Genomic DNA, 57671 nt, shown 5'->3' with positions numbered 1-57671 from the left:
TATGATTATCCGTATCCTGCAGAGATTGTGGAGAAGTATGTGTTACAACCTAACGAGAAGGTAATTAAAGTTGTTGTCCCTCTCTTTGAGGAGTGGATGCATAGCAAGCTCCCTTCAAACCTTAACTTAAGTAAAGTATCTAAAACTTACTTAGCTGTCTGGGCAGCCAACTACATATATGGGGATTACCTCATAAAATACAACGCGAGTCCCGTGCCCAGGTCCTTAGATGATGTTCTAGAAAAAAGAGAAGGTGATTGTGATGATAAATCTAGGATCCTCCTTAGCTTGCTCTGGTATTACGGCGTCCCAGCAAAGATACAGTACGGCTACGTTTACCTGAAGTTTGACTACCTAACAGATGTTTACGGCTCTCTCACCAGGTTTATTAACGCAGGACCTCACGCGTACGTAGTTATTTACGTGCCTACAGTTGGGTGGGTTTCAGTAGATTTTCTTGCGTGGGCACGCTTATATCACCCAACACTCATAACTGGGGAGTCAACGTACTCTAGCGTAACTAACGAAGACCTAGAGGAAGTTGAGAAATTCTACACCTCATTTAGGTATCTCGAGTTAATAGAAATGCATGAGTCTAGCAAGCTACCAGAAGACTTAGTTAGGGATTTAATAAATGATGATTTAATAGGGAGACTAGAGAGAATGCTTAGTGAGAAGCCTCAAGAAACAAATACTGAAACTACTACTCCCACCACATCAACCACAACATATCCGACCGCAACGCAGCCTGCCAGCACATACAATGAAGAAACAACTAAGACAATATCTCTTGAGTTCCCTGAGGTCTTCCTAGTAATTGCTTTGGTTCTCACCGCCACGATAGTACTGCTATTATTGGTTGTCCTGAAGACTAGACCTTGATCTAGAAGGTGATTAAGCAGTGAGTAAGTCAATTCTATGTGAGGTGTGTGAGGAAAGACCTGCCATCAGAAAATGTAGGATATGTGGCAGGCGCGTATGCGAGAAACATTTAAGTGAAGACGGTGTTTGCGCCGTCTGCACGGATTTAATGTGTAGAGTATGTAAAGCCAGACTCTCAGTAACTTCATGTATCTTGTGCGGCAGACCTATTTGCAGGACGTGCTCGGTAGAGCTAGAACCCGGGATTCGTATGTGCATACACTGCGCTAGTAATATCTCAGCTAAAGAGCAAGAACCTGAGTCAGGCTCGTTTGGTGAGCGTGTTGAGCAGAGACATCCTTAAAGACATAGTGTGTGGCGACTACTACTTCGTCTGTGTAGGCACTGAGTTAAGAAGTGATGATGCTGCCGGCTTAAGACTGTGTGAGTTCTTAGTAGCTCGTGGTTTCCCTAGAGACAGAGTTATTATGTGTGAATTTGGCCTAGAGAACTGCATGTCAGTCATCCAAGAGCGTTCTGTGAAAAACGCTCTAATCATTGACGCGGCAATAGTTTTGGGAGAAAGAGAAGGAACTCCTAAGTACTTCATAGCAAGCCTAGACTCGATTGACGACACAGTGGCTCTAGTAACAACGCACTCACTACCTATCAGACTCGTCATAGAGTTGCTAAGAAGAGAGGAGTTGTTTAAGGACGTACGAGTTTTAGGCGTGGTAGCGAGAAACCTTGACTTAGGTGAGGGAATCAGCCCAGAAGTGCAGGATACTATAAGCTTCTTAACTGACTTAATCATCAAGACCTTAAGCACGTGTAGTATTTAGGTGAAGCTAGCTACAACTATCGAAAGAATTAGGGCTATGAGTGCGGGAATAAACGCGTATTTGATTATCGTGGATATTCCTTGTTCTATCCTGAACCTACCGAAAGAAGATTTAAGAACAGTTATGGTGGTGAGGACTATCAAGTACTTCAGGATGATAGTTAAGACGCCTAAGACTAAGTTGTTACTGAAGGGGTGCGGACCTCCTAAGAACAAGAACGTAACTACTAGCGAAAGGACGTAGAGGTCTGCGTCGTGAAGGAAGTTAAAGAGCGCTAAGAGAGGACCGCTAAACTCTGTTTCCACTCCAGCTATTAACTCTTGCTCAGCTTCCGGTATATTGAATGGCGAGAACATTAGCTTAGACTGGATAGAGATTAAAGATGCTATAGTTGCTAGGAGCATAGGTATCGCCGTAAGCGGGTTGGTCCACAAACCCCATACAGTCTCGGCTGTCGTGCTGATAGAGAAGACAGGCTCTTTCTTCATGACAAGACTCACTAAATAAACAGGAACTATAGTCGCGGTAAAGAACGCGGGCTCTGCTACGACCAAAATAGATGAGAATCTCGATACTCCCTTAATCGTGAAGGGGTTTGTTAACGAAGTGAACATGAGTAGTTCTGAAACAGCTACCCAGACACCAAGGAAGTATATGAAGAGTATCACGTCGTAGTTGAATGCTATTCTTACTGGTGATATAGGTAGTAAGAATAGTGAGGCCGTCAAAGCCCCAAGTCCTATACAGCCAAAGACTCTTGCAAGCCTAACACTACCATACTTGTAGTTAGGTTCTGTCTTTACTAGGAGTAGCTTGAGGAAGTCTGCGAAAGGCTGCAGTATTCCGAGAGGGCCTACGTACGAGGGCCCCATTCTCCTCTGAGTTCTAGCGAATAACTTTCTCACCCACCACTCACTAAGCATTGAAGCGATCCAGAGTGTTAAGAGACCCGGAAACACTAGCGCGCTGAAGACCGTTAATAAAATAAGTACTAGTTCATTCACCTTAAATCACCTCGTGAAGTATATGAGGGCAACTAATACTAGCAAGCCTATGTACGTAACCATATACACACCCCAATCATTTAATACCCCATTATGCATCTGGTCTCTTAAGAACGTGTATAATCTGCGGCCAGCACCCCTCACTATACCCCAGAAGAGGTTACGCACTGAGACATCAACAGACCTTATGGCAGTCACAGATTCCCCACCTATGTAAGGCTCTGAGTATTCTGAGCTTGTCTGTATTGTCTTCCTAGACAGCGAGACGTAAATTAAGTACATTACGAGTGAAGAGAGCACTAACACGCTACTCAAGAATAGAGTAGCTGTCCAGGGATCTAGATTAAGTGAAGTCATCTCTGCTCACCTACCCCAAAAAACTAAGTATCCTTGTAGCCAGTAGTTAAGTATTCCTTCTTTCGAAGTCGTTGCCTCTACGAACCTGCGTAGCCAGTCGCTAATCGTAGGCGATAATAATCCCGTCATCAAACACGCTACACTCAGTACTAGAAGTATTATTGAGGGAAACATACTCGTCTTCACGAACTCTCTCCTAGGTATCGTGAAGAACGCTGCGTAGAGTAGCCTAACATACCCTAAGAGCGAAACTGCGGAGACTATGTTGATGATTACTGAGATGTAGGGAGCTCCTGCTTCAAGATAAGAGGCATAGAGCAGATACTTACTAAAGAATCCTCCGAATGGCGGAATACCCAGTAACTGAAGGACACCCACTACCAACACAACACCTAACACAGGGTTTTTCCTAGCAACCCCACCCAGCTCATCAAGCTTTCTAGTTCCTCCAGCCATGTAGATTATCACGCCTGACGCGAGGAAGAGCAGAGACTTACCTATGCTATGATTTATTAAGTGGTAGAAAGCTCCTGTGAGCCCGTCCACGAAGGCTTGCGAGCCCGGCCTAGATAAGAGAGAAGAACCTATGGAGAGACCCACTAAAATTAAGCCGATATGGCTTATCGTCGAGTACGCAAGCAACCTCTTAATATCATCTTGTACTGCCATCATGAAAGCTCCTATTAGTCCTGAGGCAATTCCTAGAACGAGTGTTATCAAGAGCATTAAGTCTCTCAGGTCACTCAACACGGAGAACGGGTTGAATATAGTGTAGAAGAATCTGAAGATGGCATACACACCAACATTTACTACAAGACCTGACAACGCTGCTGAGACGGGGGTCGGGGCTTCGGGGTGTGCGTCGGGAAGCCAGAAGTGATTAGGGAATACAGCTGATTTGAATGTGAAGGCCCATAACGACAGGGCTAGAGCTACCGCGGTAGCGGCGTATACTTGACCGTAGTAAGGACCTGAAATTAAGTTGTGAGCCCAGAATAGAGTTGCTTTATTCGTTAAGTCAGCCATATTGAGTGTCCCGAAGGAGGCGTAAATAAAAACTAACCCTATAAAGTAGAGGGTCGTAGCCACAGCCCCGAACAACCCGTATTTTATAGCAGCTTCAATAGCCTCCGGCTTATTCCTGTAGAAACCTACTAGAGCGTAAGCGCTGATAGACATTACCTCAAGCATGACGAATAAGTTGAAGGCATCACCCGTATAAATACAGCCAAGCATCCCTACCTCAAGACCTAAGAGTAGAGTGTAGTAGTACGGTGCGTCCTTTAAATCCCTAATATACCACGTACTATACAACGTTATGAGGAACATGACTGAAGCCGTTAGTAAAGCTATGAGAGAGTTTACTTCGTCTACCTCATACGATATACCTATCGGAGGCCACCAACCACCGAATGGGTAGGCCTTAACTCCTTCCCTAACAACTACGTTAAAGTTGTATATAGCTACTATCAACGCGTATAGTGAGGCGGCAGACGCGTACACGTGGAAAAACTTAATATTCTTTACGAACATTCCTAGCAAAGGCAACACAAATGCGAGACCTATGAGTGAAGGAACTAACACACCTATACTTAAGTAGTACACTATATATCACCTCAATCAAAAATTCTTTTAGCGAAACTCTCAAAAACTTTTGAGACTATCTTCCTCACCTCAGCAGGTTCTGTCGTGACAGCGTTTATCCAGTGGACGTAGAAAGCCCTTTCTTCAGGAGACACGTCAACTACCACAGTGCCGGGAGTGTTAGTTATTGAGTTAGCTATAGTCAGCATAGCGTAATCGCTTGTGACCTCGTATGGGACCTTAACTATCCCTGGATTTATAGGCATTTTAGGGTGTAGTATTCTCCTCATCACGTCTAGGTGTGCTCTAACCTCGTCTACGAAGAAGTACCTCACAGAGTAGATGAGGAGCCAGCCAAGCCTCTCTATCTGAATTAATTTGCTGGGGTTGCTTATGACTAGGTTAGCAGTTATTAGTGAGGTTGCTAAAGCTACTATAGCTCCAGTGATTAAGTCGTATGTTGATACGGACCCGGAAAACACCACGTAAACTATAAAGACCAAGAAGAAAACACCTAGAACCTTGCCTACAAACCTCACTCTAGTCACCCCCTCAACTTAGCTACTTTCCTAACGTCTGTCGTCCCGTAGAGTCTGTAGACTTGTAGTGTGAGAAATACTAAGAAAAGCGTGACAGCAAGACCTATAACTATAGCCGTTAAAACTAGCGCCTGAGGCAGCGGGTCTACAGCTTGATTAATGAACCGTCCTAGGTCTTCGCTCGAGGGCTCAACCCCAATTAAGACTGGAGGTATCGGCGGCTGCTCTGGTGATGGCCACCCCCTATAACCTACAGCTATCGCTAAGACGTTAGCAGTGTCTGAGAATATTGTCAACGCAATTATCTTCTTTATTAGACTGGGTCTTACAAAGACACCATATAGTGATATGCCTACATTGAAGAATAGGCTAAATAAGAAGACATTAAACAAGAAAGTATTTGCTTCAACCATGCGTCTCACCACTAACAAAACTCTTAACTATCTCTTCAGGCACAGAAAGCAATATGAAGACTAAAGTGAACCCGCCTGCTACAGCCAAATACTCAAAAACGTTGAAGAAGAATAATGAACCACTTATTAACGCGCCTGAGATTTGAGCAGGCAGTCCTACTGGCGCGTTGAATTTAGGCTGGTTCTGGAAGACATAAGCGTTGAGCCCCGTGAATAGTCCTATGAAGACGGCCGCTAGGGCTGTAAAGTATATCCCTAAAAGACCTACAGTCCTTAGCACAAGCATGGGCTTCTCTGAAACGCCTTTGCTGAGTAAGAAGTATACTGAGAAAATCACAAGGATTAGGAGGGGGGCCACTGCCGCAGCAGAACCTCCTTGGAAGCCCCCACCGGGTGTTAGGTGACCATGAAGTGCTATAGAAGCACTTACCGCGATTATTAACGGTACCAGTATTTTAGTTGCGGTCTTGCATATCAAGCTTAACCCGCCGTCACTATTATCGTTTTTACTGTCTAAGACAACCTTAAGTGATATGCCTCTCATTAGAGCTAGCGCGCCTACTATAGCTAGAAAGAAAACAGCTGTTTCAAATAACGTGTCAAGACCTCTATAATCCCAGACTATAGCGGTGACTGCTTCAGGACTCATAGCCGTGAACACGGGGTACTGCGGGTTTAATGTAGTGTAGAGATACCAGGAAGCTAACAACCTGACTCCAGGTAGTGGGAGCGGATAGTAACCTAGAGCACCACTATTGAATGCTAGAGAGATTGTGAGAACTAGTATTATTAAGCTACCCAGTACTAAGATTTTCTTAATTCTCATCTGCCGTCACCCCCTACTTCTCCTGACTCGCTCTCAGTTTTTTCAGTCTTCTTTATTAGGAAAAGAACTACTGCAGGATACAAGCCTACAGCTACTGGTATGTAAACTAACGCTATATCAGGAGCCATTAGTAAGTAGAATAGTATAGCATACACGGTGCTCTGTAACGCGGAGAAAACTACCGCTTTAATTAAGTCGCTTTCCAAGACGGCTAAGTATGTTGCGATAAGTGATATGACTCCTGCTATAGCCATAAACAAGTAAGTTAGCGTGTTTAAATTTATCATTTCTTCTCACCTTCTCCCAACTTCTCTTTCAGAGCGTCGTGAATTAGTGGATGAGGAATTGCTGCTTTAGACCTGTAGGAGGCTCTGGCTAACGCGTGAGAGCCTACAGGACCTAAGAGTAGTATCAGTAGAGCAGTCACTACAGCTCCTCCCGCAACGAACCACCTGTACGTTCCTAACTCGACGTAACCGGCCGCAAATAAAGCAGCTCCTATTAGTGGGACGAAAGCACCCCATATAGTCCCTACAGTAGCGGCATGTAACCTCACGAAGAAGTTAGGGAATCTTAGTAGACCTATAGACCCTATAAGGTCTGCTATAGCTCCTACTACTATCATCAAAGTTCCCATGAACATTAATATTTCGTTAATGACTTCCTCTATCATAGTCATTCACCCATCTCTCTAGACTCGAGATATTTAGCTACGTAAATATCTAGAGCAAATACCCATAAAGCCAAGACAATAGCTACGGCTATCAAAATAGGGGAGCGGAAGAGTATGCTTAAGATAGTTATGAAAGCAGCTAAGTCGTAACTCATGGCGTCTATAGCTAACACGCTATCAGGTATTGTGGGTCCCTTAACGGCTCTCACAGAATATAGTGTAAACGCTGTCAAGTAGACAGGTAACGCCCAAAAGACCACTAGTAAATACAGCTCAGAATTCACTGAACATCACCAGCCTTAACCTTAGTAGTGGTTGATAAAGAAAGTTCACTAGAATCTATAGGCGCTGAAGACGCAAGTCTGTACTCGTTAGTGATTAAATACGCACTTGTAGGGCAGACAGTAACACATCTATAACAGAAAACACACCTGAAGTAATTGACTACCGGGTATATCTTCCTAGCGTTAGTCTTAGGTACTACGTATTCATCCGGGACTTTAACCATAGTTATGGCGTTCGCAGGACATTCCACAGCACATAGAGAGCATCCAATACACTTCTTCAGATCTGCGTATTGCCTCCCTCTAAAGTCTGGCTCTATAGAAGTTCGTTCTTTAGGATACTGTATAGTCGCTGGCTTAGCGAAGATCCCCTTAATAACTTCTTTAATTAGAGCTGGCTTCACTTCTTAACACCTCCTAAAGCTTTCAGAGGTACTCGATACTTAAGGCCCCTCCTCAAATCTGTTATTACTGCTCTCTCCATACAAGATACGCACGGATCAAAACTCCCCAAAATAATCGGCACGTCAGCTATCATCTGATCAACGTAAGCAAAAGCGGAGTTAACTATGTTGTTTAGTGAGGGAGTTCTTATCTTGACTCTATAAGGCTTATCACTACCAGAACTGCTGACATAATATGTTAACTCGCCTCTAGGAGCTTCAACAACCGCGTAAGACTCGTCAACTGGGAATCTCCTGGGTAATCTCTTCTCATCAGGTACTGGATTGCCTTGAGGTAAGTGCGTCAAGATATACTTCACCATGTTTATAGACTCGTAGAGCTCCCCGAACCTCACCATAGCTCTCGCGTAGCTGTCGCCATAGTCTTCTGTAATGACATTAAACGGTATATCGCCGTATGCGTCGTACTTGTCTTGAACTCTCACATCTGTTTTAACGCCAGAACCCCTAGCTACAGGTCCTACTAAGGAGTGAGCTAAAGCATCTGCGTGTTTTATCCTACCAGCATCTCTTAACCTCCTGTTTATTGTCACGTCTTCTTGAAAAACCCTATGATAATACCTTATTCTCTCCTCGACTCTCTTAACCATGTCTAATATTCTGGAGGCCTTCACCTCGTCTAAGTCTCTCCTAACTCCGCCAACCATCATGTAATCAGCCATTACTCTCTGTCCAGTCAGTATTTCCTTAGATTTCATGATGTATTCTCTATCTCTCATCAAATACATGAATAAAGTCTCGTATCCGGCTAGCTCTGCCGTCACAGCTAGTATGAGCATATGACTATGTATTCTCTCTAGCTCCATCGCAAGAACTCTTAAGTACTTAGCTCTAGGTGGCGGGTCTACGCCGAGTATGTACTCAAGTGCTCTAACGTAGCAATTAGCGTGAACTGTGTTGCATATACCGCAGACACGCCCAACAATAAATATGTCTCTATAAAAAGAGTTCTTCTCGGCTAGCTTCTCCACACCCCTATGATTATAACCAGTCATGACGTCAACTTTAATTATTCTCTCTCCGTCTGCGTAGAGCTTCAATAACAGGGGCTCATGTAGTGCTGGGTGTTGAGGACCTACAGGTATCTCAACAGTTACTGGTATCTCGATGAGGTGTGTGGCTTCCATCTTAAACACCTGAGTCTTTCCTTAATGGATAGACGCCTTTAGATGATAAGTCTTCCGGGACGAAGAAAGACCTTCTTAAGTAGCTGTTCCCCTCAAATAGTATTCCTAAGAGGTCGTGAGTCTCTAGCTCGCCTGCGAGAGCGCCTGGAATTAGGTCAATCACTGACGGTATGACTGGATTCTCTCTAGGCAGGTAAGCACGGAGCACTAAGTACGTGTCATGCTTAAACACGTTAATGAAGTAATCAATTCGTATGAGGTTCTTCTCAGGGAAGTCCGTGCCTTCTATAGTGGCAAGATATAAAGCTTCTCTACCTAGGGCCTCAACCAGCTTAGTAAATACTTCTCTAAGCTTGCTCGCCTCTATCTCAACAACTGTCCTATTAGGTTTCATAGTATAAGACTTAACCATATATTCCTTGAGTAGATCAACTGGGCTTAGGCCCGTCGCCATCACCTCCCTCTAACTTCTTGAGTAACTTAATGATGCCTTCAAGTATGGCTTCTGGTCTAGGCGGACATCCAGGCACGTAGACGTCAACCTTAACTACCTTATCAGCCCCGCCCACGACCGGGTAAGAACCGTGAAAAACACCACCGCTAAGAGCGCAAGCACCTACGGCTACAACAAACTTGGGTTCAGGCATTTGCTCATAGAGTCTCTTAAGCCTTTCAGCAGCTTTTTTTGTCACAACCCCTGTGACAATCAGCACGTCGCCGTGTCTCACGGAAGGAGCAAGCCTAACCCCGAATCTCTCAGGGTCGTAGTGTGGCGTTATAGACGCGAGAACCTCAATATCGCAACCGTTGCATGCACCGGTGTTGAAGTGCACTAGCCAAGGTGAGTACTTGATTATCTTGACTCTCTCCATCTATTCAACACCTTCCTTAATCCCAGACTCATAAGCATGGATTGGCTTAAAAATATTTGGGGACTCATTATGATTATTTTTGAGTTGATAATACAGAAGCTACTTGACCTAGAGGTACCCCACCATCATTGAGAGGGACTCTATCAGGCGTTAGTATAGGTATCTCAAGCTCTTTAAGAGAATCTCTAATTCCACTCACTAAGAAATCATTCACTGCAGCACCACCACCTAAGACGATGAAGTCAGGCTTGAAATACCCGCTGTCTATCACCTTAACTACTATCCTTCCTAAAGCAGCTCCTAACCCGTACTGACTAGTAACTCCTATATCGGCTTTCACGCGCGTCCTCAAGTCAGTATTAGTTAGAGTCTCAACAGCCTTACTTAGAAATGCCTTCAAATCAATCACGTAGGCTCCATCAGAATACGAGACTTTAAAGTCTTCGATTAAGTCGTTAACTACCTCGCCACCGCGTGAGAAAGCTTCTAACGTTATGGCAGGCTCACCCTCGTACGTTCTCGCGTAGCATACCCCCAGTAATGCGGAGATAGCGTCTAGAAACCTTCCAGTAGACGAGGACTTCACATATTTGCCGTGCTTAACTAGAGTGTACAAGATATCTATCTCCTCAAGATCTTTCAGTCCTTTTTCAAAACCTAGCTTTAGAGCTACATCTTTAACCTCTTCGGGACTCATGAAAGTGAGGAGGCTGGAGACCAGATACCTAGCTGGCCTGTATGTAGATTCGTCGCCCGCGAAGGGCATGTATGAGAGAAAACCTACTCTATTGTAGCTTAGGTCCTCACTTATAGTCAAGACTTCACCACCCCAGATAGCTCCGTCATCGCCATAACCCACGCCATCCACCACTATAGCTATGGTAGGTCTCCCAAGTATTTTCTGGTCAGCCATAGTAGCTAGAGCATGAGCGTAATGATGCTGCACCTCAAGCAACTCAAGCCCCTGGTCTAGCGCGTAGAACCTCCCTAAGCGACTCGAGTTATAGTGCGGGTGCTTATCTATAACAACGATAGATTTGCTTACGTCTATCCTGTAATTACTTATGATGAACTTTAGGTATTTCGAGAGATCCTCGAGAGTATCAAGGTCGTCAGCATCACCTATATACTGGGTTAATACCACCTTATCCTCAAAACCTACAGCGCCAGCAGACTGTAGCTCAGCCCCGAAAGCGATCACATTCTTAGGTAGTTTGCGCCCTATCTTAATCCAGGTGGGAGCATACCCCCTACCTCTCCTGAGCAGTACTGGCTTCCCGTTAGTGAATCTCACTACTGAGTCATCTGCTCTGTTAACTATTTCTCTATCGTGTGTTAACACGTAATCAACTATTTTATTGAGTTTGCCGTAGACGCATTCCTCACTAACACACATAGGTTGTCCTTTAGGGTTGCCGCTAGTCATTATGAGGAATTTGTCGCGTGTGTCAAGTAGTAGTAGGTAGTGTAGCGCTGTATAAGCTATGAATACGCCCTCAACGTCCATGTTCGGCGAGACGTGCTTAGAAACTCGTGAGTCTTGCTTTTTAGGGAGCAAAACTATGGGTCTCTCAGGCGACTTAAGTAATTCTTCAGCTTTCTCATCAACTATCACTATCTCTCTCAAGACTTGCGTGTCTAGACCCATGATAGCGAAAGGTTTAGTAGGTCTCTCCTTCCTTGTCCTTAGCTTAAGAACTACGTCGTCATCCGTAGCTAGAGAGGCTACGTGGTACCCCCCAATCCCTTTCACAGCAACTATAAAACCTTCTTCAATAAGCTTAGACGCCTCTTTAATAGGGTCTCTAGTCTCGATTAAGACCCCCGTATTGTCTGTTAGCCAGAGTCTAGGACCGTCTGCAGGGCAACTTATGCCTTGTGCGTGGTACCTCCTCAAATCCTCGACATTGCTGTATTCTCTAGAACACTCGTCGCACAACCTATACTTGCTCATAGAAGTGTTTTCTCTATCGTACGGTACTCTATACATCATCGTGAACCTAGGTCCACACCAAGCACACGAATTAAACGCGTATCTATACCTCCTACTACTAGGGTCTAGAACTTCTCTCAAGCAGTCATCACATATGGCGAAGTCCGGGGGTATCATAGACCTCTTTATAGCTTTGACATCACTACTCAGTATAGTGAAGTCTCTGAAGCCACCTGTGTCGTTCAAGACCTCAATATCTATGCCCTCAACACGCGCTGTAGGGGGCTTATCACTCATTAGTTTCTTAACGAAGCTCGCGAGAGTCTCGTAATCCCCCTCAACAACAACCTCAACTTCTGAACCACCGACGTTCCTTAAATAACCTTTCACGCCTAGCCTCAGTCCTAATCTATGAAGGAAGGGTCTGAAGCCAACTCCTTGAACAATACCCTCAATCACTAACCTCAGTACAGGCATCTCTCCCCACTGAACATGACTTTACTCAGCTAATTAACTGAGTTATTCTTATAATGTTTTAATTCTTTAGGAGACCCTATAACAAGTTTATTAAGGCTATAACCCCCTCCATAGCTAACACTACTATGACAGAAGCTATCAACACCCCAACTACTATAGCTAGTGACGCTCTCAACTTATCCAAGCCAAACACATGAGTAATTAGTGAGGCAGTCCAAGCTCCCGTTACTGGTAAAGGCACCGCAACAAATGCTGTTAGACCTAAATAACCCCACTTACCTAAGTATTTAAGACCCTCTCTCCTAGCCTTACACACTAAACGAGAGTATAAGCGAGCAACTATCTTCACTAATCTATTACTAGAATTCAGTAATGAGTTTTCTAGAAACCGAAGAATCTCTAGAGCTACAAAAGGAATTAAAGAGTTACATAAAACAGCCAAGATGATCAGCAACCACCTAACACTACTGTCTTGAGAGATGGCGTACGCTAAGGGTATAGCCCCCCTAACTTCTGATACAGGAGCCAGTGCGCTCAAGATGACCAAGAAGATGTTAGTAATAGATAAAGTCATCGCCTCACCACATCTCTCAAGACATGAATACCTCAAGCAGACCTAAAAATATTGTATTGCTTACGTGGGGAGAGAATCGCGTTCTCTCATAACTCTACTGAGCTTATAAAGCGTTATATACGATATATTAGCGGGTTCAGTGAGTAGGGTCTGGTCTCCGCGTTCAGGTGATGAGGGTCAGCACGAACATATACACTCAGTAACGCCTGCTAGAGTCTATCTAAATAATGTCTTGAGTAATAGGTTCCGGATGATTAAGATTAAGCCTCTCCATAGTTTGAAGACTCCTGAACCGCCTCAATTCTTCATGGTTTGGGTGCCAGGCGTTGACGAAATACCGTTGAGTGTAGCTGACTACGACGGGGAGACCATAACATTCATTTATGAAGTTAAGGGTGCTGGCACTAACGCCCTGTCCAGACTTGGTCCGGGGTCTTACCTAGGTCTTAAAGGTCCTCTAGGCAAGCCTCTAAACATAGTTGAAGGATTCTCAACTCTCCTCGTCGTGGGCGGCTCGGGTGTCGCGCCAACGCCGTACATAACTAAATACTTAGCTTCTAGGGGTTGTAGGTTCGAGGTTGTCTGGGGGGTTAAGAAGAGGAGTGAGCTCTTCAACCTAGGCTCCATAATGAGCGGTGTTGAGTATATACACATAGCTACTGAAGACTGTAGTGTCGGTTATTGCGGGCTGGCATCAGAGCTGGCCAGAGAACTAGTTAATAAGTATAAGTATGACTTAATCATAGGCGTCGGACCTAAGGGGATGCTTAAGTCTTTATGTGAGGTTACTTCCGGGCTCAATACCTACGTAGTCTTAGAAACTATCGTTAAGTGTGGTTTAGGACTCTGCGGGTCTTGCGTCCTCCCCAACACTGATAAACTACTGTGTGTTGACGGACCAGCATTTAAGTGCGAGGAGGTGATGCAGTATCTCAAGTCATAATGTAGACTTAAGCACTACCTTAGCTGGAGTGAGGCTTAAGCACGTCCTAATGAACGCTAGCGGTATTCTAGGAGCTACTCCAGAACACATAGTTAGGTTAGCCAGCTACGGCTTAGCAGCCGTAGTAACTAAGACATTTACTGAGAAACCGAGAGGAGGCTATGGGCCGCCAATAATACTTAAGCTGAAGAACTGCGGATACATAAATGCAGTGGGCTTAGCTAACCCAGGTATCGAGTTACTACCTCAGGTAGTGAAGAAAGGCAAGGAGTTAAATCTAGTGACTATAGTCAGTGTCGGCGGCTCAAGTCTAGAGGAATTCATTAAAGTCTCTACAGTAGCTCTTGATTCAGGCGCGGACATGCTTGAGTTGAACCTCGGATGCCCTCACACGAAGGGTTACGGACTCGATATCGGGAGTGACCCGACAAATGTTTACGAAGTCGTTAAAGCTGTAAGCTCCTTAAGTAGTGTTCCAGTAATAGCTAAGCTAGGTCTGAGCGACAACTACGTTAAGTCGTCCGGTAAGGCGCTTGAGGGAGGTGCTAGGGCATTAACTCTAATCAACACCATCAAGGCGATGGTAATAGACGTATACTCAGCAAAACCTGTACTCAGTAACGTCTTCGGAGGAATGTCAGGTCCCCCGATACATCCAGTAGCTGTCAAGGTAGTCTACGACGTCTATAAAGAATACGAGCCAGACATCGTAGGGGTTGGCGGAATAGTAGACTGGGTCTCAGCCGCAGAGTTCATACTAGCTGGAGCTAAAGCACTTCAAATAGGCTCAGCACTCTCAACAAAACCTAAAGAAATAATAGATTCAGTTTTGAAGGGGTTAAGAGAATGGGTTAGTGAGTTAGGTTACACAAGAATTGCAGACCTTGTAGGTCTAGCCCACAAAAAATAACTCTACCTAAGTAACGTGAGAACTCTTCCCCTAACCCACGCTATGTTTTAGTTTTTATATTCCCTAACCTTCTTATTGTTCGGGGCCGTAGTTTAGCTTGGTAGAATGCGGGGTTCGGGTCCCCGTGGTCCGGGGTTCAAATCCCCGCGGCCCCACTGAGTAGCTGGGGAAGCAACTAGCTTAGGCCTAGCACAAGTAGAGATTCCATACTTAACTACCATAAACTCTTCTCATTAAGTATCCATGCTTAGTCCCGATAACTACTCTCTCTTCAGCGTCTCACGTGCAAACATAGTTACTAGCGTTGCGCTGGCTACTGCTATTATTACATTATATTCTTATTGAGCAACGCGGGTCTAACAGAGTTGATATAGTCTGGATTACTGCTGTTGTCGAGAAGAGTATCACGTTAAACAAAGCTACCGAGGTTGCGGAGTATTTTGCGTCATAGCCTTCTTTAGCCATAGGAAGTGCTACTATGTGGAGTCCTGAAGCAACACCTAACAAAACTAGCGAAGCGCGTAAAGCCTCGCTACTAGACGCTTAAGTAGCGTAGAGCATTAATACCCACGAAACTGTAGAAGTCAGCGTAGCTAAAATTATTACCGGCTTCCTGCGAACTAATACGTTATCACTTAAGAAACCCGCCACAGGTGACGTGAGTGTGAACGCTAATGCGAGAATCATCAAGTACTGACTACTTACCTCTAAACTCAACCCAAACGACTCTCTCAGTAGCTTCTGACCCCAAGCACATTGATAAGCTAGCGTAACTCCATAAGTTGCTATAGATGCTGCGCTGAGTCCCCCACATATGTGGGTCTCTTATTAAGTGCCTGAAGTGACTTAAAGTTTCTATTAGTTTGCCGTCACGCGCGTTCAAACCAATATCTTTAGTGACTGAATAAAAGAAGCGCTCTAATAACTAGTGTCACGATCATCATAACTTCTAAGAAAGTTTTTAGTCCGATAGAGTTTAAGGTAAGTCTTAAGGGTAAGTAGCAATCATTGCGCTTAAGTTTCCTACTAATAACGCGTATGACGTCAACTTACCCTGCATCTTACTACTATATCTGAGCGAAGTTGCTCTCTGGTAAGTTAGGAAAGCCGTAGCGTAAGAGAAGCCAACGACAGCTTTCCCAAAGATTAAGAATTGAGGACTCATGAAATACATCACGAAGGTTCCAACAAACATCAACATGAAACCCAAACCCTAGGACTTCATCTTTTAGCTTAAACTTAATGATTAAAGTAGTCTTACGTTACGTGCTTTTAGTTATCTTTCGAGATATTTTCTCAGCGTTTTCTCATAAATTACTATACCAATAAATAGTACTACAAGTGTTGTTAGGGTAGCTCCAATAATATAATGAGCAACTTCCGCAGGTTCAGCCTCAAAAACAATCACGTATCTTATGACGTCTACAGCCCATGTCGCCGGACTGTAATATGCTAATACGCGCATCCATTCTGGAAACCACTCTCTTGGAAACCATATACCTGTCAGAAAAGCTAGTATTAAACCTAGAGACACGCTTAGACTTGAAGCTCCTCTAACGCTCCTTACCCCCAATGATAGTATAGAGCCCATCCCAAGAGATAATGAGGCCAGAACTAAAAACATTGCTGGCACTACCCAATGTTCTACGCGGAGCGGGTTCCAGTAAATTTTTGCTCTACAGACAAACACGCCGAAAACGATTATAACAACTGATATGACCGAGAGGGATAAAATGCCAGACAAGATCTTTCCAAGTATTAATTCAGATGGCGTGGTTGGTGACGCTAGTATCTTGCGTAGACAACCTTTCTGTTTTTCTTCTAGTAGTGCTGTCGAGCCTATATTTAATCCGCTGTAAAGCATAGTCATTCCTATGGCTCCGATAGTATACCAGCCAATCCAAGCCTCTCTGGAAATTAATGCTTCAGGTAAAACCTCAATGAATGTCGCGTTTATTGGTTTCGCTAGCCCCCTCAAAAATCTCTCAACGATATCTAAGGGAACATATTCCTCTGGAATAAATTTCATCATCCAAGTAATCTTCTCCTCAGAAGCAACCTTGCTAAATTCTTCTATGAACTTCTCTAGCATGTAGCGGTTAATTTGGGCAGACTGCACACTCTTCGCGCCAACATAAACCTCTAAAGCGGCCTGTCCTAAAGTCAGGTTCTCACCAAAATTCTCCGGTATTATAATGCCTGCATCGATTCTTCCCTTCTTAATATCCTCAATTAGAGAGGCTCTGTCTTCATAGATTTTCACATTAAAGAGTTTTACACCCTTATATTGGGCCTCCTCCAAAGCTCTGACAAGAACCGAGCCATTCACTGGAAAACTTGAGGATACATCGTAATTAATTAGTCCGAGACTCATACTCTTAGGCTGGTCTAATCCAGGAGGAATAAGAATGTAGGCTGTTAAAACTAGCCATATTAGCGGCCAAGCAATCATCCAGAAGACAGCATTCTTATCTCTAAAAGTCTCCTTTAAATCCTTCACTATAAGCGCTTTAATTACGCTAGTCTTCAATTCTCCTCAATCCTCCTACCAGTTAACCTTAGGAAAACGTCTTCAAGCGTCGGCTTAACAATCCTTACAGAAACTATTCTAACTCCGATCTTGAAGAGGTCAAGAGATATTTGAGGTAGAAGAGTATCTGGATCCTCATGATATACTCTTATAGAAGAGTCAGTCACTACAATATCTCCTGGTTCAAGATATCTGTCTAGTACTTTTCTAGCCTTATGCTGGTCACTTGAGTTAAGGAGTTCAATGCTTATCACAGGCTTAGGAGCATAGCGCTTCTTTAAATCTTCAGTTCTTCCCTCAACTATTATCTTACCGGAATCCATAATAGCCACCTTATCAGACAGGACCTCAGCCTCATCCATGTAATGCGTTGAGAATATTATCGCTCTATCTGAACCCTTAATTTCATTTAGTAATTGCCAGACCTCTCTCCTCACCCGCGGATCCATACCTGTTGTAGGCTCATCCAATATGAGGATGCTCGGTTCATTTATTAATGCGGCGGCGAGATTCAGCCTCTTCTTCATCCCGCCGGAATAAGTTTTTACCGGCTTATTCGCATATCCTTCTAATCCTACCCTCTTTATTAGTCTTTTAGCTCTCTCAAGCGCTTTCTTCCCTGTTATTCCATATAACCCAGAATAAAACATTAGATTCTCTAAACCAGTTAGATTATCATATAGAGCTGGGTCCTGAGGACAGTAATTAATTTTAGATCTAATCTCTGGATTTTTCACTTCACCGCCTAGTATCTCAACAGTTCCCTCGTCAGGCTCGATCACACCAATAATCATTGAAAGTAGAGTTGACTTCCCGGCACCATTCGGTCCGAGAAGTCCGTAAGCCTCGCCAAACTTAACGTCAAAACTAACTCTATTTACTGCAATATTGTTACTAAATCTCTTCGTAAGTTCGCTTACTTTAACAGCTACCCTCATTAAACATCCTAAATCTAGCGTTGAATATTGTCTTAAATATACTTTTAGAGCTTAGAACGTTAAGAGGGTTGTGGTGTTTGAAGGGCAGATTTGATTTAGTGAACAGCACTCTCAAGTATAATTATGGAGTTGCGCCTGCCTACTTAAGATATATAAGTCTTAATAATAATTAAGTTATTGGTGATTGGATGAGGTCTTACTGTGAGGTCTATGTTAGAGATGTGTTGCCTTCACTCAGGCTCTACTTAGCTGAGAAGCTAGTACGAGATTATGGCTTGACTCAGCTAGAGGTGTCGCGCATGCTAGGTATTTCTCAACCACTCGTTAATTACGTGGTGAATAAAAGAAGAAAGCCGAAGATGTTAGAGAAGCTGGCTAACATACCGAGAATTAAAGACATAATAGATCAGAAAGCTAGAGAGCTGGCTATAAAAGGAGCTAATTCTGGAGGTCTAGCCTGCGATTTCTGTATCGTATTGAGAAAAGAGGGTTTAGCAGATCAAATTATTAAGTCCTTAAATTACGAGATATGTAAGTGTGCTGAAAGAGAACTCACCGCTAGGTCATGAGGTCCTCTAAAAGCCGAACCTCTGGCAGGGCTCACATTAATTTATTCGGTGTTGTGCTGTAGTTTAGTATAGGAGATGCTGAAACCTTGAGGGTAGATGAGGTAGTTACTAAGGTTCAGAAGTTTGAGGAGGAGTTGAGGAGGCCTTTCGTAGGTAGAGATGAGGAGTCTAGAGTAGTTGTTCTCGCTCTACTTACGGGAGAACACGCAATCCTCATTGGAGAGCCTGGCTGCGTCACGGGAGACACTATAATATCTTCTGATGATGGGAGACTTTCCTACATAGAAGACGTAGCTAAGAACTTAGCTCCCGGAATCTACACGACAAGTCTTTCGGTCTTCCCTTCCGGCAGAGCTACTGAGCTCCACGTGTATGACGTGTGGGAGACTTACGAAATAATTACTGAGAGAGGCTTCAGAATAAGAGGGACTATTAACCACCCAGTAATGACTAGGCGAGGCTGGGTTGAGCTAAGAGACCTTAAGAAAGGCGATGAAGTGAGGATTCTAAATAAGCTGTCTTCTCCTCCTAGCTACGTGCCTATACCCGGCGTGGAACATCTTATCATGAAGTATGGTCTTAGAGTGAGTAGAGTGTTAGATGAAAAGACTGCCGAATTATTAGGGATTTTCTATACTCGCGGTCGCTTCTTGAGTAGCGAGTCAATAGGCTTAGAAAGAGGGAGTAACGGAGTCGATTTACTCCATAAATTAACAGACTTGCTTGAGGGGGTCTTAGGCCCGGAGACTTGCTCAGTTGATTCAGCGAGTAAGTTAATGATTGAGTGCACATCTACACGCTTAATCAGGTTCTTTGAGTTACTTGTTGATTCCGTGAACGGGCGTGTGCCTAGACTCATACTTTTATCGCCTAATAGCGTGTCTGAAGCTTTCTTGAGAGGAGTTTTTGAGAGTGCTGATTTAGTGGTGGGTGGGGAGGTTCCTCGCCTAGTCTTGAGAAGCAGGAGTAGATTATTCTTAGAAGGAATTCAGTTGTTGCTGTTACGTAGTGGTATTTCATCAACTATTCTCGACTGTAAAGATAACTTAAGCACTTGTGATTCTTACGAACTTATAGTAGAGGGTTGGAGAGATTTAAGAATGTTCTTAACTAAGGTAGGCTTTATGTCAGAAAGTAAGAAGCGCAGGCTTATCTCATTAATTAAGCCTGTTGAGTTAAGTGAGGGTCTCCAGAGTAGTCTCGATTGGGACGTCGTCAAGTTTGTGAGACGTGTTGAGGAGTTGGTGAGGGTCTATGATTTCCACGTGCCCGGAACTCACGCGTTCTTCACTAATGGTTTGTTATCTCATAATACAGCTAAATCAGCTTTGGTTAGGAGGGCTGCTGAACTACTTAACGCCAAGTTCTTCAAATACTTGCTGACTAGGTACACAGAGCCTTCAGAGCTTTTCGGACCCCTAGACATTAGGGCACTTGAAGAAGGTAGGTACGTTAGGTTGACTTCAGGTAAGTTGCCTGACGCTCAGATAGCTTTCTTAGACGAGATATTCAAGGCTAACTCAGCCATCTTGAACGCTCTCAATACACTTCTTCAAGAAAGGATACTCTACGACGGATTCACGGAACTGAGAGTAGATTTATGGACTCTTTTTGGCGCCAGCAACGAGGTGCCTGAAGACCCTGAGATTCAGTCTGTTTATGACAGGTTCCTACTAAGACATTTCGTGAGACCCGTTCAAGAAGACTTATGGAGAAATCTGCTGAGGGCTTCTTGGGAGCTAGAGAGACAGGCTTCGTTAAGTCTTAAGAGCGGGGACGGCGGCAGACTACTCAGTATAGGAGAAATCAAGAAGATTAACGAGAGATTGTTTGATGTAGACTTAAGCGGCGTTGAGAGTAAGTTGCTGAGGCTTCTAGCCGCTCTAGAGAGTAGGGGCATTCACTTAACTGATAGACGTAAAGGCAAGTCTCTAAAGATTGTAGCAGCTAACGCTATACTGAACGGCAGGACTTATGCAGTAGAAGAAGATTTACTCTCGATCAAGTACGTGGCCGTGAGAGACTGGGAAGATATAGAGAAGGTCAGTGCAGTCTTGGCTGAAGAACTGAAGACTCCCTTCAAGTACGTGAGAGAATTGAGTGAGATAAGAGCTAACTTAAGGGAACTACTTCAATATGTGAAGTCCCTAGAGAACATAGAGAGTTCCTTCGTTGCAGCTAAGTTCGAGAATATTGAGAGAGAGCTGGAAATAACTAAAGCTAAGGTAATCAACATTATTAGAGAATCACAGGATTCTCAAGTTCTTAGACTGGGGGAAGACGTGCTACACCTAATAGATAGCATCGTGGAGATCGTCAGCAGGAAGGTCGGTCGAGTTGAGTAGAGGTTTTCTGCTAGGAGTTGATTATGAAGACCCAGTAATTAGGTACAGGGGAGAGAAAATAATCAAGCTCTCATCCAAGCTAGGACTGAAAAAAGAATTTATTACTACTGAACTAGCTACAGACTTCTTCTATACTCTCTACTTGCCTCACGCCTTAGTAAGCGAGAGTCCTGAGGCAAGCAACTTACACTACAGTCTAGTCAAGGCTTTGAACGAGTCTAGAGAGTTGCTGGAAATTAAGAAACATACAATACTAGACTCTTTCATATCTACACTCACGACAATCGCTATACTCCAGTACTTTATCGAATTACTTGAAGATAAGAAAGAACTAATTGATGTGAAGGAGTTAAGAGGATCTCAAAACGAGATTCTGAAGTCTGTGCTGAGAGAATCTTTAAAGAGCGTGACGCGAGAAGTCGAGACTATGAAGAAGCTTGAGCGCCTCTACACGACAGGGATTCAGCCAGGTGTTGGGAGCGAGTTTGATTTAGAAGAGGATGCTGAGAAGGTTTTAAGGCTTGCTAGAATGACTGACGTCAGCAAAATTCTAGAGGTTCTTTCACTAGTGCCCGACGTCGTCAAGAAAACTAGGAAAAAATATGAGAAATTCAATAGAGGCGAATTTAACGGTTATGACTTAGGTAGTGACTTGGAGAGACTAGTCCCCGCGCAGCTGGCACTTCCTCGTAAGTACCTCTTATTAAGTTATGCCGAGTCTAAGCTCTTGCTCTACGACAAGAAGATCAGTAAGTCCTTGGGTCCTCTCTACCTACTTACGGATAAGTCTGGCAGTATGGAGGGAGAGAAGATAGAGTGGGCTAAAGCAACAGCTATAGCTTTACTCATAAAGTCTAGGAGAGAGGTACGTGAGTTTTACTTAAGGTTTTTTGATGGAGCTCCACACGATTTAATAAGAATTTCTAGGAAAGCAAGCTTTTCTGAGTTCTTGAATCTCATAAGAAATTTAGCCAGGGTTAAGAGTGGCGGAGGAACAGACATAACTAAGGCTATAACTACTGCCTGCGACGACATAATCTGTAGTGGCTTAATAAAGAGAGACTCCGATATAGTAGTCATAACAGACGGTGAAGACACCCTATCTGTGACAACCCTAAGAAGAAAACTAAAGCAAGCAAACGCTAGACTATTTTCAGTCATGATACAAGGAGACAACAAAGACTTAAAGATGCTGAGCGAGAGGTACCTGACAGTAAGCACATTAGACAAAGACACTATACTGAAGATAGTTGAAGGCTAAACTACTTATTCCGGTTAACCTGACCTCCTCCCCGCCCTAAAAGGACAAGGCTTTCGGGTTGTAAGCAACACCTCGTGTGTCTGTTTTGGGTTTCGTGGAGGCTTGATTGAGTCTGCCTACAGTATGGGTAAGTAGTGAAGACTTGAGTAGGTGGGGCGTCTAAAGCCAGGATGTGGGGGTTTCCCCACAGTAATGAACCCGATGAAATCTATGAGGGCGAGCCGTGGGTTGCCCCGAACGAGTGGAGGATGATGACAAGACCTATGATGAAAGGGTTCGCAACTGTTTTAGTGTGTTAGGTTCATAAAGGTTTTGTAGGATTTTTTCATGATGATGAGAGATACTTCAAGCTACCCTAAAGATAGAACTAGATGTGAGTCCCTTGCCGTTGGGCTTGAAGGGTGTCCATGACCTCCGCGTGGAGTGGCTAGTAGCCACGGTGAACCGCGGGGTAGAGGCACAACCCGTCCTAGAAAAACCTAGGACGGGAAACGGAGGTCTAAGGCCTGTGATACTGAGGGTTGACAACTAGCCACATCAACTAACATGAGGTCTGAACTCAAATTCTATGGGGGTAAGACGTAAAATCTTATTTTCCCGTCTAGGTAGTCTCTAATAATCAGCTTTGCTGATTCAGTAATTACTGGTTCTTTATCACTCTTATAGACCCACCCTCTTTTGAAGGCCAGCTCCCGTAATATGATGTCAGGGTCAGAACTGTCAATTCCGTAAGCCTCTCTAAATGCTTTGGGGTTGTGAGATGCTATTCTCTTTATCAAACCTACTGCTGTAGCGACTGGATTTTTTATAGTATCTATTGGATTCATTCTTATAGTCACTTCTATCTCGTCTCCTTCAACAGGTATTATCCCTGGAGTATCAAGTAGGTAGACTCCGCCGCCCACGTTAAATAGCTGGGCTTTCTTAGTGTAACCAGGTGTTCCGGGATAGGGGGACGTTCTGGCTGCGTGTCTGCCTGCCCAAGTGTTGATGAGCGTTGACTTGCCTACTTTAGGCATGCCGAAAACTCCCACTATTAACGGCTTTTTGTCACTAAGTCTCCTAATAATCTTTCTCAACTTGAGTGTACCTAGCCTCTTCTGAGCCGAGATAGGCACTGCCCTCATACCCTCAACTTCTTCGAAATACTTAATCCAAGCACGTACCACGTCACGCGGCACGAGGTCCGATTTATTCAACACTACCACATACTTGATCCCTAACCCACTACAGAGTCTCTCGAATCTCTTGCTTCTAGTACTTAAGGGGTCTCTAACATCAACTACCTCTAGAGCAACATCAACTGTTTCTAAGAGCTCCTTAACGAGTCTCCAATTAGCTAGTAGCATCTCGCCGAACCTTACCAAAAATAGTAACGAGAGTAATAAGTTAATTACGTAGACCTTAACTAACTACTTAAGAATTCGTGTTTAAAAACCAACATACTTATCTCGGGTAACTCCACAGACGGGGCACTTCTCCGGCGCTTCAAGACCTACATGTGTGTGCCCGCACACTGGACATATCCACACCTTACCCTCTAAAGGCATGTCTTCGCCCTTATCTACGTGCTCTTTAGCTTTCTTGTATAATTCAGCGTGTATCCTCTCGGCTTCTAACGCCCACCTGAAAGTTCGCTTTGCTGCCTCGTCGCCATAGAATTCCGCTATCGCTACGTACGTGGGGTACATCTCACTTACTTCGAACTCCTCACCCATTATCGCTAGATTGAGGTTTTGTGATGTGCTACCAAGTCCTATCGGTGCACCACCACAGGCTTTCTGATCAGACATTACGGAAGCCATCCTCTTTAAGTGATTACGTGCGTGTACTTGCTCAGCAAATGCTATAGCTCTGAATAGCCTAGCTACGTTCTTAAATCCTTCTCTCTCAGCTACTTCTTCGAAAGCTCTATACCTTGATTGAGCCATGGATTCTCCGGCGTACGCGGATAGTAAAGCTTCCTTAACTAGCGGACGTAACTCAGTCAACAAATTCACCTCAACTTATAAAATGTTAAAGAGTTAAATAAGCATTACTCTAAACGATAGTTAGGTTTTTAACTCACTATACTTGCTCATCTTTCTGATAGTTCAATAAAGTAACTGATATGTTTTGCTTGATAAACTCTTTATACTCACGTATATGTTTAGTCTCTTTAGGATTTAGACCGCGCTTCATCGCTACTGCAACTGAAGCGATGCCTACTACCTGCGACCACTTTATTATTTCCTCCACGTAAGCATTACTCAATTCGTAAGTTATTACTTCCAGGCCAGCACTCAATAGAGTCTCTCTAAGGAATTCTAGGATTATATTATTGCTTTCTTTAAAGAGAACCACGCTGAAAGACCCAAACCACGCTTCCCAACCGACTATATCGTTGTGAAACCCCTCGGGGTAAGTCTCGACCTTAGCAGGTACTTTAGCGTTTTCATTAAACTCGTCCTTAGCTCTCAAAGCTAGGGGATAGTACTTAACCGAACTCGCAAATACTGGAATCTTATCTAGTAACTTCTCAGCTAACTCATAACCTAGTCTTGATGTGTCCTCACGCCTAAGAAATTCTGTTAGTTGCTTTCCTCGCGGCACGCCTAAATCTATTCCGAGACTCTTGAGTAACTTGGCAGTTGCTAGCAGGAGTGCCGGGAACGAAGACCTCGGTGTCCTGCCAGAAGGCACTACGATGTATGGGAGCTTCTTTTCTTTAGCGAGCTTAATCATCTCGCCGCCTGAAGCTACTACAGCTGCTTGAGCCCCCCTACGAATAACTTCGTTGAGGCACGTGAGAGTCTCGACAGTATCACCCGAGTAACTCACAGCTACTGCTAGCCAATTCTTACCAACCCACTTAGGAACCTGATAGTCCTTGACTAGCGTTACAGGTATTTCAAGAATCTCAGAAGAGAGTGAATATATTACGTCTCCAACTATTCCGGAACCTCCCATCCCTACTATGAGGAGGCCCTTAATGCCTTCACTCAAAGACACGGTATTGAGAGGCTCTACCCTTTCAACTTCTTCAATTAATTGAGTCCAGTCAAGGTATTCTTTCAGGAAGTGATTAGACCCCATACACCTTCATCTCTACAGGTCTCTGAGTATGAAAAGAGCCTGATACTTTAAAAGTATTTCTTAGTCTTAAGACGTTCTTTGGTGAAGTATACTTGGGTTCGAACTTCAAGGAGTTTGAGAAGTCCTGGAAGGGGAAGGATAAGAGTGTGGGCGACCATATTAAGGAGCTGTTCGTTAAGGAGAAGCCGTTGAGGTACAGGCTTGCTATGGCTCACTACAAGCTAAACTCCATGACTAGGAGGCTTGAGGTCTACTTAGACAGGCTTAAAGCTAGAGATAAGGAGCTCTTTGAGAAAGTTGTTGACGCCTTAATATCTAAAGACCAGACTAGAGCAGTGATGTATGCCAACGAAGTAGCTGAACTAAGGAAAGTCGCTAAGAGCCTCTTCCTAGTTCAGGTTGCTCTAGAACAGATAGGCTTGAGGATCGAGTCAATAAGGGAGATCGGTGAGATAGCTGCTTACTTAGGTCCCGTAGTAGGAGTAGTTAAAGACGTGAGAGAAGCGATAAAGAACACGTTGCCTGAGATAGGTATAGAGCTAGGTGAGATACAAGACATCCTGCAGGAAACCGTAATGGAGGCTGGCGAGATGATAGGTGTTGGCGGCGTGAGCATGTACGCGACACCAGACGCAAGGAAGATACTTGAAGAAGCCAAGGTAGTTGCGGAGCAGAGAATGAAGGAAGCCTTCCCAGCACTGCCCTCAATACCTACCGCTATCTCGGAACAGGCAAAAAGCACGACAGAATCCAGTTAAGCTTTTTGTTATAACATACTAAGAAACATTTTTAATCATGATTTGATTAAGTCGTGAAGTATGTAGTTCTTTAAACGAGCTGTTTTCTTTTTGGTGTTTATTTGGGTTATTTGGAAGCTTATAAATCCTTGTAAATCATGGTCTTGATGTAGGGATGAACTCGATGAGCTTGGCGAGGAGGGACTCTAGGTGCATCCTGCTTCGCCGCAGAGAGGCGAGTGAACCACGGGCAACCGCTGGAGACGCGCTCTCGCAGGTGAAGCGGGAGAAGAACAAGCTGTTGAGAAGTAATTCACTCAGCAACTAATTTACCGTTAACTATTCTCAATGTCTTATCTACTGAATATTCAGTGATTTGCGGGTCATTCGTGGCTATGAGGATGGACTTCCCGCTCTCCTTAAGCTCTCTAAGAATCTTCATCACCTCATCCTTGTTTTCAGGTGTTAAGTACGCGGTCGGCTCATCTAGTAGTAGTATTTCAGGCTCGTATACTAGGATTGAAGCTAGAGCTACCTTAACTTTTTCCCCACCACTCAATCTATAGGGTAGTTTACCCAGTAAGTGTTCTATACCTAGCTTGCGAGCAATTTTAGTAACGTGTGTCCTTACATCATACTCACTGATCTTGAGTTGTCTTAGCGCGAAAGCCACTTCATCATAGACGGTAGCGTTAAAGAATTGGTCGTCTGGGTCTTGGAAAGTCACGCCTATCTTCCTCCTAGCTAGCGGTAGTTGCTCGTATATTGGCTTGCCTTCTAGTAAGACTTCCCCGGTTTCAGGTCTTAAGAGTCCGGCCGCTACTAAGATTAAGGTAGTCTTGCCTGAGCCGTTAGGTCCTCTAACCACTACGAGTTCTGAATTGTTTAGGTCTAACTCTACACCTCTTAAAATGTAGTCTTCTTCTCTAGAATACCTGAACCACACGTTTTTTAGCTGTAGCTTAACTACTAAGGCGCCTCACCCCATAAGCATATTAAGAGCTCAACAAACGCTACTAGAGAAACTAGCATGTCTAGTTTTGAGAGTTTGAAGGGTTTGTGGGAACTTAATCCGTCAGAGGCTTTGCCGAATGTTCTAGCTTCTATAGCTAGGAGAGTTCTCTTACTCCTTTCACTACTTCGGATTATGAGGTCCCCTATCACGGTAGCGTATGTTGGTAAGTTCCTTACACCACTATTCTTAACTAGCCTTGCTTCCCTACTTAAGAGTATTTTTGAGGTGTCACGAAGTAAAACAGAGATTGTCTTAATGTGCATCATTAAGGCTAATGCTGCGTCAGACAACTTAAGCCTCCTCATAAACTCACTCAGTCTCTCCCAACCTAAGACTGTAGTCGTGATTAGTAAGAAGCTAGTCGTGCTAGTAGCTCTAAGCACGTAGAAGAAGTAGAGGACCCCGAAGTCTTCGGTTAAGAATGGTGTTAGGGCTACTAAAGAAAACAGAAACACGTAAACGAGAGCTGAAGAAAGTTTTCTTAAGTAGTTCCTTGAGTCACGCGTGATAGCGAGTATAGCGAGTGAAGTAACTAACGTGAGGATTATTACGTACAAGCTTGTAGAGAAAGAAGTCAATACGATAACAATGAAGGACATCACCATAAAAACAGGAGAGACTTCTATCTGGCCCCGCAAGTCTATTACTTCAAGAGTCTCGGAAACAGTATCAAGAAACTTCCTAATCACTACGGAACTCAATTCTTCACCGCCTTATTAAAGCCTTCACTATGAAGCCTACAGAAACTATTACTAGCACTCCTAAGGCACCGCAGATTATGTACCCTAACCACTCAGGTAGCCCGGGCACGGCATAGTCTTTGAAAGGAGTCCAAGTGAATTCGAGTTCACTCAATCCCAACTCTTCAGCCACTATATCTAGAGGCTCGTGATATCCTAGCTCTTCAGCTAAGATTACACCAAAGACAGGGCTTAACAGCAAGAGTATGAATAAAGTAAGGAGTGTTTTGCGAGAGGACATCAAGACCACCCTATAATATTAGGAGATTTGCGAGCGAGGTAACCTACTACGCTACCAGTTATTAAACCCTCTATAAGGCCTAAGACTACATGCCATGGACCCATCACGTATATCGGTATTGTAGAGTTCCACGAAATTCCCAACTCAATACCGCATGCAAGCCCAGCTAGTGTTAAGCTAAGCCACCCTGCAAGAAAACCACTTAACCATACTTTCTTACTAACTCTGTAAGCGAGCTTAAACACAGCGTAACCAGCTAGAACCCCGATAACACCCATGTTGAGTATGTTAGCTCCTATAGCTGTCAACCCACCATCATGAAAGACAAGACACTGAACTAAGAGTACTAAACTCATAGATAAAATACCTAGCCATGGACCTACTAGTATCCCGGCTAAAGCGCCCCCCACTAAGTGCAGGCTAGTACCTCCCGGTATAGGCCAGGCAATCATCTGTGCGACGAAAATCCCCGCACTTAAAGCAGTAAACAAAGATATCTTCTTATTTAGAGAATCTTTCGCTGACGAGATTTTGCGTATAATTACTAGTAAGAGCCCTGACGTCAGAAGTAACGTGACTCCAGCAACAGCTGGTGAGAGGTATCCGTCTGGTATGTGCATTTTAGTGCACCATAATATGATTTTAGTGCACCTATATAAGTCTTGCGAACATTCCAGAAGACTACGTACTAGAGTCGACTAGTAATTTATAGGTTCATAGCTCAAATCTTATATAGGGAGTGAGGAAATTGCTTGTCCATACTGCTGACCTACATATAGGCGCGTTTAGTGACTCTCCTCTCTCAGGAGCTTCTCTCAGGGCTTTTAGGGAGATCGTTGAGTATGTGAAGGAAAACAGTATTAAGTACTTAATAATCTCGGGTGACTTATTTGAGAGACCTAGACTCGAGAATTACTTTTTCTTAAGGCAGGTTATCATAGGATTGAAAGAATTGAGAGACAGTGGTGTTTTCGTGGTTAGTGTTCCAGGAAGTCACGACGTTTCTGTTAAGGGCAGTGATCTCGTTCATATCCTGAGAGATGCTGGCTTAATACACTTGACTAGACATGAGGAAGATGCTGAAGGCCTCCTGCTGAAGCCTCTAGAACTGGGAGAGTACGTTTTCTACGGCGTGCCGGGGCTTAAGAAAGGCTTTGAAGCTAAGTTGCTGAGTGAGGGTAGAGTTCGTTTCGATAACATAAGTGAGGTTAAGAAGCCTGTCATCGTGCTGGCTCACACTAGTGTCAAGTTTTACGGTTACGACCCAAGCGACTTTGAAAGCAGGTACGGGAAGATCTTTATTTCAGGTGATGAGTGGTTGAGGAGACTCCCAGATAAAGTGGTTTACGTTGCTTTAGGACATATACACTATCCCCTACCGCTGTCTCATGAGTTTAGGTTGAGAGCAGCGTACGCGGGTGCGCCCGTAGGCAGAGATAGAAACGACTTACGTGAAACCCACGAACTTAAGAGTAGGGGCTTGAAAAGGAGGTTTTTAGTTGTTGAACCGAGTGAGGAAATACCTAAAGTAAAGAGTTTGTGGAGTGATTTCGGTGTTGAGGTAGTATACGAGAGAATATCTTTCACTGACGTGAGTGAAGTTCTGAATCATATTAAGAAGTTGTCTAGGGATATGCAGGGCGATTTCAAAGCTTTATTAGTTGACTTAACTAATGTCGAGTCAGGTAAGCTCGGAAGGCTCTTATATGAAGCAGATATTTTGAGAAATGATTTGAAAAGCATGAACGTGTCTCTCATGCTCAACACAGAACTCAAGACTAGGGGAGGACCCGTAGAGATAGATGTAAGACCTGGTGAAGACTACATAGAAGCTATAGAGAGGTCTGTAGCAGAAGACTTAGCCAGGAAATCAGGTTTTACAGTAACTTCAGAAAAAATACTAGAGATCATTAATATCCTAGGTAGGAAAAAACCTGAAGGTATTAGTGAAGACGAATTTTATGAAGAGTTATTTAAGGAGTTAATGAAGGTGATGGAGGAGGTGTTCAGTGAGTCAAGAGAGGCTAGCTGACATACTTAGTGAGATAATCAATGACCTTAAACACGACTACTTAAGTTCTAGAAGTGATGAGTTAGTGAAGTTGAGAGATCAAGTACTTAAGTCATACTATGAAGTAGAGAACATGAGTAACTCAGGCGAGTACTTCACCGTAGGCTTCGTTGATGCTGGCTTCTACCCCTACAAAACAGACATTTCCTTTATAATCCCCATAAAGATTAGCGCTTTACTAAGAAACTCTGACGGGAGATTACTGACAGTTAATGAGGTCTTGAATAAGTCTTCGGTAGATAATATGGTCTTATATTCTAGTAGAAAACCTTCTGGTGATAAATACGAGTTCAGGATTAAGGTGAGGTCCGCGAACAGCGACTCGCTACTATTTGAGAGGCGTGGCGACGACCTCATCGCCTCACAAGAGATAAACAGGTTTGTCAGAGAGTTTGTGAGACCTTCACTTAAGAAAGAACCCGCTTTCTTTACTAAATTCACTAAATATATTGAAGGATTAATAGAGTTAGCTTACGCGGTTAAACTCCTACATAGTGTTAAGGAAGCGGGACTCAAGCCTAGGTATGTAGTTCTAGACGGCACTCTAATAAAGTGGTTTGCTGTTGAGAGAGCTAGTAGTGGTCGTGTAGACGGCTTAAACATTGTTTCTGCTCTTACAGGTCTTGAGGTAGAGACGATCAAGAATCTCTTATGGAGTATTGTAGGTCTCTCTAAAACAACTAAGTTCACTAACATAGCCCGTAGCTACAGACTTTTTCAGAGCTCAGTGAGTGTGTCTAGCGGGCTCTATACAACCCCCAGCATTAGTAGGGGTGAGGTCGTGTGTAGGGTCCTCACAGAACAACTATTAATACCTGAAAGAAGGAAACTAGTTAAAGAAATTGTCAGGATAGTGAATAGAGTTGTTTATGACAAGAACGGCGTGTATGTTGCTAGGTTCCCTCTAACACCAGATTCTAAGAATATATTTGTTTTAGACTTGCACGTGCCGGAACCTATTCTCTCAGTAAGTGATGCTGTGAGGTTTGACGTCCATGTAGCTACCTACGTTAAGAAGGTCTTAAACGAGGTAGTCAACGAGCTTTTTAGGCTTAGGTCTAAGCTCGTTGGAGAGCCTCCTTACGGGTACATGGAGGTTGACAGAATAGTTAGGTTTAGCAAAGAAGAAAGTAAAGTGTTTGAGGACACCTTAATAGGACTAGTACGTAGTTCTCTAGAAAATGAGTTAGCAGACGTCTTAGTTCAGGTTTTTTCCCCTACAACTCGCATGAGGTACGGGTACAGGTGATTAGGGTGGTTGAGCGCATAGGTCTCACTTACGCTTGGCGTGATGGGACGACATACGTGATTATATCTGACAAGAACTACAGACCGGGTATAGGAGATATACTATACGTTAAGGTCGAGTCTGGCTACGTACTACTTCAGGTGAGCGGGTTCGAGGGAGAGATACCTGTAGCCGCAACTTCCTTCCTCGCTAGGGAGGGGTCTTCTCAATACTCTTACGGCGTCGAGAAGACATTATTAGCTAAGGCAACACCTATTTTCGAGATAAGAGAGGTGAGGTCTGGCACTGAGGTCAAGAAAGTCGTTACGAGACCTAGTCAGCCTCCCCCTCTCGACACTCCCGTCTTCCTCCTTAGGGGAGGTGATGAGGAGTCAGAACTCATTATGAGTTTGTTAAGTAGCAGAATACCTAAGAGCGAGGATGATGCAGTCCCTATCGCGTGGCTCAGAGCCGGGATAGCCTCAGTTAAGGAGCTCATGCCGGAGAAGTATTTTAGGAGTGCGTGCTTGAGGTTAAATCTTCATGACATGATATCTAAGCACGTCCTCATATCTGGTCAAACAGGCTCTGGCAAGACTACGAGCGTTATGGGCATAATAACTCAGTGGGGTAGGTCCGGCAACAGCCCTATCTCCTGGATTATAGCTGATAGACACGGAGAGTACTCTAGTTCGGGCGGGTTCGTAGATGTTTTAAGTAGGGCACTAGAATTAAACAAGAGATTAAGGAGCTCGTACTCGGGCGTCTACGTTTACACGCTTAAGACCAACGTTGAGAGAGTTACTAGCTTGCGGGAAGGACCCCTAACAACGCGCTTTGAGGGAGGTTTCGACGCCGCGAGCGTGAACGTTTATGACGTCATTAACGCTGCAGGGTTATTCGAGAGAGACGTTAGTGAGTTGCTGGAGGTCACCTCAATACTCGCTACCTTAATCAGGAACGCGTCCGAAGCTCAGGCATCTCAGCGTGTTGAGTCTATTAGTCTTAAGAAAACCCCTCAGACTGAGGAATACAGGATTGATAAGTCGTGCGTCAGAGTCTTTATTGACGAGAACGACGAACCTACAGGGAATCTCTTAGCTCTAATACCACTCGTGACTAGCAATGTGGTTAGGTATGAGGGTGTGGGGGAACGCGAGAAGAAAGGAATTTACAAGATATTCGTTAATGCTGGAATCTACGTTAATAGGTTGAGAGATTTTAGGAGAATGATTTTGTCAGTTTTTGGGTGGCGTGAGAGACTAGAGAGCTTACCGACTGACGGTAAGAAAGTTGGTGTTAGTGTTATTGACGACAAGAACTCGGTATTTAAGGTCTCGCCAATACTTAAAGACCCGCAATCAGTGATTACGTTGCTTAAAGCCTTAACTAGTTCTGCTGAGGAGACGCCTGGAGATAAGGTTCCCCGCTATCCCTGGTCAAGTGCTAGAGGCGGCAGATTCTCTGACTTGACTCCTAGCTCGTTAGATCTTGGTGGTTTAGTAAGTAAGCTTGATGAGGGAGCTGTAGTAGTTCTCGACGTTTCTAAGTTGCCTTTATCTCTCGGTGACATGGTCGTTATTAGTGTTTTGAGGAGGCTTTTTGAGGAGAGAATGCTTGCGGGGGTTGAGGAAGCTAGGAAGAAGCCAGTTGTGGCTGTCGTTTCTGAGGAGGCGCCCCTATACCTCAGTCCCGAGAGAGTGTCAAGCCCCTACAATATATTCGCTAGATTAGCTAGAGAGGGGAGGAAATTCGGTATAGGCTTAATAGCTTTATCCCAGATAGCAACCATGATTGAGAAGCAGATACTAGCAAACTTCAATACATTAATAGCTTTAAGGACTAAACACAGAACCGACATAGACTACTTGAGCAACATAGGTGTTCCAGCAGAAGCACTGCCAAGCCTTAGTGATAGGGAGGGGTACCTCTACACGCCCGACTTAAGCGTTAGTGAGCCCATACCCGTCTACGTCCCAGCCTACTTTGACTACCGTAGTGAGATAGAAGAAGAATTTAGCAAGATGATTAGGTTAGAGAAAGACTTGATAAACAGTAATATGATGAAGGCCCTCCTTGGTGAGGTGCGCGGGAATGAGGGTCCTGGGAGTTAGGTTAAAGAATATTAGGAGTTACGTAGATGAGGTAATTGTCTTCCCGCCGTCCGGGACTACAGTCATTTACGGAGATAACGGAACTGGAAAGACTTCTATACTACTCGGTATTAACTACGCCTTATTTGGCTTGCCTAGAGGACAGAAAAGTAGTGATCCTTTCGCAGGTTTTGTTAGTCCTTACAGAGATGACTTACTGAGGGTTGGCGCATCTTCAGCGATGGTTAGAATACTGGTGAGGCATAAAGGAAAACTAATACTGATTGAGAGGAGGCTTAACGGTGATAGGGGAGGTAAGATAACGATATTTAGTAGTGCTGGTGGCACGCTCAAGATAGAATCGAGTAACAGTTACTCTTCAGAAGACCTCACTATAAGGATACTCGAGATATTCGGCTTAAGAGAAGATCCTAGGAAAAGCAGGAGCACATATGTATTCAGCAACGTAATGTACGTTCCTCAGTTTAATATACATCAGATACTAGTCCTTGACGATAAACAGAGGAGAGAATTAGTTGATAGGGTTTTAGGACTAGATAAGTACATGGCAGCATTAAACAATATTGAGAAGATAGCTAAAGGCAAGGGCTCGGTGATCGGTAGCGAACTCGACACTATCAATAAGATAATAGAGGAACGCAGAAGAGACCTTAAGAAGATAAGCGTAGATGAGGTGAAGGCTAAACTAAGTGAGTTGAGGGATTGGCGTGAAGAGTTGAGTAAGAGACTAAACGAGTTACGTGCTCGTCGTGAGTCTCTAGAGGCGGAGAAAGAAAGGCTTACTAATGTAATGAGTGAGTTAAGTCTTAAGATAGGTGAGTTAAGGAACAAGATTAAGGTCATTAACGAAAAAGAAAGAGATTTAGTGAGTAAGAAGGGGAGGCTTTATAAGATTCTTTCGGAGGCAGGCTTGAACAGTGTAGAGGGTGTTGATGAGCTTATTAAGGAGCTTCAAGCACGTGTACAGAGTTTAGAGAGTGAAGAGTCTCGCGTGAGTAAAGACATTGAGCAACTAGATAGGAAATTAGAGAACATTGAGAGTGATTTAAAGAACGTTCTAGCGTGCATATCTAGGCTGGAAGCTGAGATAGAGAACGTCAAGAACAGAGTTAGGGAGATTTGGGGTGAGGTCTTGGAGATGGGAGGTATTGTGGCTCAGGGTATGTGCCCTTTATGTAAGCAATCAATAACGCGTGAATACGGTGAGGAGTTAATGAGGGGAAAGCGTGCAGAAATGCGTGAGATTGCTATGAGGGTAGTGCCTCTAGTTAGGGAACTCTGGTCTAAGAAGCTTCTTCTACTCGAGCGCTCTAAAGAGAAAGAAGAGGTAAGGAAGAAGAAAGACGAGTTAAGTAACTGGCGAGAGAAAATTTCGAGAGAGCTTAGAGAGGTGGAAGCTAGTATTCCTAAACTGAAGCAAGTTGCTGAACTTCATGAAGAGGTCTCTAGGTTAGAGCAGGAGACTCTAGAAAAAAGTAAGGTGTTAGAGGAACTCAGCAGTGCTGATAGTGAGTTCAAGAAGTATAAAGAGATTGCAGACAATTTGAATACCGAATTAAATAATATCAGAGAAGCGGAGAAGAGCTATAGTAAGGAATTAGGAGAAGTTACTGAGAAGATAAATAACCTAGAGAGGGAGCTAGAGAAGTATGTCGAGTTAAGTAATGAGTTGAGAGAGCTTGAGTCGAGAGCATCTGTCCTTACTAAGGTTAGAGGTTACTTAATTGACAATATTTATAAAGGTGTTGAGGCTATAGAGAATGTTGTTCGTAGTTTAGCGCACGAGAGATTCAGGGAGTATTTCCAGGAGTACTTCGTTAAGCTTCTTGAAGACCAGGAGTTAGTCGAGGCTTCAGTAAGTGATTTTAGGCCCGCGTTGAGAGTTAGAGCTGGTGTTGCCGGAGAACGCGAGATTTCTCAGCCTAGCGGTGCTCAGTTAATTGCTTTAGGTCTTGCTTACAGGCTAGCTCTGAATAGAGTGGTGAGAGACTTAAATAAAGAATTGAGAGACTCTGTCTTGATAATGGACGAGCCGACACTCGGATTCAGTCCTGAGAGAGTTGAGAAGCTGAGGGAGTTGATAGAGTCTATAGGTAGTGACTTAGGTGAAGCGCAAGTAATATTAGTGACTCATGACGAGAAACTGCTTGAAGCAGGTGATTGCAGAATAAGACTCTCTATAGATCGATTAAGGAATGAGACATTAGTTGATTATGAGGAGTGTTTCATGAAAGGAGAGAGTATAGATTTCCAGAACTACAAAAGTTTTGTTTCCAGTATGCTTTCAAAGTAATTCGCAATTGACGAGTTACCTTAAAGCTTATATTACTAATGGCATAATATAGCGATTAGAGAAGAATACGTGATCGCTTGTTAGTTGGTGATATCGCGTGTCACTAACAGGTCTTTACGTAGGAAGGGCTGTCAGTCTGAGGATTCTGTTTAGTGAGTTGAGGAGGTTAGGGTACGTAGTTATCGGGTATAAGGTGGTTGACGGGGTGTTGAGACTCGGTGAACTAAATTCTTTTGAGGAGCTCGCTCATGATGTTGAAGATATCCAGAGTCCTGGTAAGTACTCGCTAGTTAGTGGTGATTTTTATAGACACGGACCAGACTCGCCTAAGAGATTTCTTTACCCACCTACTCTAACTCTCTTTAAGGTTTCTAGTGAGTGGGTTGTGAGTGTCCCGGCGTATGAGGAGCGTAACATCGCGTTTTTCGGTTTAAAACCTTGTGATTTAGCGTCTATTAAAGTGCTTGACAAGATTCTCCTAGGTGTTGACGAGTATTACACAAGTCTTAGAAAGAACTTGGTTCTCGTTGTCGAGAATTGCGTTAGTCCTGGCGGCACGTGCTTCTGCAGTACCATGAATACAGGCCCTAGAGCTAGGGACTCTTTTGACTTAGCGTATACTAGACTGAATGATAAGTTGGTGGTGGAGGCTGGCAGCGAGCTTGGCTTGAAACTCCTTAACTTACTTGAGGTAGAGCCTATTGACGACGTCACGTACGAGAGATTTGAGGTAATGATGCGTAACGCTAGCGAGAAGGCTAGGGCTGGGTTTGAGTTAAACGGGTTGCCTGAAGAGCTCGAGTTGCGTATAGAGTCTAAGACTTACGAGGAAATCGTCGAGAAGTGTCTTGGTTGCGCAAACTGCAACATGGTTTGTCCGACATGTTTTTGTTTTGATGTGTTTGATGTCCCGTTAATTGATGGGTCTGCCGAGAGAGTCAGAGTGTGGGACGGTTGCTTGAACTTCACTTACGGTCAGGTAGCTGGAGGACACTTCAGACCTGATTTGTGGGCTAGATACAGACATTTTGTTCTCCATAAACTTGCTTACTGGATAAAGCAGTTCGGTATGTACGGGTGTGTAGGGTGTGGGAGGTGTATTACTTGGTGTCCTACCGGCATAGACTTGAGGGAGACCGTAAAGAAGGTTCTGAGAGGTGGTAAGGGTGGGTAAATACACGGCGGCTTTAGTCCCTCTTAAAGCTTCGATAGCTCGTGTTAGAGTCGAGACCTCGAATGTTAGGACATACTACGTGAAGTTACCTGACGGTCTTGAGCTACCCAAGCCAGGACAGTTTAACATGCTCTACGTGCACGGGGTTGGTGAGGTACCGATATCTGTTAGCGACTTAGACGAAGAGTCAAGAGTTGTCGCACATACTGTCAGGTTTGTTGGTTCTGTTACTAAGACTTTCGAGTTGCTCAGAGAGGGCGATTTAATTGGTTTCAGAGGCCCCTACGGTATTGGGTGGCCCATGGATGCTGCGTACGGCAAGAATATAGTTTTGGTTGCTGGCGGGATTGGCTTGCCTCCCTTAAGGCCTGTGATAAGAGAGGTAGCTAGGAATAGGAGCGCGGTCGGGAAGCTAATCATTCTTTACGGTGCTAGAACTCCTGAAGACCTCATGTTCAGCTACGAGTACGGTGACTATGAGTCAATCCCTAACACGGAGTTCTATGTGACTGTTGATAAGCCTAGTGAGGGTTGGAGAGGTAACGTTGGTGTCGTGACAAACCTGATAAAGCATGTTGACGTGGACCCTAGCGAGTCGTACGCTTTCATCTGCGGTCCTGAGATAATGATGAAGTTCGCTGTTCGAGAACTACTTAAGAGGGGATTCAAAACTAACAAGATTTACTTATCTCTTGAGAGGAGAATGAAGTGTGGTGTTGGTTTGTGTGGCCACTGCCAGATGGGTCCTTACTTCGTTTGTAAGCATGGTCCCGTATTTCCTCTCTGGTTCATAAGTAGGTATTTCTGGGTTGATCAAATATGAGGAAACTTAAGGTAGCAGTATATAAGTTCTCTAGCTGTGACGGGTGTCAACTGCAGTTACTTAATATGGAGGAAGAATTGCTGCAATTAAGTTCTTTCGTAGAGTTTGCTCTGTTCTATGAGGCTAGAAGGTCTGTTAGTTCAGGTCCTTATGATGTGGCTTTTGTGGAAGGCTCTATCTCGACACCGCATGAGGTTGAGGTTATTAAGAAGGTTAGGGAAGAGTCTAAGGTCTTGGTAGCTATAGGTGCTTGCGCTACTTCCGGCGGGATACAAGCTCTCCGTAATTGGGCTAACGCTGAAGAGTATAAGCAGTATGTTTACCCAAGGCCTGAATGGGTGGAAGTACTCAAGTATGCGGAACCACCCTCGAAGTATGTTAAGGTTGACTACGAAATACGTGGTTGTCCAGTCAGTAAAGAGCAACTACTCTCCTTCATTCTGCAGTCGTCTAAGGGCAAGACACCTACACTACCTGTTGACTCCGTATGCGTTGAGTGTAAGAGGAAAGGTAATGTCTGTGTTCTGGTCGCGAAGGGGGTTCCGTGTTTAGGACCAGTCACTATGGGGGGTTGTGGCGCTCTGTGCCCCTCGTATGGCAGGGGTTGTTATGGGTGTTACGGTCCTATGGTAGATCCTAAACCGGAGGTCTTAAACACCCGCTTTAAGGAGTTAAATATCAAGCCTAAAGAAATACAGCTTCTTTTCAAGCAATTCACTAATTGGTCTAGGGAGTTTAGGAAGGTGATTGAAGAGTATGAGTAGGGTCATTAAGGTAGACTACTTAGCTAGGGTTGAGGGGGAAGGTAGCTTATTCATTGAGTTAGAGGATGGTAGGGTATCTGGGGTTGAGGTAGGTATCTTTGAACCTCCGAGATTCTTTGAAGCGTTCTTGAGGGGCAGGAAGTATTATGAGGTCCCCGACATAACTGCCAGAATATGCGGTATATGCCCTATAGCTTACATAATGAGTTCTAGCAGAGCACTAGAGAAGATATTGGGTATTGAGGTGCCTGAAGAGATAGAGAAGCTTAGGAGGATAGTATATCTTGGTGAGTGGATTGAGAGCCACGTGCTCCACGTTCTCATGCTGCACGCGCCAGACTTCTTGAGGTATGAGTCTGTTTTTAGTATGGCTAGAGACCACCCGGAAATAATTAAGAAGGGCATGAGATTGAAGAGTTGGGGCAATCAAGTAATCAGGGTTGTGGGCGGTCGCTCCGTACATCCAGTTTCTTGTAGGGTCGGCGGTTTTTACAGGGTTATTAAGAAGGAGGAGTTACTTCCGTTGCTGAAGGAGTTTAGCTATGTAAGAGAGTGTGCAAGGCGGTTGCTAGAGTGGGTGCTTGAGTTACCCATGCCCGACTTAAAGAGAGATGTAGAGTTCGTGTCGCTTAGGGGTGAGGGCGAGTATCCGGTACTTAAGGGCAGGGTAGTATCTAGTAAGGGTCTCAACATCTCTGAAGACGAGTTCGAGGATAGCCTCGTAGTAGAGCAGACGAAGTACTCGACATCACTTAGGTATAGACTTAAGGAGAGAGGTTGCTACGTCGTAGGACCTATCGCGAGATACAACAACAATTATGACTTCTTAGACCCTGAGGTTCGGAGCGTTATAGAGTCTCACGGATACGGAGCACCCCTACTAAACAGCTTTCAGTCAATAATAGCTAGAGCAGCCGAAGTATATCACGCGGTCTTAGAGCTAGAAGAACTCATCAGCAATTATAGAGAGCCTCAACAGCCCTACGTAGAGGGGGTAGTTAGGAAGGGTGTAGGTGCCGCAATAACGGAAGCCCCTAGAGGCATGCTCTACCACAAGTACGAAATAAACGAGAGAGGATATGTAGTTAGTGCCAACATAATACCTCCGACATCACAAAACCTAGCAAGCATAGAGCAAGACCTCTTAACATTAGGTGATAAACTAGCGACACTAAACTTGACAGACGCGCAGTGGATAGCGGAACAGACAATAAGAAATTATGATCCATGCATATCGTGCGCAACACACTTCCTCAAAATAAAATACATAAACAAACACGACCACACTTAAGTCATAAAGAATAATTTACAGCTGGGCGTGTTTCAAGGCGCATCAGGCAGCAGAGAAGGCTCTTAAAGCACTGTTATGGGGGTTAGGAAATCCGCGTGTAAGTCACTCACTACCAGCTCTTCTTTCAGAGTTAGGCGATGTATTGGGTGAGGTACCTGAAGACGTCAGGGAGTCCTGCATAAGACTGAATAAGTGCTACATACCGACTAGGTACCCAGATGTTTGGAGTGAGGGCATTCCTGAGGAGCAGTACTCAGAGAAAGAGTCAAGAGTCTTTAGAAGCTATTACTATGGCTGAGGAGGTAGTGAAGTGGGTGGAAAATGCTTGGAAGTTATTAAGGAGAGAATAAGGAAGCGTGACTTATACATTAAGAAGGCTCAGGTATTCGCTGAGTGCACGATACGTAAGCTGAGTAATTCAGCAGTACTAATTTACGGCAGTGTGTCGAGAGGAGACTTCAATGAATGGAGTGACATAGATGTTCTCATAATAACGCGAGAGGAAATCTCTCAAAAACCGACTGAGAGGCTTGACATGATACATGATTGTATGAAAGAAAACCCACTAATAGAGCCAGTAATCATAACGCTTGATGAGTTTCGTAAACTCCTCGCCAGGAAGAACCCACTAGTGATTGAGGCACTGAAAAAAGGGATAATCCTGATAGATAGGCTAGGTCTAAAAGACCTGACCTAGCCCCCCAGACTACTAGCGTCATGACGCGTGCATCGAGAAAGCAACCCAACAGCGAGTGATGATTCCGGTTTAAGGCTACATACCTCCGTCTCCTACACCAGGTTTTGTGAGTTTTCTGGGTGGGTTATGCCTCTGCTCCGCGATTCACGGCAGCAACCAGCCACCCCATTCAATTTACGGGCTTCAGTAACTTCTTCAAGTCCTAACTTCCCCTCTTCTAATTCTATGAATCTAGCGAGATCCGGCTAAACGATAGTAACGCATCCCCCTTCATGAAGGGGGTTGAGGATAGTGACTATCCCTACAGAGGCGTGTATGACCCGCTAGTTAAGCACACGTATCACGGGATTACAGGACTACATGCTTACTGAAAACCTAGTTAGTGGTGGGCCCGCGGGGACTCGAACCCCGGACCTCCGCCGCGTGAGGGCGGCGTCCTAACCAGGCTAGACGACGGGCCCAACCAACAAAAACATAAAACAAAACCTAATAAATCTTTGATTAGACATTGATGAGTGGTATGTGCCACTTTAGGGCACTAATACACCTCTCTTGTTCAAATCCCCCTAAAATTGTATCTAGCTAAAATTTGTTCTGGCTTTAGGGAACTGGTCTTTTATCATTATCGTGTTGAGCATGCTGGTAGACTCTCATTCATGCGTGATTCTGTATGCGTAGCTTGCACAACTCCCACTATAGTATATGTTCACATTGAAGCTCACGTAAGATTTTCCGGGTATGTCTCCCAAGTAAATAACCTGGCTCCCTATTAACGTGTTTTCCTCGTTGTAGAGCCACACATACATCTGAACATTTTTAGCCACCTGAATTCCCGAGTTAAAGATTGATCCCCTCACACTCATATAGTGTTGACCCACTGGCGGCTCGTGCCGAACCCACTCGAAACCTACCTCATGTAGTTGCGGGGCCTCGAGTTCAGCTACAGTCTTATTTAGATACTTAACCTCGTTTGTGAGTCTAGTAACCTGGTCGTTAAGCGAATTAATTAACATCTCATAATTAGTTATGTTTAGCTGGAGCTGTAGATTTTGATTAGTTAGTGCTTGAATTTGCGAGTCTCTCTCCTTTAGTACTACCGAGTAGTGAGCTAAAACTATTACCAAGCTTACCAGCAAGATGAGACAGAACACTCCAAGCACTATTGAGAATAGATTCCTACTCCTCAAGAGGGTTTTCTCAGATTCCTGCATAAACGACACCAAATGAGAACTTCACATCAATTAACTTAAAAGACCTAAGTTACTTAGCTTGAGGAGATTAAGTTAGAAGAGAACAACTTAACTTATAATCCCTCTTTTAAGGGTTTCTTGGTTAACTAGATGCGTGTGAAGCTTGGTGCTTTGATAATTGCATTAGCAGCTATCTTATGGGGCACAACAGGAGTATCAGTCGCTCTCTCAAGGAGTTACGGACTCACATACCTTCAGGTAGCGTACTCGATGTTGCTGGCTAGCACATGCTTCCTAGCCCTATTCTTGAGAGACGGGTTAAGACGTCTAAACCCTTACTTGTTCCTCTACGGCTCTCTAGTCATAGCTTCTTTCAGGATACTTTATGTCGTCTCAATATCTGTTAACGGAGTTGGGCTGACTTCAGCACTCATATACATAGCACCACTAATAGTTGTCTTGGTCGAATCCTTGACTCGCGGGAAACTCCCGCGACTCACAGACTTAACTCTCTCTTTATTAGTCTTTGCAGGTGCTTACATAGCTACCAATCCCGAACTCGCGATCACGTCGCTGAAAGGCTTTCTGGTAGGGCTAGCACTAGCGCTAACATACTCTGCTACGTTAATCATGCCTAGAAAATTCTATGCGAGAGGACTAAGTAGAAATGAGATAATAGTCCAATCAACACTCTCAGCAACAGCAACGCTAACGATCATATTGTGCTTATCTGAAGGGATCGCCCTAAGCATAGACTCACTACCTTACGTCATGTATGGCGGCGTAGTGTGTATGGGTCTCGCAGTAATCCTGTTTTATGAAGGAATGAAAACAACTAACCCAACACACGCAGGACTAATAACAACCCTAGAACCAGTAGTGTCACTAATTCTCTCAAGAATAATACTAGGTGAATACCTGAACTTAATTCAGTACTTAGGTATATCAATGATAATAGTAGTAGCAATAACAACACTAACTATTCAAAGAGAAAATCATTAAACTAGAAAGCTTAATAGAGCCTAACAAAAACTAAATACAGTATATCGTTTCTAGTTTTCTACAGCTAAGAGAGCTACGAACTCTCTTTAAGTTCATGAAGTCTTCGGTCTATCTCCTTCAGCACTACGTCACTTAAGTATTTCTTCAGTTCTTCTAAGTACCTAATCTCATCTTCTTTACTTAGCCATGGCGACACATGAATACACGGATACCAATGCTTGAGTACCTTCCAGGGGTGCAGATAACGGTGTGGTCCGTGACACGGGTTTAGTCCCCACCACATTTTTGTCACCGATTTTGGAATTAGTTTCAAAATTAATAAACTTTACGCTTCAGTACTCCTGCCGGCACCTTCTCTAGATTTTGAAACTAATTTTAGTGGCTTGCCCTCAACGAGGGCTGTGGCTATCTTTACTCTGCAAGACTCAAGTATACGCCAGAAAGTCGCTTTCGAAACGCCCATTCTCGCAGAAGCCTCGTCCACGGAAAGCTCATCTAAGTGAACAAGCTTAAGAGCTTCAACCTCGTAGTCATAAACCTCCACGAACTCAGCAGGTTGTAAGCCCTTAACGACCTTCACCGGCAAGTAGAAAACCTCTTCTAAATTAAGTCTACTCTCAACCCTCACAGGAGGTCTACCCCTACAGCGCCAAGGACCTCGCATACATCTAGGCAAGCACTACCCACCCCCAATATGATTTAGCAACACAAAATAAACCTCCGAAGCCATAGTTGCTCACGACCCCGAAAACACTCAAAACACCTTAAAATCAGCAATTCAGCTAACTGCATACCTCACAAACCTAAGAGCAAGTACGTTAGCATGATACAAGCTTACAGAACCTAGCAGAAAGAACACAAAACTCCAGACTAGGTTCCCCAACTCACATCACTACTAAAGTAACCAATATCTAGAGAGTCACCTAATTATAGCTTTTGGATGTGAATGACTTTCTTGCTGTTGTTACTATTTCACATATTTGTTATAAAAATTACTTTAGTTCTTACCTAGCGAAACATGGCATGTGATAATTTAAATTTATAAACTCGGCACTATAGATTAGCATGTCTTTAACGAGGTGATGTCCCTGAGTTCTGGGAAAGTAGATAAAGAGTACGTTTTCACGTCGGTGCCTCTGGCTGCCAGGCTATCATTAGTTGCGACAGTCATGCTCTGGGCTAGCCTCACACTAGACCCGTCAGCTCCTTACTTAGCTTCTTGGTGGGGTGCTTCATTCTCCTTCACCACCTTCATAGTCGGTGTTTTACTAGCAAATTTTGTTCTAGGCATTTTCTCATCGCTTTCTGGCTACATGGCGTCAAGAGAGGGTCTGACATACGCGTTAACTGCTGAAAGAGTCTATGGCTCGGCAGGAGTAATAGTGCCTTCTCTCTGGGCCGGTATCGTAAGTGTTGGATGGCTAGCATTCTCTATCGGTGTTGTTGCTGAGGGGCTGATCTACATATCAGGATTGCCTGACCTCACATACTATGTCCTTGCAGTTCTCATGACCCTCTTATTCTCTATTACGGCATACCTGGGCGTGAAACACATGGTTAAGCTTGCCTACGTTGGTGTTCCCCTCCTAGTAGTATTGATAGTTTCTGGAGTCATACTGAGCACTACCAAGTGGGGCGCGCCAAATATGGGAGTATTTGACTTGACAACCCTGCCTACAGTCTTCGGGCTAGTTCTAGGAACGTTCGTCAACGGCTCCATAGTCCTCTCCTTCGACTATCAGAGGTTCTGCAAGAGACCTCTAGACTCAATATTTACCGCATTCATAAACTTTCTCGGATTCTGGAGTTTCATAATACTGCTCTCAGGAATCCCGGCCGCTGTCACAGGCATGGATTTGTATAGTGCGTACGGAAAACTTGGTCTCTCCTTACTTGCCGTAGTAACACTCTTCCTTCTCGCGTGGACTTCAGCCGATAACCAGCTCTACTCAGCTTCGCTCTCCTGGTCTCTAAGCGTCAAATCCCTTGGCAGAACTACTGATAGAGGGAAGGTTCTCCTAGTCGCGACAGCGCTCACATCGATCTTGGCAGTCATTAAGCTACACACGTTCGCTCTCCAGTGGCTTTCTCTGTTGACGTCTATCTCGTTGCCGGCCGGCATAGTGTTGTGGACCGAATACTACGTCAAGTCAAGGATGAAGCTAAGTGAAGGCTTTAAAGGTTGGAACGTGAGCGCCTTCATTTCATGGGCTCTAGGGAGTCTAGTGATTTACTACCTCTACGTCATGGAGGGTCTGTGGTACGGTCTACTCGTAGGCTTCCTGACAACCTTCTTAGTCTATGTAGTGTTACGCAGTCGTTAAAGCACGCGTTGCACGCTCGCTAGCATCATGCATTGCCTCGTGTAGCTGTCTCGGGTTTCGTGAAGGTTTGTAAGGGGTTGATGTAAGTTATTTTATTGTGGGTTGAGCTCGCTCACGATGTGGGTGTGTAGTGAAGACTCGAGTAGGTGGGCACCTAAAGCCAGTATGTGGGGGTTTCCCCACAGTAATGAACCCGAATTAGGCAGGGGCTACGAGTTGGGGTTACCCTGAAAGAGTGGAGACCAATGATAAGACCTCCAATGAAAGGAGGTCTGAGGTCAATGAAGCCAAGGGTCGATATCAATCAATATGAAACCCAAACCCCGTAAACACCCAACACCAACCAAGAATTTCCTGAGTTCAGCGATCTTTTTCAGTAAACTCATAAAACTAAAATTATTTGCTTTTTAGTTGAGCACCTTCTCTAGCGTAATAGGTGCGTCATCTTTTCAAACATCACGTACCCTCTACGTCAATTATGAAGTCCTTGAAGAGTCTCTCAAAAATCTCCTGATTTACTACTGGCCTACCATTCTCTTCAATCTTAGAGTTAGCTGGACTTAATTGCGGGTACCTACGCAAGTGTCTAGCTAGTCTCTCCTCTAAGGTGGTCGTGTGGGGATTCACGTAGAAGATACCTATAGGTATCTTCTCACCCCACTCCATACTCTTTACTAAGGCTTGAGTAAGCTTCGCGTCAGCATCACCTAAGCTCTTAACGACAGGATCCCAGCCAGAAACTTCCTCTAACTTATATACTGCTTTTCTGTAGAATTCCGCCGTATAGACGTTATTGAACGTGACGCACGGTTGCAACACGTCTACGAGTGCTGCGCCTCTGTGCTGTATAGCCGACTTTATTAAGTTCTTCAGATGAGCACCATCAAATGCATAACCTCTTGCTACGAATGTATAGCCTGAAGCTAGGGCCAACGCGATCGGGTTAATGGAATTCTGTACGTTTGGTTTAACCATACTCTTGGTCTTAACGTCTAGGGGGAGAGTTGGTGAAGCCTGCCCCTTCGTAAGTCCATATACTCCATTATCGTGTAAGATAACTACTAAATCAAGGTTTCTCCTACCTAAAGCCACGAAGTGACCTGCCCCGATACCTAGGAGGTCGCCGTCACCTCCGTGAACTACTACGGTTAATTCCGGATTCGCAAGCTTGATGCCTGTCGCGAACGGAATAGCTCTTCCGTGCAGGGTATGCACCCCGTTGACCTTAATAAAGTGGGGCGTCTTACCCGAACACCCGATTCCCGACACGACCACCGTTTTTGAAGGGTCTAACCCCAGCTCCTCAAAAGCCTTAATAACAGCTGTCAGAATACCGAAGTTTCCGCAACCAGGACACCAATCAATCCACAAGTCTGTCTTGTAACTCATGTCAGGCACCCCGCGAGAGTGTAACTCTAGACTCACCCTTAATTAACACCCTATCTAATCCTTCAACAAGCTCGTCAAGCGTAATTGGTCTGCCCGTATACTTTACTATCTCCTTACTTATCTTGAATCCCGTACACATCATAGCTAGAGAAGCTATGTTGACTCCATAGCTGTGCTCAACAGCTACTACCATCTCTGCGGGAACCTTACTAACTAGATACTTGAATTCATCAGAAGGGAAAGGCCACAGCAACTTAACGTTCGCGTAAGCCCCTTTAAGTCCTCGAGTCCTCAAGACGTCAATAGCATCTAACGCAACGCCCTTAACAGACCCCCACCCAACAATCAAGTAATCAGGCTTCTCATCACCGTAAATCACTATCTTTTTATTACTCGGCATAGAATCACTCACTAACCTTAACTTCTCGACACGCTTAGAATACATCGCGATTCTTTCCTCAGGGTCTTCCGATATATGCCCGAACTCGTCGTGCTCGTCTCCAGTATACCACATGATGGTTTCTGGAGAACCCAGAAACGCTCTCGGCGATACTAAGTACCTCAAATCAAACCTCTTGTATCCATTCCCCCCAGACGACAGAAGACCCCTATCTATTAAGACCTCACCTAACTTAGGCACCGACATCGTGACAGTCGTGTTCGCGAGGAACTTGTCTAGCAAATGTATTACAGGAACCTGAAACTTCTCGGCAATATTAAATGCTTCTATTACGTCATAAAAGACTTCTTCATGATCTCCTGACGCGATAACTACCCTAGCGAATTCCCCGTGCCCGGCGAAGACAGCACTAAGCAAGTCGCTCTGACTCCCGCGCGTCGGTTGACCAGTGCTTGGACCCCCTCTCTGATAGTAGGTTATGACTATAGGTACTTCATTCGCTCCCGCCCATGAAATACCCTCAATCATTAAGTCAAAACCAGGGCCGCTAGTAGATGTCGAGCTACGCACGCCAGCTAGTGACGCTCCTATAGCGGAAGTTATGGCTGCTATTTCGTCTTCAGTCTGGACGACCACGAGAGACCCGATCGACTCACCGTCTATCTCTATGTGCTCATACCTCTCCATGAGGAAACTCTCGTCAGATGCGGGTGTTATAGGGTAGTAACTCTGGTATCTCACGCCCGCTACTATCTTAGCTATAGCGACTACGTCATTGCCTGTAACGATCATGAGTCTTCCTAGGTTTAGAGACGGGTTCTCTAGCTTAAGAATAGACTCATAACCCCTCATAGACTCTCTAGTTAGTTTAAAGAGCATCAAGTTCTGCTCTACTAGGTATTCTCGTCCCCTAAACAAAGCTTCAAACCCGTACTTAACAAACTCTTCACTCAATCCTGTAAGGACTGCTATAGAAGACACTACCAACCCGCTCACGTACCTGGAGAGCTGGCGTGGGTCGATTTTATAGGCGTTTAAGAGACTCCTCAGCAAAGCTTCAAAGTCTAAACCTAGTGGTAAGACTCGCCTCTCCTTCTCCAAGTACTTAATTACTGAAGCTACGTCTTGGTGAACCCCCAACTCAGCTAGTTTTCTGGATATTCTATTCTTGGTCGCGTTCTCGATGCTCGGTACCTCATCGAGCCTCTTATTCAATTGTTTCTTGTCATAAATGATTACTCCCTTTTCAGCTAAGTCATCAAAATGCGTGAAGACTGTCTCAGCGTCCGCCCCCACTAATATCTTGACGGGATAACGGAGAGAAGAAGGGATTTTATTAGCTGATACCAGCATGTGTATGTAGCTGTGCCTCCCCGTTATGTTAGAGAAGTATTCTCGGTCAGCTATAACGCCATAGCCCCTTCTAGCGAATGCTCGAGACAAAACCATCATTGAAGTCTCTATACCGGAGCCTTGAGGACCCCCAATAAGTATCTCGATCTCGTCCAAAACCCACACCTTAATCCCCGCTCGGTGCTTCCTCAGCGACTACGTCGTCTACCAGCACTTCTTCAAAAACTGCGTGACCTTTCATTACATGCTCTTCTAGTTCTTCTACGCTAGTCAGAGTTTTTCTGCAGGACACGCAATAAACCCACTCTTTTCTAGTCAGGGACTCCCTGACTTCATCGAGCGTCTTAGCCCTGAAATACGGGCAACCCTCAACTCTTCTCCTGCCTTCCCCCACTTCATCTTTAGCTACACAGAGACCTATGTAAGGGTAGTAAAGGTGGGGTTTAAAGCGTGTGCATTGCGCGCACTCATCACTAGACTCAGTCACTTCATCTCCTCTATCTTGATAGCACCAACCGGACATACGTCGGCACCAGACTTAGCGCACTCATATAGCTCCTCAGGAATCTCACCAATTGACGTGTCTTCGTCTGTTTTTACGTTGTACTCATCTACTACTCGGTTCTTCCCGTTATCAGAGCCTAGGACAAATACCTCAGGACACGCAGCAGGTGCTGCCCCACACGCTATGCACGTTGTTCTATCAACTATAACACGAAACTTAACCAAATATATCACCATATTAATAATTACATGAGGAATTAATAAATATGAGGATTAAGGATTTTATAAGGAAAAATTAAACTCTTAGATTAGATGATCAGGTAACGTATCTCCAGACTCCTCTCCCTCTGTAATTGTATATTATAGTCTTGTACGTGGTTACGTACTCTACTGAGTAGCCTATTCCTTCTCTCCCAAGACCTGACTCTTTTAGTCCTCCGAATGGGTAATACCCTACTCCGTGTCTAGGCATGTCGTTGACGTATATGGCTCCGAACTCTAGGAATCTTATTAGCTTCCTGATCTTGTCGATGTTGTAGCTGAAGACTGCAGCGTCAAGACCGTATCTTCTAGAATTAGCTATCCTTATTGCTTCATCAAGTTCTTTAAAACTAGTAATCAGAGCTACTGGCGCGAATATTTCTTCTTTAAATAGTCGAAGCTCTTTCAGAGTGTCTTTGTCGTGGAATTCTACTAGAGTAGGCTCTACGTAAGTCAGTCCCAACCTCCTGCCACCATACACTACCTTACCGCCTCTCTCAACTGCTTCCTTAACAGCTTCAAGCATTTCTTCAACAGCTTTAGGCTCTATCAAGGGACCCATTACTGTCTTCTCATCTCTCGGGTCTCCTACAACGACCTTAGCTAAATTAGCCGCGACTCTCTTCTTTAACTCGCCGTAAACGCTTTCTTCAGCTAGTATCAGCTTCACGGCGTCGCATCTCTGCCCCGCGTAGCTGTAGATACCTAGAGCTATTCTCTCAGCAGCTAAGTCAATGTCAGCATCTTCTAGAACTATAGCTGGGTCTCCACCACCTAGCTCCATTATGAACTGCTTTATGCCCGCCTTCGACAAAACGCTCTTACCTGTCTTGCTACTGCCTGTGAAACTCACCACACTAATTCTCCAGTCAGACACGAGCTTGTCACTCTCCTGGCCCGGGATCGTGAGGACCGCGAACGCTTCCTTAGGAACGCCGGCCTCCTCAGCAAGCTTAGCAAACAGCAATACAGGCAGTGGGTCGAGTGACGAGGGCTTCACTAGTATCGCGTTGCCGGCTACGAAACTATACGCAAACTTATTCACGGTATCGAATAGAGGGTAGTTAAATGGCACGATAGCTAATACGACCCCGAAAGGCTCTCTCCTGACTATGGCTTCAGTCTCGGTAGTTGTCTGGTCCCAGTCTCCAGGCATGTAATCACCGTATATTTTCCTAGCGTCTAGGTCAGCTCTCCTAAGTCTATCAACAGACGCGTTAACTTCGCCTAGAGCCTGCGAGCGAGTCTTGCCAGCATTGATTATGAGAGTCTCCACAAGGTCTTCTTTATGTTGCTCTATCAAGCCTGCTAGCCTCTCCAGCAGGTCAAGTCTAGCCCAGCCAGGAATATCTCTAACTCTCCACCTACCGACCTCATAAACAATGTCAAGAGCCTTATCAACTACCTCCCACCGCAACTTAGGCACCCTCCCGATAACCGACATATCTATAGGACTCCTGACTTCTATGTAATCATCTGAGGTAACCCAACCAGCTACGAATGTCTTAAAGTGATAGACCCCATCTACCCTCACAACAATATCTGAGAATAGCTTATCCCTTAACTCATAGATACTCAAAGATCGCACCAAGAAATTACGTATTCCTAACTTAATATTTACGATTGAAAGCCTCGCTCTTTAGGGTGGGGGTCAGACCAGGACTTCTAGGAATCGATATGCAAGACTCACTATTGTGTGAGAGACACTGTTTTAACCTCAGACTCAAGAGACTTGATAGAAACGCCTCACTTGATTTCTTGAGGACAGGGTTCAGAGAGTTAGGAATGCGTGTTGAAGATAAGATGCTGGAAGATCATGTTTTTAGTATTCCGCAACCACGTGCCTGGGGGTGCGCCTTACTCACATTATATGGTGTGAAGTCTTTAGTCGTCTTGTATGAGGTGGTGTTCCTTAATGCTTTCGTTAGGTCTGGTAGTGGCTAGGGTCTTCAGAGCTCATCCTCAAAATTTAAAAAGATATCTTCAAACATAATAACATATGACTTAGGTGTTTAGTGATGGTGGGGAAGCCTGTCAGCTTTAGTAAGTGGCCGGAGTACGTGTGGTTAAATAACTCGATCGTTAGGTGGAGTGAGGCTAGTGTTCACGTGTTTTCTTACGGGTTACATTATGGTGTGGGAGTTTTTGAGGGTGTGAGAGGTTATTACGATGACGGTCTCATCAAGGTCTTCAGACTTGAAGATCATATGAGGAGATTTCATAAGTCTGCTAAGATACTCTACATGAGTATCCCGTACTCAGTTGAGAGTCTAGTTAAGGCGACGGCAGAGCTAATCAGAGCTAATAAGTTTAAGTCAGACATATACGTAAGGCCTGTAGCGTTCAGGGGTTTAGGTGACTTCAGCTTAAAATCTCTGAATCCTGTAGAAGTAGCGATTATAGCTTTAGAGTTTGGAAAGTATCTCAAGCCTTCAGGCGTTAAGTGTATGATCTCTTCTTGGAGGAAGCCCTCGGCCGACTCAATCCCTGTGTTAGCTAAGGCTACCGGACTCTACCTACTCTACCACCTAGCTTCCGTCGAGGCTCATAAGAACGGATACGACGAAGCTATCCTGCTAGACAGTGAAGGCTATGTAGCTGAGGGTTCAGGTGAGAACATATTCATAGTCAAGAACGGTGAACTCGTAACACCACCTACGTACGACGCCATCCTAGAAGGAATAACTAGAGACACAGTCATAAAGCTGGCTAGTGAAGTTCTGGGGATAAGGGTCGTGGAGCGTAGAATTAGGAGAGAAGAACTATACGCGAGTGACGAGGCATTCTTTACTGGAACAGCAGCAGAAATAACACCGATAATAGAAGTTGACGGTAGACTCATAGGCAATGGAGAAGCAGGAGACATAACAAGAAAGCTAGTGAATCTGTATAGGGAAGTCGTACTAGGCAAGATAAGCAAGTACAGACACTGGATTACGGAAGTATAGCTACGCCCCACATACTTAAGACCTTCAATATGAGGTAAACTGGTTTTGTATAATAATAAATAGTGAATAAAAAATATATTAGTTTTTTAATTATTTGTTTATTGGGTCAGCTATGTTTAGGAGTCGCTTAAACACTTTACTCTTATTACTACTTATCTCTACTCACGTGATTATACAGTCGTTTTCTTTAGTATGTAGTGATGAGGTAGTGAGTGGCTTTAGTGGTGGTGCTCATCAGTTAGTGGAGGAAATTCTCAGTGTCTTAGGTTTTAGTGACTTGAGTTTTGATTTGAGGTATTCTTACTACTATGGTGGTCGACCACTCTTGATTTGTGGTGGAGAGCTCAAGAAGTTAGGTATTTTAGGTCTTGATTCTAGTGATTTAGTAGTTGGCGTGTTTGTTAATAATTCTTGGAGAGAGTTGCCGTATAGAGTCTTCATAGATAAGATTGAAGCTTCTAACGGATATACTCAATACGTTATCTCACCGATTATTACTGAGAGTTCTTGCTTAGAACTAATATTACCTTCTGAAATTCCTGAGGTAGGAAACCTCACGCACGAGATACTACCGCAAGTTAGGGGCTCTAAAGCTGTGGAAGTCTTGGTAGTCATTACTGACGAAGTCGCTAAATACGTCATACCCCTCTACTTCTTCATCAACCCAACCATCAAAGACCGTGAGAGGAGTGTTAGATATGACTACGACTACGGATTACTAACTATGGACGTGCTCTCGCCATACAGAACGCACGAGAAGCTACGCATCGTCGAACTCGTTAACGAGGAAAAAAGCTACCTCCAGGAGAAGCTACACTTAACAGACACAGACTTCAATAAATTCACGTCTCACTTAATAAAAGAACTACAAAAGCCAATAAATAGCGAGGTTAGGTCAATAGAGATACTAGAACCAAGACCTCCGGGAGAAATACCTGATGGTGGTGGAGGCCCTCCCCTAACATGGAATTATGTTGAGAGAACGCCAGTCTTATTTAATAATCTAGTGTGGGTAGGTGGGGAGGAAGTACCTCAGACAGTAGTAACTCTCACAGCAAGTAACGCAAGTTACTCAAGCAACTACTACCTAGTCAGTGCTTATCATGGCTGGCAACCCTATAACCCACACGTTATAAGATTCAGTATCAAGCTACGTATTTACGGCAACGACACAAATAGCAGGACTCTACGCGTGACTATAGATAACGAACAAAAAACATACACTATCTACCCGCACCTCATAAACGAAGTACTCGTCAACAAATACTACTACGACTACCCAGGAAGAGACCCCTCACAACCAATCTCGTACAACATAAAGATAGAACCAGCAATATCTCCTGGTAAAGAATGGAGAATTGAGGGCGAGGTAATAACCTACTACAACTTAAACACTACAGCACTAAATAGCCGCATATATAACGGCACCTACGACGTAGACTTATTCTCTGCCATGAATTCCTGGTGGTACGTAATATTAAGACCCCACACACTCGAGAACTACAACTACAGGTATAGCGTCACGTCACTACTCCCAACACCTTACGGCGGCTACGTCGATGACGGCACTAATATGGGGGACGTCAATCAAGACTACGTAAACGTGAGTTTAAGAATAGAGGCTTACTTAGGACAAACAGATATTGACTGGTCAGCTAACTACACATTAAGAATATGTTTAGGAGGACTCCTCTGCGGCAACACAAACCTCCTCCTAACTAAATGGGACAACCTCAGAGACATAACCATAAAAATAAAGCCAGTAATGAATCTAGCACCCAGACTACCACTCTATAGATGGTTAGCGACTTACCTATACGATGGCAACATACCTTTAACAATAGAACTAAAGCCTAACACTTTAGAGAACGTATACCCCCACCCCCTCTACATAAAAATAACACCACTCACAAACTACAGCAACTACAGAACAAGATTCTACTACAAGAACATAGTAAGTGCTGCTCTAGCAAATCCTAACATCCTTCATTACACAACACTCTACACATGCGCTCCACCAAGTCATGAGTGTTCTGATCCTGAGTATCTTAGTGGCAAGTATAGCCCCTACGCTTATTTGTTAGCTGGTATCATGCGTGTTGACATTTTTGATACTGCATGGAGCGAAAAGTACAACATCTATACCTCTAGCTCTGCTTACATCTCTATCTCACGAGAGTCTGTCTTCGAGATACGAAGAAAGTATGTCACCGCTCATTTATATATCGGGTTAGGATTGCCGTCAATAGTTTCAGCGGCTGTTAATCAAGATTTATCTGTTCAGGCAAGATATAATAAATTTAGACTAGAACTCTATTCTTCAAATATAAGCATGGGGTCCACAACCTTATTTGCTAGTTTCTATGACCCTGGACCTGGGGCTAATCTCCCCAAATACGAAGAAGTTGCTTCGCGTGTAGCATCAGTTTTAGGAGTTCTCACACTAATTCCAGGCCCCTCACAGGCTGCATTAGGAGCTATAGCAACTTTCGCGGAACTTTTCGCTCTTGTCTATAATATTTACAGGACTAGTCTTACTAATGAAGTTCAGATAATATATAGGGCGAATCATAGAATTATTGTAGAGTATGATACTGGTTCGGCTACATCAACATCAGCGCCGCTTTCTGTATATCTTAACAATTTGCGTATTGGGAATGTGCCTGCAGTTCTGCATGTGAAAGCTACTATAAGGTTGTGGTCTAATCCTGAAGTTTATCCAGCACGTATTATGGAGATAGTCGTAACTAAGTCTGTTGATATTGATATGTAGGGGACAGACCATGTTTAGTTTTAAGAAAGCTTACTTTGCTCTGTTAATCCCCTTATCACTAATCTTAGTTTATTATAATGCTTACCCGTACTATGCAGGGCCCCCATACTCTACGAGGGAGCTCTACTCTAGTCGTCAGGTGTTGATGGTGTTGCAAGTGGGTGTCGGGCTTACTGCGTTATTTTATGCTGTTACTCCGTATCTCTATACTTATCTTAGTTCTGCTGAGATACTTAGGGTTAGAGGGTTTAGGGTGCGTCGTCTATTTGTGGCGTTGTTTTTCTTGGTGACTGCGTTGCCAGCATTGATTCACTTGACTCTAGGACTTTATAGTGGGTTTGTCTTGGCTCCTTCAGGTTATGTCATGTCTATATACTATACTTACGCCACGATAATGATTGTTGTTGCTATCGTCATATATTTTGCTCCTATACTCTTCTTACTACTTGTTTTTAGGCTAGGCTTCAACTACAGCTTCCCTCTACGGAAGTACATTACTTACTGGCTAGTCACAGTTCTATTGATAGAGATAGTGAACGTCCTCGCGCAGATAGCGATAGACTTACTCATAGCTGGAGTCACCTCACCACTCCACCAAGCAGTATATCTGAGAGAGTGGAATGAGGAAGTAAAGAAAATCATATTAAGTGACTTCTCAAAGAACCCCAAAGTAATAACTAACTACACGTTAATACCTTCATGGGGAGCGGTAATCACGTATCTCATCACAAGACCCCTGACACTCAACTACGTAACTAACAAACACATCCTGAAATAACATAACCGCATGAAAACACAGGCCACGACACCAGAACACTACGGAAGTCCACAGCTTAAGATTTATTAGGTTTTGTTTTATGTTTTTGTTGGTTGGGCCCGTCGTCTAGCCTGGTTAGGACGCCGCCCTTACGAGGCGGAGGTCCGGGGTTCGAGTCCCCGCGGGCCCACTCCTCAAGCTCATTAGAAAGATTCACGTAAGGGAATGGTGTAGGAAGACTTTTCTTCTGCCTTGGAGTTTATTAATAATTAACTCTTTGAGAGTTGCCTATCGAATGTGCTTACTCAATTCAGTTAAGCTATGAATAATAGTTAGCGTGAGTTCCTTGAGACTTAATTTTGTGGAGGGCCTGAAAATATGGGTTAGTAGAGAAGCATATGTGAGAAAGCAGCTGTCCGCGACTGAGGGTTTTCTGAGGTTAAGACTTGGGAGGCTTGCTATCTTTCTTTATTTACTGACTGTGAGATTATGTTAAGGTGCGTTCGTGATGCTTAAGCCGCGGGAGGACAGCTCTGAAGAGAGTCTTGTTGGTATAGTGTATAGTGTTGGAGACCCTGCTGGTAAGGGTATAGCGAGCTTTATCCGAAGAATTCTTAAGAGTAGGGGAATTCAGGTAGCTGGTAGCGTGGAGTCCTGGTTTCTTGAAGAACTCAATGCTTTGCTAGTCGGTTTCGAGGAAGACGTTATTTACTTTGACTTCCTAGATAATGCATTACCTAGCGTTAGCTTCTACGTAATCTTGTCACGCCATAAAGCTAGTTCAGGCATTAAGTCATTGACAGTACACCATACTGGCAACCCAACCTCATCAGCTGACGTGGGGGGTAGACCGAAAGAACTCTCGATAGCTAACCCCGTCTTCTCATACCTTACTCTAAGAAACCTGAGCAAGTTAGCAGCAAGCGAGCTCAGAGACTTTGAAGTTGTTTATGAGGTAACACATCACGGACCTACTAGTCTCCAGAAACCACTTACTTTCGTCGAGATAGGGTCTTCAGAAACAGAGTGGTCTTACAAGAAAGCTCACGAGATAGTCGGTGAGTCCGTGTTGAACGCGTTAAGAGAACTCAAGTCTCCAGTTGACTGCACGCCTACCGTAGGCTTCGGAGGACCACACTACGCTGAGGGATTCACTAAGAGAGCTTTAAAATATAGAGAGTGTTACGGACACATAATATCTAGGTACGCGATCAGAGAGATTCAAAATAAAGAAGAACTTAAGTATGTCGCTAGAGAAGCCGCTTCAAGAAGTAAGCCCGCACCAGCCAAGGCAGTCTTATCAAGAAAGATAGGTTCTGAGCCCAGGTCTGCAGTAGTTGAGGAACTGAAATCATTGAGTCTCCCTTACGAGATAATCGACTAACACAACCCAACACTTTATTATAGCGTGTTAAGGTTTATTTAGGGAGACTCTGTGTTGAATAGAGTAGTGATTAAACTAACTGGAAAGCTGTTCAGTCCGGAAAACGTTAAAGTCCTGATGGAGATCGCCGACATAATAATAGAGCACAAGAAAAGAGGTCTGAAGTTAGCAGTTGTCGTCGGCGGGGGTGAGACAGCGAGAAAGTACATAAGTATGGCTTCAGAAGCCGGCGTCTCTCTAGGCTGGCAAGACATTCTAGGAATAAATGCTTCCAGAGTTAACGCAGTATTATTCTCCGCGTTGCTCGGCGACTACGCATACTACCCAATACCGACAAGAATAGAAGAATTCATTCACGCATGGAACTTAGACAAGATAGCTGTTGGGGGAGGCCTGCAACCAGGACAATCTAATAACGCAGTAGCCGCCTCACTAGCCGAGCTACTTAACGCAGAACTACTCATCAACGCCACCACAGTCGACGGAGTCTACGACAGAGACCCTAGAATAGACCCCAACGCAAGAATACTTAAGGAACTGACTATAAAGGAATTAAAGAACGTCTTATCACAGTCTTACGCGCCAGGAAAATACGAATTACTAGACCCAATAGCTATCTCGATAATCGAGAGAGCAAAACTAAACATTGTATTCATAAACGCCTTCAAGCCCTACATGCTTAAATCCGTCTTATCTGGTGAGAAGACTTACGGCTCTTGGGTCATTCCATGAGTAGAGGAGAGAACTTAAAAATAGTTATAGGGTTTCTAGACAAGAGCTTCGTAAGTTACGTTCTG

General features: G+C 44.2%; 65 protein-coding genes and 3 tRNA genes (2 of these 68 cut by a window edge). 31 read left to right on the top strand and 37 right to left on the bottom strand.

All coding sequences use genetic code 11. The features are described 5' to 3' along the window. The 3 genes in view from QXL29_03345 to QXL29_03335 are tightly spaced (at most 19 nt apart) and all read left to right on the top strand, a layout consistent with a single transcriptional unit that may run on beyond the window. Positions 1-882: the 3' portion of a transglutaminase family protein gene (locus QXL29_03345; GenBank protein ID MEM2283628.1), read on the top strand. The gene continues 429 nt to the left of window position 1, outside the view; 882 of the gene's 1311 nt are visible here — the last part of the coding sequence; its start codon lies beyond the left edge, outside the window; the stop codon is at positions 880-882. A 19-nt stretch (positions 883-901) separates the two neighbouring features. Further along, a complete protein-coding gene (locus QXL29_03340) occupies positions 902-1225 on the top strand; it encodes a hypothetical protein (protein MEM2283627.1) in 324 nt (107 codons plus the stop codon). Then, positions 1206-1703 carry a hydrogenase maturation protease gene (locus tag QXL29_03335; GenBank protein MEM2283626.1) on the top strand — a complete coding sequence of 166 codons (498 nt, stop codon included), beginning with the start codon at positions 1206-1208 and terminating at the stop codon, positions 1701-1703. Before QXL29_03340 ends, QXL29_03335 begins: the two co-directional genes overlap by 20 nt. Here QXL29_03335 and QXL29_03330 read toward each other — a convergent pair. The 15 genes from QXL29_03330 to QXL29_03260 all read right to left on the bottom strand — a co-directional run bounded on the left by QXL29_03330 (position 1700) and on the right by QXL29_03260 (position 12830). Beyond that, entirely contained in the window at positions 1700-2707 is a 1008-nt protein-coding gene (locus tag QXL29_03330; protein ID MEM2283625.1) for a complex I subunit 1 family protein, read from the bottom strand. The genes QXL29_03335 and QXL29_03330 overlap by 4 nt on opposite strands. Positions 2708-2713: 6 nt before the next feature. Continuing rightward, positions 2714-3064: a hypothetical protein gene (locus QXL29_03325; GenBank protein ID MEM2283624.1), complete on the bottom strand. Its 351-nt coding sequence runs from the start codon at positions 3062-3064 to the stop codon at positions 2714-2716. 6 nt (positions 3065-3070) lie between these two features. After that, positions 3071-4669, bottom strand: coding sequence for a proton-conducting transporter membrane subunit (locus tag QXL29_03320; protein ID MEM2283623.1), 1599 nt, complete (start codon positions 4667-4669; stop codon positions 3071-3073). A gap of 11 nt (positions 4670-4680) precedes the next feature. Further along, positions 4681-5187, bottom strand: a complete 507-nt coding sequence (locus QXL29_03315) for a Na+/H+ antiporter subunit E (protein MEM2283622.1) — start codon at positions 5185-5187, stop codon at positions 4681-4683. Positions 5188-5192: 5 nt separating this feature from the next. Further along, positions 5193-5600 (bottom strand): sodium:proton antiporter, encoded by a 408-nt coding sequence (locus QXL29_03310; GenBank protein ID MEM2283621.1) that lies wholly within the window; start codon positions 5598-5600, stop codon positions 5193-5195. Beyond that, a complete protein-coding gene (locus tag QXL29_03305; GenBank protein MEM2283620.1) occupies positions 5593-6426 on the bottom strand; it encodes a Na(+)/H(+) antiporter subunit B in 834 nt (277 codons plus the stop codon). Before QXL29_03305 ends, QXL29_03310 begins: the two co-directional genes overlap by 8 nt. After that, entirely contained in the window at positions 6423-6713 is a 291-nt protein-coding gene (locus tag QXL29_03300) for a hydrogenase subunit MbhD domain-containing protein (GenBank protein MEM2283619.1), read from the bottom strand. Before QXL29_03300 ends, QXL29_03305 begins: the two co-directional genes overlap by 4 nt. Continuing rightward, complete coding sequence (gene mnhG, locus QXL29_03295; protein MEM2283618.1) at positions 6710-7099, bottom strand: monovalent cation/H(+) antiporter subunit G; 390 nt, start codon at positions 7097-7099, stop codon at positions 6710-6712. The genes QXL29_03300 and mnhG overlap by 4 nt, the downstream gene beginning before the upstream one ends. A gap of 2 nt (positions 7100-7101) precedes the next feature. After that, positions 7102-7383 (bottom strand): monovalent cation/H+ antiporter complex subunit F, encoded by a 282-nt coding sequence (locus tag QXL29_03290; protein ID MEM2283617.1) that lies wholly within the window; start codon positions 7381-7383, stop codon positions 7102-7104. Beyond that, positions 7380-7787: a 4Fe-4S binding protein gene (locus QXL29_03285; GenBank protein MEM2283616.1), complete on the bottom strand. Its 408-nt coding sequence runs from the start codon at positions 7785-7787 to the stop codon at positions 7380-7382. The genes QXL29_03290 and QXL29_03285 overlap by 4 nt, the downstream gene beginning before the upstream one ends. Continuing rightward, on the bottom strand, positions 7784-8974 hold the full coding sequence (locus QXL29_03280) for a nickel-dependent hydrogenase large subunit (protein ID MEM2283615.1): 1191 nt from the start codon (positions 8972-8974) through the stop codon (positions 7784-7786). The genes QXL29_03285 and QXL29_03280 overlap by 4 nt, the downstream gene beginning before the upstream one ends. Position 8975: 1 nt before the next feature. After that, positions 8976-9368, bottom strand: a complete 393-nt coding sequence (locus tag QXL29_03275) for an NADH-quinone oxidoreductase subunit C (protein ID MEM2283614.1) — start codon at positions 9366-9368, stop codon at positions 8976-8978. A gap of 34 nt (positions 9369-9402) precedes the next feature. After that, on the bottom strand, positions 9403-9846 hold the full coding sequence (nuoB, locus tag QXL29_03270; protein ID MEM2283613.1) for an NADH-quinone oxidoreductase subunit NuoB: 444 nt from the start codon (positions 9844-9846) through the stop codon (positions 9403-9405). A gap of 73 nt (positions 9847-9919) precedes the next feature. After that, the gene (hypF, locus tag QXL29_03265) at positions 9920-12256 is read right to left on the bottom strand and encodes a carbamoyltransferase HypF (protein MEM2283612.1); all 2337 of its coding nucleotides are present in this window, start codon (positions 12254-12256) and stop codon (positions 9920-9922) included. A 76-nt stretch (positions 12257-12332) separates the two neighbouring features. Further along, positions 12333-12830, bottom strand: a complete 498-nt coding sequence (locus QXL29_03260; GenBank protein ID MEM2283611.1) for a small multi-drug export protein — start codon at positions 12828-12830, stop codon at positions 12333-12335. Positions 12831-12969: 139 nt separating this feature from the next. On the opposite strand from QXL29_03260, the gene QXL29_03255 reads away from it, so the two are divergent. The 3 genes from QXL29_03255 to QXL29_03245 all read left to right on the top strand — a co-directional run bounded on the left by QXL29_03255 (position 12970) and on the right by QXL29_03245 (position 14838). Further along, the gene (locus QXL29_03255; protein ID MEM2283610.1) at positions 12970-13773 is read left to right on the top strand and encodes a dihydroorotate dehydrogenase; all 804 of its coding nucleotides are present in this window, start codon (positions 12970-12972) and stop codon (positions 13771-13773) included. Beyond that, a complete protein-coding gene (gene pyrD / locus QXL29_03250; protein ID MEM2283609.1) occupies positions 13760-14683 on the top strand; it encodes a dihydroorotate dehydrogenase PyrD in 924 nt (307 codons plus the stop codon). Before QXL29_03255 ends, pyrD begins: the two co-directional genes overlap by 14 nt. An 81-nt stretch (positions 14684-14764) precedes the next feature. After that, a tRNA-Pro gene (locus QXL29_03245) sits at positions 14765-14838 on the top strand. A gap of 175 nt (positions 14839-15013) precedes the next feature. Here the strand turns inward: QXL29_03245 and QXL29_03240 are convergent. From QXL29_03240 to QXL29_03215, 6 genes are all read right to left on the bottom strand, one after another. Further along, on the bottom strand, positions 15014-15190 hold the full coding sequence (locus tag QXL29_03240) for a hypothetical protein (protein MEM2283608.1): 177 nt from the start codon (positions 15188-15190) through the stop codon (positions 15014-15016). 36 nt (positions 15191-15226) lie between these two features. After that, entirely contained in the window at positions 15227-15400 is a 174-nt protein-coding gene (locus QXL29_03235) for a hypothetical protein (protein ID MEM2283607.1), read from the bottom strand. Next, positions 15381-15566 (bottom strand): hypothetical protein, encoded by a 186-nt coding sequence (locus QXL29_03230; GenBank protein MEM2283606.1) that lies wholly within the window; start codon positions 15564-15566, stop codon positions 15381-15383. Before QXL29_03230 ends, QXL29_03235 begins: the two co-directional genes overlap by 20 nt. 105 nt (positions 15567-15671) lie before the next feature. Then, entirely contained in the window at positions 15672-15878 is a 207-nt protein-coding gene (locus QXL29_03225; protein MEM2283605.1) for a hypothetical protein, read from the bottom strand. Positions 15879-15959: 81 nt separating this feature from the next. Continuing rightward, positions 15960-17213 (bottom strand): ABC transporter permease, encoded by a 1254-nt coding sequence (locus QXL29_03220; GenBank protein ID MEM2283604.1) that lies wholly within the window; start codon positions 17211-17213, stop codon positions 15960-15962. Continuing rightward, the gene (locus QXL29_03215; protein ID MEM2283603.1) at positions 17210-18151 is read right to left on the bottom strand and encodes an ABC transporter ATP-binding protein; all 942 of its coding nucleotides are present in this window, start codon (positions 18149-18151) and stop codon (positions 17210-17212) included. The genes QXL29_03220 and QXL29_03215 overlap by 4 nt, the downstream gene beginning before the upstream one ends. Before the next feature lie 188 nt (positions 18152-18339). Between QXL29_03215 and QXL29_03210 the strand changes: the two genes are divergently transcribed. From QXL29_03210 to QXL29_03200, 3 genes are all read left to right on the top strand, one after another. Continuing rightward, complete coding sequence (locus tag QXL29_03210; protein MEM2283602.1) at positions 18340-18720, top strand: transcriptional regulator; 381 nt, start codon at positions 18340-18342, stop codon at positions 18718-18720. An 86-nt stretch (positions 18721-18806) separates the two neighbouring features. Then, complete coding sequence (locus QXL29_03205) at positions 18807-21065, top strand: AAA family ATPase (GenBank protein MEM2283601.1); 2259 nt, start codon at positions 18807-18809, stop codon at positions 21063-21065. Further along, the gene (locus QXL29_03200) at positions 21058-22326 is read left to right on the top strand and encodes a VWA domain-containing protein (protein MEM2283600.1); all 1269 of its coding nucleotides are present in this window, start codon (positions 21058-21060) and stop codon (positions 22324-22326) included. The genes QXL29_03205 and QXL29_03200 overlap by 8 nt, the downstream gene beginning before the upstream one ends. Positions 22327-22892: 566 nt before the next feature. Here QXL29_03200 and QXL29_03195 read toward each other — a convergent pair. The 3 genes from QXL29_03195 to QXL29_03185 all read right to left on the bottom strand — a co-directional run bounded on the left by QXL29_03195 (position 22893) and on the right by QXL29_03185 (position 25401). Beyond that, positions 22893-23693, bottom strand: a complete 801-nt coding sequence (locus tag QXL29_03195) for a GTPase (protein MEM2283599.1) — start codon at positions 23691-23693, stop codon at positions 22893-22895. A gap of 63 nt (positions 23694-23756) precedes the next feature. Then, entirely contained in the window at positions 23757-24326 is a 570-nt protein-coding gene (locus QXL29_03190; protein ID MEM2283598.1) for a rubrerythrin family protein, read from the bottom strand. A 67-nt stretch (positions 24327-24393) separates the two neighbouring features. Continuing rightward, complete coding sequence (locus QXL29_03185) at positions 24394-25401, bottom strand: bifunctional phosphoglucose/phosphomannose isomerase (GenBank protein MEM2283597.1); 1008 nt, start codon at positions 25399-25401, stop codon at positions 24394-24396. A 92-nt stretch (positions 25402-25493) separates the two neighbouring features. On the opposite strand from QXL29_03185, the gene QXL29_03180 reads away from it, so the two are divergent. Then, a complete protein-coding gene (locus tag QXL29_03180) occupies positions 25494-26159 on the top strand; it encodes a Snf7 family protein (protein MEM2283596.1) in 666 nt (221 codons plus the stop codon). 292 nt (positions 26160-26451) lie between these two features. On the opposite strand, the gene QXL29_03175 is transcribed toward QXL29_03180, so the two are convergent. From QXL29_03175 to QXL29_03160, 4 genes are read right to left on the bottom strand one after another with little or no spacing between them, the layout of a single operon-like run. Further along, positions 26452-27084, bottom strand: a complete 633-nt coding sequence (locus QXL29_03175; GenBank protein MEM2283595.1) for an ABC transporter ATP-binding protein — start codon at positions 27082-27084, stop codon at positions 26452-26454. A 23-nt stretch (positions 27085-27107) separates the two neighbouring features. Then, positions 27108-27854 carry an energy-coupling factor transporter transmembrane component T gene (locus QXL29_03170; protein MEM2283594.1) on the bottom strand — a complete coding sequence of 249 codons (747 nt, stop codon included), beginning with the start codon at positions 27852-27854 and terminating at the stop codon, positions 27108-27110. Between the two features lie 4 nt (positions 27855-27858). Then, positions 27859-28134 carry a PDGLE domain-containing protein gene (locus tag QXL29_03165; protein MEM2283593.1) on the bottom strand — a complete coding sequence of 92 codons (276 nt, stop codon included), beginning with the start codon at positions 28132-28134 and terminating at the stop codon, positions 27859-27861. Beyond that, positions 28134-28754, bottom strand: coding sequence for an energy-coupling factor ABC transporter permease (locus QXL29_03160; protein ID MEM2283592.1), 621 nt, complete (start codon positions 28752-28754; stop codon positions 28134-28136). The genes QXL29_03165 and QXL29_03160 overlap by 1 nt, the downstream gene beginning before the upstream one ends. 119 nt (positions 28755-28873) lie before the next feature. Here QXL29_03160 and QXL29_03155 point away from each other — a divergent pair, with 119 nt between their 5' ends. The 10 genes from QXL29_03155 (at position 28874) to QXL29_03110 (ending at position 40589) form a co-directional block, all read left to right on the top strand. Further along, complete coding sequence (locus QXL29_03155) at positions 28874-30166, top strand: DNA repair exonuclease (GenBank protein MEM2283591.1); 1293 nt, start codon at positions 28874-28876, stop codon at positions 30164-30166. Next, complete coding sequence (locus QXL29_03150; GenBank protein MEM2283590.1) at positions 30144-31454, top strand: hypothetical protein; 1311 nt, start codon at positions 30144-30146, stop codon at positions 31452-31454. Before QXL29_03155 ends, QXL29_03150 begins: the two co-directional genes overlap by 23 nt. Before the next feature lie 5 nt (positions 31455-31459). After that, positions 31460-33547 (top strand): DUF87 domain-containing protein, encoded by a 2088-nt coding sequence (locus tag QXL29_03145; protein ID MEM2283589.1) that lies wholly within the window; start codon positions 31460-31462, stop codon positions 33545-33547. Further along, positions 33528-35840, top strand: a complete 2313-nt coding sequence (locus QXL29_03140; protein ID MEM2283588.1) for an AAA family ATPase — start codon at positions 33528-33530, stop codon at positions 35838-35840. Before QXL29_03145 ends, QXL29_03140 begins: the two co-directional genes overlap by 20 nt. A gap of 97 nt (positions 35841-35937) precedes the next feature. After that, positions 35938-37014, top strand: coding sequence for a 4Fe-4S dicluster domain-containing protein (locus tag QXL29_03135; protein MEM2283587.1), 1077 nt, complete (start codon positions 35938-35940; stop codon positions 37012-37014). Then, positions 37007-37837, top strand: coding sequence for an FAD/NAD(P)-binding protein (locus QXL29_03130; protein MEM2283586.1), 831 nt, complete (start codon positions 37007-37009; stop codon positions 37835-37837). Before QXL29_03135 ends, QXL29_03130 begins: the two co-directional genes overlap by 8 nt. Next, on the top strand, positions 37834-38601 hold the full coding sequence (locus tag QXL29_03125; protein MEM2283585.1) for a hypothetical protein: 768 nt from the start codon (positions 37834-37836) through the stop codon (positions 38599-38601). Before QXL29_03130 ends, QXL29_03125 begins: the two co-directional genes overlap by 4 nt. Further along, complete coding sequence (locus QXL29_03120) at positions 38594-39892, top strand: Ni/Fe hydrogenase subunit alpha (GenBank protein MEM2283584.1); 1299 nt, start codon at positions 38594-38596, stop codon at positions 39890-39892. Before QXL29_03125 ends, QXL29_03120 begins: the two co-directional genes overlap by 8 nt. A 10-nt stretch (positions 39893-39902) precedes the next feature. After that, entirely contained in the window at positions 39903-40190 is a 288-nt protein-coding gene (locus QXL29_03115; GenBank protein ID MEM2283583.1) for a HEPN domain-containing protein, read from the top strand. A gap of 12 nt (positions 40191-40202) precedes the next feature. Then, positions 40203-40589, top strand: coding sequence for a nucleotidyltransferase domain-containing protein (locus QXL29_03110; protein MEM2283582.1), 387 nt, complete (start codon positions 40203-40205; stop codon positions 40587-40589). A gap of 383 nt (positions 40590-40972) precedes the next feature. Here QXL29_03110 and QXL29_03105 read toward each other — a convergent pair. After that, a tRNA-Val gene (locus QXL29_03105) sits at positions 40973-41050 on the bottom strand. 189 nt (positions 41051-41239) lie between these two features. After that, positions 41240-41800, bottom strand: a complete 561-nt coding sequence (locus QXL29_03100; protein MEM2283581.1) for a hypothetical protein — start codon at positions 41798-41800, stop codon at positions 41240-41242. A gap of 129 nt (positions 41801-41929) precedes the next feature. Between QXL29_03100 and QXL29_03095 the strand changes: the two genes are divergently transcribed. After that, positions 41930-42781 carry an EamA family transporter gene (locus tag QXL29_03095; GenBank protein MEM2283580.1) on the top strand — a complete coding sequence of 284 codons (852 nt, stop codon included), beginning with the start codon at positions 41930-41932 and terminating at the stop codon, positions 42779-42781. Between the two features lie 73 nt (positions 42782-42854). Here the strand turns inward: QXL29_03095 and QXL29_03090 are convergent, their stop codons facing one another. After that, positions 42855-42977, bottom strand: coding sequence for a hypothetical protein (locus tag QXL29_03090; GenBank protein MEM2283579.1), 123 nt, complete (start codon positions 42975-42977; stop codon positions 42855-42857). A gap of 129 nt (positions 42978-43106) precedes the next feature. Continuing rightward, complete coding sequence (locus QXL29_03085; GenBank protein ID MEM2283578.1) at positions 43107-43457, bottom strand: DUF134 domain-containing protein; 351 nt, start codon at positions 43455-43457, stop codon at positions 43107-43109. Between the two features lie 406 nt (positions 43458-43863). Between QXL29_03085 and QXL29_03080 the strand changes: the two genes are divergently transcribed. After that, entirely contained in the window at positions 43864-45105 is a 1242-nt protein-coding gene (locus QXL29_03080) for a hypothetical protein (GenBank protein MEM2283577.1), read from the top strand. 456 nt (positions 45106-45561) lie between these two features. Here QXL29_03080 and QXL29_03075 read toward each other — a convergent pair whose 3' ends face one another. The 5 genes from QXL29_03075 to gapN form a co-directional block, all read right to left on the bottom strand. Then, entirely contained in the window at positions 45562-46494 is a 933-nt protein-coding gene (locus QXL29_03075; protein ID MEM2283576.1) for a 2-oxoacid:ferredoxin oxidoreductase subunit beta, read from the bottom strand. A 1-nt stretch (position 46495) separates the two neighbouring features. After that, entirely contained in the window at positions 46496-48412 is a 1917-nt protein-coding gene (locus QXL29_03070; GenBank protein ID MEM2283575.1) for a 2-oxoacid:ferredoxin oxidoreductase subunit alpha, read from the bottom strand. Between the two features lies 1 nt (position 48413). Further along, on the bottom strand, positions 48414-48734 hold the full coding sequence (locus tag QXL29_03065; protein ID MEM2283574.1) for a hypothetical protein: 321 nt from the start codon (positions 48732-48734) through the stop codon (positions 48414-48416). Continuing rightward, a complete protein-coding gene (locus QXL29_03060) occupies positions 48731-48985 on the bottom strand; it encodes a ferredoxin (GenBank protein MEM2283573.1) in 255 nt (84 codons plus the stop codon). Before QXL29_03060 ends, QXL29_03065 begins: the two co-directional genes overlap by 4 nt. Positions 48986-49067: 82 nt before the next feature. After that, positions 49068-50585, bottom strand: a complete 1518-nt coding sequence (gene gapN, locus QXL29_03055; protein ID MEM2283572.1) for an NADP-dependent glyceraldehyde-3-phosphate dehydrogenase — start codon at positions 50583-50585, stop codon at positions 49068-49070. A gap of 50 nt (positions 50586-50635) precedes the next feature. Here gapN and QXL29_03050 point away from each other — a divergent pair, with 50 nt between their 5' ends. The 9 genes from QXL29_03050 to QXL29_03010 form a co-directional block, all read left to right on the top strand. Continuing rightward, positions 50636-50956 carry a hypothetical protein gene (locus tag QXL29_03050; GenBank protein MEM2283571.1) on the top strand — a complete coding sequence of 107 codons (321 nt, stop codon included), beginning with the start codon at positions 50636-50638 and terminating at the stop codon, positions 50954-50956. A 74-nt stretch (positions 50957-51030) separates the two neighbouring features. Next, positions 51031-51960, top strand: a complete 930-nt coding sequence (locus QXL29_03045; GenBank protein MEM2283570.1) for a branched-chain amino acid transaminase — start codon at positions 51031-51033, stop codon at positions 51958-51960. A 112-nt stretch (positions 51961-52072) separates the two neighbouring features. Next, positions 52073-54733, top strand: a complete 2661-nt coding sequence (locus QXL29_03040; GenBank protein MEM2283569.1) for a hypothetical protein — start codon at positions 52073-52075, stop codon at positions 54731-54733. A gap of 10 nt (positions 54734-54743) precedes the next feature. Next, positions 54744-55511, top strand: coding sequence for a hypothetical protein (locus QXL29_03035; protein ID MEM2283568.1), 768 nt, complete (start codon positions 54744-54746; stop codon positions 55509-55511). Positions 55512-55605: 94 nt separating this feature from the next. Continuing rightward, positions 55606-55680: transfer RNA gene (locus QXL29_03030), tRNA-Val, on the top strand. A 147-nt stretch (positions 55681-55827) separates the two neighbouring features. Then, positions 55828-55986, top strand: a complete 159-nt coding sequence (locus QXL29_03025; GenBank protein MEM2283567.1) for a hypothetical protein — start codon at positions 55828-55830, stop codon at positions 55984-55986. A 12-nt stretch (positions 55987-55998) separates the two neighbouring features. Next, on the top strand, positions 55999-56874 hold the full coding sequence (locus tag QXL29_03020) for a D-aminoacyl-tRNA deacylase (protein ID MEM2283566.1): 876 nt from the start codon (positions 55999-56001) through the stop codon (positions 56872-56874). A gap of 54 nt (positions 56875-56928) precedes the next feature. Continuing rightward, positions 56929-57606 carry a UMP kinase gene (gene pyrH, locus QXL29_03015; GenBank protein MEM2283565.1) on the top strand — a complete coding sequence of 226 codons (678 nt, stop codon included), beginning with the start codon at positions 56929-56931 and terminating at the stop codon, positions 57604-57606. Next, a protein-coding gene (locus tag QXL29_03010; protein MEM2283564.1) for a hypothetical protein crosses the window boundary here: on the top strand, positions 57603-57671 show its 5' portion. The gene runs 450 nt beyond the window's last position; 69 of the gene's 519 nt are visible here — the first part of the coding sequence; its start codon is at positions 57603-57605; its stop codon lies off the right edge, out of view. Before pyrH ends, QXL29_03010 begins: the two co-directional genes overlap by 4 nt.

It is taken from the genome of Zestosphaera sp. (assembly GCA_038843015.1).
In the GTDB taxonomy this organism is placed as follows: domain Archaea; phylum Thermoproteota; class Thermoprotei_A; order Sulfolobales; family NBVN01; genus Zestomicrobium.
This window is presented reverse-complemented; position numbering and strand designations above follow the sequence as displayed.

Coding starts and splice junctions, on each gene's coding strand:
- QXL29_03325 (MEM2283624.1), bottom strand. CDS start 3,064: ATGACTTCACTTAATCTAGATCCCTGGACAGCTACTCTATTCTTGAGT.
- QXL29_03310 (MEM2283621.1), bottom strand. CDS start 5,600: ATGGTTGAAGCAAATACTTTCTTGTTTAATGTCTTCTTATTTAGCCTA.
- QXL29_03305 (MEM2283620.1), bottom strand. CDS start 6,426: ATGAGAATTAAGAAAATCTTAGTACTGGGTAGCTTAATAATACTAGTT.
- QXL29_03300 (MEM2283619.1), bottom strand. CDS start 6,713: ATGATAAATTTAAACACGCTAACTTACTTGTTTATGGCTATAGCAGGA.
- mnhG (MEM2283618.1), bottom strand. CDS start 7,099: ATGATAGAGGAAGTCATTAACGAAATATTAATGTTCATGGGAACTTTG.
- QXL29_03280 (MEM2283615.1), bottom strand. CDS start 8,974: ATGGAAGCCACACACCTCATCGAGATACCAGTAACTGTTGAGATACCT.
- QXL29_03275 (MEM2283614.1), bottom strand. CDS start 9,368: ATGAAACCTAATAGGACAGTTGTTGAGATAGAGGCGAGCAAGCTTAGA.
- nuoB (MEM2283613.1), bottom strand. CDS start 9,846: ATGGAGAGAGTCAAGATAATCAAGTACTCACCTTGGCTAGTGCACTTC.
- hypF (MEM2283612.1), bottom strand. CDS start 12,256: ATGCCTGTACTGAGGTTAGTGATTGAGGGTATTGTTCAAGGAGTTGGC.
- QXL29_03260 (MEM2283611.1), bottom strand. CDS start 12,830: ATGACTTTATCTATTACTAACATCTTCTTGGTCATCTTGAGCGCACTG.
- QXL29_03225 (MEM2283605.1), bottom strand. CDS start 15,878: ATGTTTGTTGGAACCTTCGTGATGTATTTCATGAGTCCTCAATTCTTA.
- QXL29_03215 (MEM2283603.1), bottom strand. CDS start 18,151: ATGAGGGTAGCTGTTAAAGTAAGCGAACTTACGAAGAGATTTAGTAAC.
- QXL29_03210 (MEM2283602.1), top strand. CDS start 18,340: ATGAGGTCTTACTGTGAGGTCTATGTTAGAGATGTGTTGCCTTCACTC.
- QXL29_03185 (MEM2283597.1), bottom strand. CDS start 25,401: ATGGGGTCTAATCACTTCCTGAAAGAATACCTTGACTGGACTCAATTA.
- QXL29_03165 (MEM2283593.1), bottom strand. CDS start 28,134: ATGTCCTCTCGCAAAACACTCCTTACTTTATTCATACTCTTGCTGTTA.
- QXL29_03160 (MEM2283592.1), bottom strand. CDS start 28,754: ATGCACATACCAGACGGATACCTCTCACCAGCTGTTGCTGGAGTCACG.
- QXL29_03140 (MEM2283588.1), top strand. CDS start 33,528: ATGAGGGTCCTGGGAGTTAGGTTAAAGAATATTAGGAGTTACGTAGAT.
- QXL29_03125 (MEM2283585.1), top strand. CDS start 37,834: ATGAGGAAACTTAAGGTAGCAGTATATAAGTTCTCTAGCTGTGACGGG.
- QXL29_03120 (MEM2283584.1), top strand. CDS start 38,594: ATGAGTAGGGTCATTAAGGTAGACTACTTAGCTAGGGTTGAGGGGGAA.
- QXL29_03100 (MEM2283581.1), bottom strand. CDS start 41,800: ATGCAGGAATCTGAGAAAACCCTCTTGAGGAGTAGGAATCTATTCTCA.
- QXL29_03095 (MEM2283580.1), top strand. CDS start 41,930: ATGCGTGTGAAGCTTGGTGCTTTGATAATTGCATTAGCAGCTATCTTA.
- QXL29_03080 (MEM2283577.1), top strand. CDS start 43,864: ATGTCCCTGAGTTCTGGGAAAGTAGATAAAGAGTACGTTTTCACGTCG.
- QXL29_03075 (MEM2283576.1), bottom strand. CDS start 46,494: ATGAGTTACAAGACAGACTTGTGGATTGATTGGTGTCCTGGTTGCGGA.
- QXL29_03045 (MEM2283570.1), top strand. CDS start 51,031: ATGGTGGGGAAGCCTGTCAGCTTTAGTAAGTGGCCGGAGTACGTGTGG.
- QXL29_03040 (MEM2283569.1), top strand. CDS start 52,073: ATGTTTAGGAGTCGCTTAAACACTTTACTCTTATTACTACTTATCTCT.
- QXL29_03035 (MEM2283568.1), top strand. CDS start 54,744: ATGTTTAGTTTTAAGAAAGCTTACTTTGCTCTGTTAATCCCCTTATCA.
- QXL29_03020 (MEM2283566.1), top strand. CDS start 55,999: ATGCTTAAGCCGCGGGAGGACAGCTCTGAAGAGAGTCTTGTTGGTATA.